Source organism: Pseudomonas mandelii, assembly GCF_024138395.1.
Taxonomy (GTDB): Bacteria; Pseudomonadota; Gammaproteobacteria; order Pseudomonadales; family Pseudomonadaceae; genus Aquipseudomonas; species Aquipseudomonas mandelii_E.
Genome location: NZ_JAMYDU010000009.1, coordinates 112,665 through 170,335 on the forward strand (window position 1 = coordinate 112,665; position 57,671 = coordinate 170,335).

46 protein-coding genes and 5 pseudogenes (2 of these 51 cut by a window edge) are annotated in these 57,671 nt (G+C 54.6%); 32 read left to right on the plus strand and 19 right to left on the minus strand.

Annotated elements, in window-relative coordinates:
- Positions 1-3,429 carry the 5' portion of a deaminase domain-containing protein gene (locus NHU87_RS15950; protein WP_253550428.1) on the minus strand. The gene continues 717 nt to the left of window position 1, outside the view, so only the first 3,429 of its 4,146 coding nucleotides appear in the window; the start codon lies at positions 3,427-3,429; its stop codon lies off the left edge, out of view.
- Between the two features lie 217 nt (positions 3,430-3,646).
- On the opposite strand from NHU87_RS15950, the gene NHU87_RS15955 reads away from it, so the two are divergent.
- Complete coding sequence (locus NHU87_RS15955) at positions 3,647-6,106, plus strand: EAL domain-containing protein (protein ID WP_253550430.1); 2,460 nt, start codon at positions 3,647-3,649, stop codon at positions 6,104-6,106.
- 77 nt (positions 6,107-6,183) lie between these two features.
- The gene (locus NHU87_RS15960; RefSeq protein ID WP_301271464.1) at positions 6,184-6,945 is read left to right on the plus strand and encodes a TenA family transcriptional regulator; all 762 of its coding nucleotides are present in this window, start codon (positions 6,184-6,186) and stop codon (positions 6,943-6,945) included.
- 141 nt (positions 6,946-7,086) lie between these two features.
- Here the strand turns inward: NHU87_RS15960 and NHU87_RS15965 are convergent, their stop codons facing one another.
- The 5 genes from NHU87_RS15965 to NHU87_RS15985 form a co-directional block, all read right to left on the minus strand.
- On the minus strand, positions 7,087-8,013 hold the full coding sequence (locus NHU87_RS15965; protein ID WP_253550436.1) for a GGDEF domain-containing protein: 927 nt from the start codon (positions 8,011-8,013) through the stop codon (positions 7,087-7,089).
- Between the two features lie 374 nt (positions 8,014-8,387).
- Complete coding sequence (locus NHU87_RS15970) at positions 8,388-9,128, minus strand: YciK family oxidoreductase (RefSeq protein ID WP_253550439.1); 741 nt, start codon at positions 9,126-9,128, stop codon at positions 8,388-8,390.
- Positions 9,129-9,252: 124 nt separating this feature from the next.
- On the minus strand, positions 9,253-9,924 hold the full coding sequence (gene mupP, locus NHU87_RS15975) for an N-acetylmuramic acid 6-phosphate phosphatase MupP (RefSeq protein WP_253550442.1): 672 nt from the start codon (positions 9,922-9,924) through the stop codon (positions 9,253-9,255).
- A gap of 4 nt (positions 9,925-9,928) precedes the next feature.
- Positions 9,929-10,627, minus strand: a complete 699-nt coding sequence (gene ubiG / locus NHU87_RS15980; RefSeq protein ID WP_253550459.1) for a bifunctional 2-polyprenyl-6-hydroxyphenol methylase/3-demethylubiquinol 3-O-methyltransferase UbiG — start codon at positions 10,625-10,627, stop codon at positions 9,929-9,931.
- Between the two features lie 71 nt (positions 10,628-10,698).
- Complete coding sequence (locus NHU87_RS15985; RefSeq protein ID WP_253550462.1) at positions 10,699-12,033, minus strand: TRZ/ATZ family hydrolase; 1,335 nt, start codon at positions 12,031-12,033, stop codon at positions 10,699-10,701.
- Between the two features lie 109 nt (positions 12,034-12,142).
- Between NHU87_RS15985 and mtnA the strand changes: the two genes are divergently transcribed.
- The 21 genes and pseudogenes from mtnA to NHU87_RS16095 all read left to right on the plus strand — a co-directional run bounded on the left by mtnA (position 12,143) and on the right by NHU87_RS16095 (position 36,971).
- Positions 12,143-13,219, plus strand: coding sequence for an S-methyl-5-thioribose-1-phosphate isomerase (gene mtnA / locus NHU87_RS15990; protein ID WP_253550465.1), 1,077 nt, complete (start codon positions 12,143-12,145; stop codon positions 13,217-13,219).
- A gap of 436 nt (positions 13,220-13,655) precedes the next feature.
- On the plus strand, positions 13,656-16,325 hold the full coding sequence (gyrA, locus tag NHU87_RS15995) for a DNA gyrase subunit A (RefSeq protein WP_123723139.1): 2,670 nt from the start codon (positions 13,656-13,658) through the stop codon (positions 16,323-16,325).
- Positions 16,326-16,593: 268 nt separating this feature from the next.
- Positions 16,594-17,679, plus strand: coding sequence for a 3-phosphoserine/phosphohydroxythreonine transaminase (gene serC / locus NHU87_RS16000; protein ID WP_253550467.1), 1,086 nt, complete (start codon positions 16,594-16,596; stop codon positions 17,677-17,679).
- Positions 17,679-18,773 carry a prephenate dehydratase gene (gene pheA, locus NHU87_RS16005; protein ID WP_007899727.1) on the plus strand — a complete coding sequence of 365 codons (1,095 nt, stop codon included), beginning with the start codon at positions 17,679-17,681 and terminating at the stop codon, positions 18,771-18,773. The genes serC and pheA overlap by 1 nt, the downstream gene beginning before the upstream one ends.
- 12 nt (positions 18,774-18,785) lie before the next feature.
- Entirely contained in the window at positions 18,786-19,898 is a 1,113-nt protein-coding gene (gene hisC, locus NHU87_RS16010) for a histidinol-phosphate transaminase (RefSeq protein WP_253550470.1), read from the plus strand.
- Between the two features lie 28 nt (positions 19,899-19,926).
- Entirely contained in the window at positions 19,927-22,134 is a 2,208-nt protein-coding gene (locus NHU87_RS16015) for a bifunctional prephenate dehydrogenase/3-phosphoshikimate 1-carboxyvinyltransferase (protein WP_253550661.1), read from the plus strand.
- Positions 22,131-22,820 carry a (d)CMP kinase gene (gene cmk, locus NHU87_RS16020; protein ID WP_253550473.1) on the plus strand — a complete coding sequence of 230 codons (690 nt, stop codon included), beginning with the start codon at positions 22,131-22,133 and terminating at the stop codon, positions 22,818-22,820. The genes NHU87_RS16015 and cmk overlap by 4 nt, the downstream gene beginning before the upstream one ends.
- 120 nt (positions 22,821-22,940) lie before the next feature.
- The gene (rpsA, locus tag NHU87_RS16025) at positions 22,941-24,632 is read left to right on the plus strand and encodes a 30S ribosomal protein S1 (protein ID WP_030128738.1); all 1,692 of its coding nucleotides are present in this window, start codon (positions 22,941-22,943) and stop codon (positions 24,630-24,632) included.
- A gap of 673 nt (positions 24,633-25,305) precedes the next feature.
- The gene (locus tag NHU87_RS16030; RefSeq protein WP_030128737.1) at positions 25,306-25,584 is read left to right on the plus strand and encodes a hypothetical protein; all 279 of its coding nucleotides are present in this window, start codon (positions 25,306-25,308) and stop codon (positions 25,582-25,584) included.
- Between the two features lie 150 nt (positions 25,585-25,734).
- Positions 25,735-26,031, plus strand: coding sequence for an integration host factor subunit beta (ihfB, locus tag NHU87_RS16035; protein WP_007899751.1), 297 nt, complete (start codon positions 25,735-25,737; stop codon positions 26,029-26,031).
- Positions 26,032-26,058: 27 nt separating this feature from the next.
- The gene (locus tag NHU87_RS16040) at positions 26,059-26,298 is read left to right on the plus strand and encodes a LapA family protein (RefSeq protein WP_253550476.1); all 240 of its coding nucleotides are present in this window, start codon (positions 26,059-26,061) and stop codon (positions 26,296-26,298) included.
- Between the two features lie 226 nt (positions 26,299-26,524).
- Positions 26,525-27,601 (plus strand): dTDP-glucose 4,6-dehydratase, encoded by a 1,077-nt coding sequence (gene rfbB / locus NHU87_RS16045; protein ID WP_253550478.1) that lies wholly within the window; start codon positions 26,525-26,527, stop codon positions 27,599-27,601.
- Entirely contained in the window at positions 27,598-28,491 is an 894-nt protein-coding gene (gene rfbD, locus NHU87_RS16050) for a dTDP-4-dehydrorhamnose reductase (RefSeq protein WP_253550481.1), read from the plus strand. Before rfbB ends, rfbD begins: the two co-directional genes overlap by 4 nt.
- Complete coding sequence (gene rfbA / locus NHU87_RS16055; RefSeq protein WP_253550484.1) at positions 28,488-29,378, plus strand: glucose-1-phosphate thymidylyltransferase RfbA; 891 nt, start codon at positions 28,488-28,490, stop codon at positions 29,376-29,378. The genes rfbD and rfbA overlap by 4 nt, the downstream gene beginning before the upstream one ends.
- A gap of 55 nt (positions 29,379-29,433) precedes the next feature.
- A complete protein-coding gene (locus NHU87_RS16060) occupies positions 29,434-30,357 on the plus strand; it encodes a glycosyltransferase (RefSeq protein ID WP_253550487.1) in 924 nt (307 codons plus the stop codon).
- Positions 30,354-31,316, plus strand: coding sequence for a UDP-glucose 4-epimerase family protein (locus NHU87_RS16065; RefSeq protein ID WP_253550490.1), 963 nt, complete (start codon positions 30,354-30,356; stop codon positions 31,314-31,316). The genes NHU87_RS16060 and NHU87_RS16065 overlap by 4 nt, the downstream gene beginning before the upstream one ends.
- Complete coding sequence (locus NHU87_RS16070; protein ID WP_253550493.1) at positions 31,313-32,323, plus strand: MraY family glycosyltransferase; 1,011 nt, start codon at positions 31,313-31,315, stop codon at positions 32,321-32,323. The genes NHU87_RS16065 and NHU87_RS16070 overlap by 4 nt, the downstream gene beginning before the upstream one ends.
- 625 nt (positions 32,324-32,948) lie before the next feature.
- Positions 32,949-33,280 (plus strand): annotated as a pseudogene (locus tag NHU87_RS16080) (IS30 family transposase); the annotation flags it as partial.
- Positions 33,281-33,464: 184 nt separating this feature from the next.
- Positions 33,465-34,445 (plus strand): glycosyltransferase family 2 protein, encoded by a 981-nt coding sequence (locus NHU87_RS16085; protein ID WP_253550496.1) that lies wholly within the window; start codon positions 33,465-33,467, stop codon positions 34,443-34,445.
- Between the two features lie 2 nt (positions 34,446-34,447).
- Positions 34,448-36,574 (plus strand): hypothetical protein, encoded by a 2,127-nt coding sequence (locus tag NHU87_RS16090; protein WP_253550499.1) that lies wholly within the window; start codon positions 34,448-34,450, stop codon positions 36,572-36,574.
- Positions 36,575-36,593: 19 nt separating this feature from the next.
- Positions 36,594-36,971: a GtrA family protein gene (locus NHU87_RS16095; protein ID WP_253550503.1), complete on the plus strand. Its 378-nt coding sequence runs from the start codon at positions 36,594-36,596 to the stop codon at positions 36,969-36,971.
- Between the two features lie 443 nt (positions 36,972-37,414).
- Here the strand turns inward: NHU87_RS16095 and NHU87_RS16100 are convergent.
- Together NHU87_RS16100 and NHU87_RS28630 are read right to left on the minus strand one after the other, a co-directional pair.
- A pseudogene (locus tag NHU87_RS16100) lies at positions 37,415-37,625 on the minus strand (transposase domain-containing protein); the annotation flags it as partial.
- Between the two features lie 74 nt (positions 37,626-37,699).
- Entirely contained in the window at positions 37,700-38,125 is a 426-nt protein-coding gene (locus NHU87_RS28630; protein ID WP_437180832.1) for a hypothetical protein, read from the minus strand.
- 3 nt (positions 38,126-38,128) lie between these two features.
- Between NHU87_RS28630 and tnpC the strand changes: the two are divergent.
- Positions 38,129-39,621 (plus strand): annotated as a pseudogene (tnpC, locus tag NHU87_RS16110) (IS66 family transposase).
- A gap of 92 nt (positions 39,622-39,713) precedes the next feature.
- On the opposite strand, the pseudogene tnpB reads toward tnpC, so the two are convergent.
- From tnpB to NHU87_RS16155, 9 genes and pseudogenes are all read right to left on the minus strand, one after another.
- Positions 39,714-39,869 (minus strand): annotated as a pseudogene (tnpB, locus tag NHU87_RS16115) (IS66 family insertion sequence element accessory protein TnpB); the annotation flags it as partial.
- Positions 39,870-39,924: 55 nt separating this feature from the next.
- Positions 39,925-40,854 (minus strand): NAD-dependent epimerase/dehydratase family protein, encoded by a 930-nt coding sequence (locus NHU87_RS16120; protein ID WP_253550509.1) that lies wholly within the window; start codon positions 40,852-40,854, stop codon positions 39,925-39,927.
- Positions 40,847-42,091, minus strand: coding sequence for a glycosyltransferase family 4 protein (locus NHU87_RS16125; RefSeq protein ID WP_253550511.1), 1,245 nt, complete (start codon positions 42,089-42,091; stop codon positions 40,847-40,849). The genes NHU87_RS16120 and NHU87_RS16125 overlap by 8 nt, the downstream gene beginning before the upstream one ends.
- Before the next feature lie 9 nt (positions 42,092-42,100).
- A complete protein-coding gene (locus tag NHU87_RS16130; RefSeq protein ID WP_253550512.1) occupies positions 42,101-43,066 on the minus strand; it encodes a glycosyltransferase family 2 protein in 966 nt (321 codons plus the stop codon).
- A gap of 32 nt (positions 43,067-43,098) precedes the next feature.
- Positions 43,099-44,514 carry a polysaccharide pyruvyl transferase family protein gene (locus NHU87_RS16135; RefSeq protein ID WP_253550514.1) on the minus strand — a complete coding sequence of 472 codons (1,416 nt, stop codon included), beginning with the start codon at positions 44,512-44,514 and terminating at the stop codon, positions 43,099-43,101.
- Complete coding sequence (locus NHU87_RS16140) at positions 44,511-45,836, minus strand: ABC transporter ATP-binding protein (protein ID WP_253550517.1); 1,326 nt, start codon at positions 45,834-45,836, stop codon at positions 44,511-44,513. Before NHU87_RS16140 ends, NHU87_RS16135 begins: the two co-directional genes overlap by 4 nt.
- Complete coding sequence (locus NHU87_RS16145; protein ID WP_253550520.1) at positions 45,826-46,626, minus strand: ABC transporter permease; 801 nt, start codon at positions 46,624-46,626, stop codon at positions 45,826-45,828. Before NHU87_RS16145 ends, NHU87_RS16140 begins: the two co-directional genes overlap by 11 nt.
- Before the next feature lie 206 nt (positions 46,627-46,832).
- Positions 46,833-47,036, minus strand: a pseudogene (locus NHU87_RS16150) (transposase domain-containing protein); the annotation flags it as partial.
- A 51-nt stretch (positions 47,037-47,087) separates the two neighbouring features.
- Positions 47,088-48,029: a glycosyltransferase family 2 protein gene (locus tag NHU87_RS16155; protein ID WP_253550523.1), complete on the minus strand. Its 942-nt coding sequence runs from the start codon at positions 48,027-48,029 to the stop codon at positions 47,088-47,090.
- Positions 48,030-48,659: 630 nt separating this feature from the next.
- Here NHU87_RS16155 and NHU87_RS16160 point away from each other — a divergent pair.
- From NHU87_RS16160 to NHU87_RS16185, 6 genes are all read left to right on the plus strand, one after another.
- Positions 48,660-50,654 carry a polysaccharide biosynthesis protein gene (locus NHU87_RS16160; RefSeq protein WP_253550526.1) on the plus strand — a complete coding sequence of 665 codons (1,995 nt, stop codon included), beginning with the start codon at positions 48,660-48,662 and terminating at the stop codon, positions 50,652-50,654.
- Between the two features lie 112 nt (positions 50,655-50,766).
- Complete coding sequence (locus NHU87_RS16165) at positions 50,767-51,102, plus strand: ComEA family DNA-binding protein (protein WP_253550529.1); 336 nt, start codon at positions 50,767-50,769, stop codon at positions 51,100-51,102.
- Positions 51,103-51,309: 207 nt separating this feature from the next.
- A complete protein-coding gene (locus NHU87_RS16170) occupies positions 51,310-52,104 on the plus strand; it encodes an SDR family NAD(P)-dependent oxidoreductase (protein WP_253550532.1) in 795 nt (264 codons plus the stop codon).
- 32 nt (positions 52,105-52,136) lie between these two features.
- Positions 52,137-53,411 (plus strand): beta-ketoacyl-ACP synthase II, encoded by a 1,275-nt coding sequence (gene fabF / locus NHU87_RS16175; RefSeq protein ID WP_253550535.1) that lies wholly within the window; start codon positions 52,137-52,139, stop codon positions 53,409-53,411.
- 75 nt (positions 53,412-53,486) lie between these two features.
- Positions 53,487-54,140, plus strand: a complete 654-nt coding sequence (locus tag NHU87_RS16180; protein WP_253550538.1) for a GntR family transcriptional regulator — start codon at positions 53,487-53,489, stop codon at positions 54,138-54,140.
- Between the two features lie 15 nt (positions 54,141-54,155).
- On the plus strand, positions 54,156-55,007 hold the full coding sequence (locus NHU87_RS16185; protein WP_253550540.1) for an urea carboxylase-associated family protein: 852 nt from the start codon (positions 54,156-54,158) through the stop codon (positions 55,005-55,007).
- A 125-nt stretch (positions 55,008-55,132) separates the two neighbouring features.
- Here the strand turns inward: NHU87_RS16185 and NHU87_RS16190 are convergent, their stop codons facing one another.
- Positions 55,133-55,300: a DUF2897 family protein gene (locus NHU87_RS16190; RefSeq protein WP_008006000.1), complete on the minus strand. Its 168-nt coding sequence runs from the start codon at positions 55,298-55,300 to the stop codon at positions 55,133-55,135.
- Between the two features lie 258 nt (positions 55,301-55,558).
- Positions 55,559-56,923 carry an ethanolamine permease gene (eat, locus tag NHU87_RS16195; RefSeq protein WP_253550543.1) on the minus strand — a complete coding sequence of 455 codons (1,365 nt, stop codon included), beginning with the start codon at positions 56,921-56,923 and terminating at the stop codon, positions 55,559-55,561.
- Between the two features lie 392 nt (positions 56,924-57,315).
- On the opposite strand from eat, the gene kdpF reads away from it, so the two are divergent.
- The gene (gene kdpF / locus NHU87_RS16200; protein ID WP_007899818.1) at positions 57,316-57,405 is read left to right on the plus strand and encodes a K(+)-transporting ATPase subunit F; all 90 of its coding nucleotides are present in this window, start codon (positions 57,316-57,318) and stop codon (positions 57,403-57,405) included.
- An 8-nt stretch (positions 57,406-57,413) separates the two neighbouring features.
- A protein-coding gene (kdpA, locus tag NHU87_RS16205; protein ID WP_253550546.1) for a potassium-transporting ATPase subunit KdpA crosses the window boundary here: on the plus strand, positions 57,414-57,671 show its start. Its footprint extends 1,437 nt past the window's final position; 258 of the gene's 1,695 nt are visible here — the first part of the coding sequence; the start codon lies at positions 57,414-57,416; its stop codon lies off the right edge, out of view.

Sequence of the window (57,671 nt, forward strand, 5' to 3'; positions counted from 1 at the left end):
GACTTTCAACAGCTTGAGCGTATCGGGTGGAGTGACGTGGCCGCCAATCGGTATGGCGATCTCCGCCATGGTATTCATCGCACGTTCCACGGTCTCCACGCCGTGAATCCTTGCCGTGTTGTTGGCGTTGAGCGAGCCGGTGTAGACCGTGATCAATTCATCTTTCAGGGCGGCGGGCAAGGTGTCGGCCTTGCGCAAGGTCAGGGGCGTGGACAGATTTTGTCCGGTTAGCAATTCGGCGACGTAAAAGTCACCGGCGTCCAGCCGTGTGAACACATAGTGCTTCGAACCGTCCATCGCCGGGACAATGGTCGCCCCCGCCTCGAACGTATCAAGCCGATTGCGGCGCCCTGCGGGGATAGCCACTTTGATTCGGCCGTACATCCCTTTCTGGAACTCCATTGTTCCGTTGAGCTGCGTCTTTCTTTTCAGAGTGTGGAGCGACATTGCTTGCCCCGCAACCGCCGGCGTATAGACAGAGTCCCCGAACCATGGCGCCCAGCCTTTGCTTTGATCAAACGTTCCGGGGGACGGCGTGGGTGCCGGTCCACGCGTGACATATCGTGTTTGGCAGAGGTCGTTGCCTGCACGCCTTACCCGACACGGCAGCGCCTTGTACATCGACTGATCGTCAATCAGGTCGGCGCGGCGCAGTTGGTCGCCGTCCAGGCGATAGGGAACGTCATCGATCAACAGCGTGGTTCGACCGTCGACCTCAAACACTTCGCGGACTCGGGCGTGCTCCGGCAGCTCTGCCAGAGCGTGGGATTCGGTTGGCGGCAGCGTCTTGAAGGCGGATCTGCCCTGGATGAGGTTGCTGTTGTTGCGCAGACGTGGTCCATAGGGCAGGGACGTCGCGGGGTCGATCAGATGCAGTCGTTTAAAATCCGTCGCACTGGTGTGGCGCACGAGTACGTCTTCAATGCCATTGATCGTTGCCAGCCGATCACTGGGGTTCAGCGCTTTCCACTGCCCCGGATCGATGGCTTGGGGCAGGTTGTGAGCCAGACGGTAACTGTCGACCTTTGCGGACAGACTTTTGACAGCCCGTACGCTCGCGCGACCGACGCCCAGCAGCCCTTTGCCAACACCGAGTGTCAGTCCTTTCAGTAACGACGGAATACCGTCCAGCGGGTTGAGATTTTTCAGCGAGGCCGTCAGGAGCTTGCGGGTCAGGGTCGAAAAGGACGGCAGGCTGGCCTTGACGGCGATGCGCGCCCCCCCGGTGGTGGCCTTGATCAAGCGCACCGATCCCGATATGAACTTGCCGATGGGGAAAAGGAACGACGCCAGGTCAACCAGGAGCCCGACCCCTCCCATGACTTTGTTGGTGGTTTCGTCCGAAAGAAGGTCATCAATGCTGCCCCAGAAGGGCACGAATCCTTTGACGATCGTGACGAAGGTTTCCTGGCGTTTCTCGTTCCTGGCCCTGATGGTGTCGAAGGCCGTCATGCCCCGGGCGTGGGTGCGCAGCTGCTGTTCATCGACATAGAGAAATTTCGATGCGATGTATTCGGCCACTTCATTCAGACGGGGCGTTAGTGCGGATGCTTGACTGCCGGTTGCGACCGCCTCGGAAGATGCCGCTGCCGGTACCTTCATCACGGTATCGAGGTAGCCAATGCACCAGGCTTTTTTCGCAGGCGTCGAGCCATGGAAGTGGGCCTCTTTGTCGAGAAGGAGTGTCGTGCTGATGTTGCGCTCGGGCGCATAGGTTTGTCCGGGGATCGAGGCGTGGAGCGGGAATTCGGTGCGAACGCCGTTGATGATCGATAATCTCAGGCCAGGTCGTGAACGGATGAGGCCGGCACTGGGGATGACTTCGTAGTAAATGATTTCGTCGTCCTTGGTCACCTTTAGCACGAATCCCTTCCTGGCCTTTATATCGAATGACTGCCCGTCCTGTTTGAGCGTCATGCGCAACCTCATCACCTCGACAACTCCTTGTGACAGCCCTTTGCGTTCAGCGAGCGGCAGGGAGCCCAGCAGGCTGGCGATCATGGTTTGATAGGCCGTCGAGCTGGCCTTCAAATAGCTGTCGAAGGCAGTTGCGAACTGCGCGTTGATATCTGGCAATGCCCGGCCACTCGGAATGAGTCCGCCGTAAACCTCTCTGTAAATCCCTAAGGGATCCTGGCGTTCCAAATGGGATTTTCGCTGGCTGTCGATCCGGAACGTTTGGCTTGTGGGGGTCGTGCCGTCGGCTTGGGTGACGCGCCACCTTCCTCCGTCATCGAACTGGCCATCCGCGTAGAGGTCGAGAAAACTGTGGCCCGACAGCTTCAATTTCGGCATGTCTCTGAACCCCAGATGCGTGTCGGGATCGATCCGCAGAAATTTGTACCCGTCCGCTTCCAGCGCATCCGCGCCAAACTGAGCATCCTTGATCTGCTTGGCCATTTTCAGCCGCTCAGGCAACGGTTCCTCGAGTGCCATCACTGCGTTGTTCAAGCGCGTGCTCTGGGTTTCCAGTGCCTCAATCGCTCGCTTGATATCTTCCACACCGTAGCCGGACGCTGTTTTCGATTCCACGAAACCCATGCACACCGCCCATTCCAGTGCGGGGCCAAGCCTTAATCCGGCGATGCGCTCAAGCTGTTCGGGGGAGGCGCCCTCGCTGCATTCCAGCGGCAGGTTGACCAGCTGTTGAAAGGACAGCGAACGATTCAGATCAAACTCTTCGGCCAGCAGCACGCCGTGCATGAAGTTGACCCACACCACCGAGCTTTTGTAGCGCAGCTCGGCGGGTATATCGAGAACGGCAAAGTCTCTGGACAGGTGGGTCTGGAAGATCTGCGCCAGTATTATCGCCTCTTTGGTATTGACGACCCGATTGGTGCGCTCCAAGTGCTCTTCAAATTCCCTGCGCAAGGTCTGGTAGCTTTTGCCCCAAAGTGCCGGGGCTTGCCAGTCAAAGCCGGCAAGTGCTTGCGGTTCGCCGGTCAACGGCTTGTGCAGGTACAGGCAGATGGCTTTGCAGACAAGTTGATAGCGCAGAGACGCCGAGGTCTTTTCACCGGGCTGCGCGCCATACCACTTGAGTTTTTTCAGCAATCGGTCGGCCAGATCCTGTGACTGGATAGAGTCCAGTATTCGCTGGAGGAACACCGAAGGCGTTGCGCGTACGTCCTCTATAGTCGGGTAATGCATCACGTTCCCGGCCAGGCGATGGATCAGCATGGGACTTGCGTTCATGAAGCTTTTTACGGTGTCGTAGATTCGCTCATCAATACGTTCTGCTTTGTACCTGTCGAGGGTCATGGTTTGATCGAGCGCGGGCGTCCTGCGTAAAAGTGCCTTGAAATGCTTGCGGTCCCGGGCGGTGGGTGGAGGAATCAAAGCGTCGATGTCCGGGCCATCGTCAAGGCCCAGGGTCTTTATCGCGAGCGATTCTTCGAAATCGGGTGCAGCTAAAGAGGTCGATGTCATGTAGCACTCCTTGGGTAGGGCTTCCGCCAACGAGGGGAAACCTGAAGTGCCCATTAGATCGAGCCGCGAAGCGCCAATGGCTGTACATATATATACCTGCAACGGCATACCGCTATGAGGCTGATCCGTCGCTTGCCGGAACGGTGAAGGCCTCCTAGTCTTGAGCAGATGGCCTGATAGAGAAGGACGATCAAGCAGTGCTCATGCAAGGAATCCCATGAAGCAAACGCGGACTCTCGGAACGCCACGGTTGCTAGGCATCGTCTGGCCTTTTATCGCCGTCGTGTTGTTTCAGGCACTGTTGGGCGGTGTCAGTCTTTACGTTCTTTCGGCGGTTCGCAGCTATGTTGGCGGGGAAAGCCTGTGGTCCAAGGGCCAGAAAGACGCCATCTATTACCTCAATCTCTACGCCGACAGTCGCGACGAAACGATTTTTCTCAAATACCAGAACGCGATTGCGGTACCTCAAGGTGGCCATGAATTGCGTCTGGCGCTGGATCATCAACCACCGAATATCGAGGCGGCGCGAATCGCCATCCTCAAGGGCGGCAACCACCCGGACGACGCCTCCAGCGTGATTTGGCTGTACCTCAATTTTCGGCACTTCAGCTACCTGGAAAAAGCCATCGACCTCTGGACGGTCGGTGACGCGTACCTGGTGCGACTCGATGATGTCGCGCGGGAGATGCGTCAGCGCATTGCCGATAGCCAGGCCACCGATGCTGACGTCAAACGCTGGAAGGACCAGATTTTTGCCATCAACGAAGGCGTGACGCCTGCCGCCAAAGCGTTCAGCGATGCCTTGGGCGAGGGCTCGCGGGTGATTCTCCGGCTGCTGTTGGTGACGAACCTCGCCACTGCGCTGGGTTTGATTGTGTTGGCCCTGTTGCGTACGCATAAACTGCTCAAGCAGCGCCATGCCATCGCCGATGCCTTGCAGTTGGAGAAAGACCGGGCGCAGATCACTCTGCAATCGATTGGCGATGGGGTGATTACCACGGACGTCGAGGGCGCGATCGCTTATATGAATCCGGCCGCCGAGGCCTTGACTCACTGGAAGGCCGAACAGGCGGCGGGGTTGCCATTGGCCGCGCTGTTCAATCTGCTGGACGAGAACGCTCAGGCTGACGGTTTTACCTTGATCGAGCACATTTTGAGCGGTCAGCTCAGCGGTGGCAGCGAGCATTCCAAACTGATCCAGCGTCTGGATGGCAGCACGGTGTCGGTCACTCTGGTCGGCGCGCCGATCCGCAATACGGGCAAGGTCAGTGGCACCGTGCTGGTGCTGCATGACATGACCCAGGAGCGGCAATACATCGCCAATCTGTCGTGGCAGGCGACCCATGACGCCTTGACCGGGCTGGCCAACCGCCGTGAATTCGAATATCGCCTCGAACAGGCACTGCATCACCTGGCGCGCCAGGCGGGGCGTCACACCTTGATGTTTCTCGACCTGGATCAATTCAAACTGGTCAATGACACTTGCGGGCATGCGGCGGGCGACGAGCTGTTGCGGCATATTTGTGCATTGTTGCAATCAGGGTTGCGCGAAGGCGACACCCTGGCCCGGTTGGGTGGCGACGAGTTCGGCATTCTGTTGGAAAACTGCGCGCCGGAAGCGGCCGAGAAAATCGCTGAAAGCCTGCGCCAGACCGTACAGAACCTGCATTTTGTCTGGAAAGGCCGGCCGTTCGTGACCACCGTGAGCATCGGTCTGGTGCATGTCACGCAGAGCCCGGCCACCCTCGAAGCTTCGCTGCGTGCCGCTGACATGGCCTGTTACATGGCCAAGGAAAAGGGCCGCAACCGGGTTCAGGTCTATCACGCCGATGACTCGGAGCTGTCCCTGCGCTTTGGCGAGATGGCTTGGGTGCAGCGCCTGCACATGGCGTTGGAAGAAGATCGCTTTTGTCTGTATGCCCAGGAAATCGCGCCCCTTGGCCATACCGAACAGGGCGGTGGGCATATTGAAATCCTGCTGCGCCTGCATGACGAAGCAGGGCGCATGATTCTGCCGGACAGTTTCATTCCGGCCGCCGAGCGTTACGGTTTGATGACGTCGATAGACCGTTGGGTAGTAGAGAACGTTTTCAAAGTCATTGCCCAGTGCATCGCCGAAGAGCGCGAAGGGCCGTTGGCCATGTGTGCGATAAATCTGTCAGGTATTACTATCGGAGATGAGGCGTTTCTAGACTTTCTTCGTGAACAGTTTGTTGCATATTCAGTTCCACCTGAAATGATTTGTTTTGAAATTACAGAAACCAGTGCGATTGCAAATCTGCGCAGCGCAATTAAATTTATCAATGAACTCAAAGGTTTAGGTTGCAATTTTTCCCTAGATGACTTTTGCGCCGGTATGTCCTCATTCGCTTACTTGAAACATTTACCTGTAGACTTCCTGAAGATCGACGGGAGTTTCGTAAAGGATATGCTGGACGACCCGATTAACCGCGCCATGGTCGAAGTGATCAATCACATCGGTCATGTCATGGGTAAGCGCACGATTGCAGAGTTCGTTGAAACACCTCAGATCGAGCAGGCATTGCTGGAGATCGGGGTGGATTACGCTCAAGGGTATGTGATTGAACGCCCGCATCTGTTTACCCGGGATAGTTTGCAAAGTCGTCCAGCCCGGCCCCGGCCTTTGTTGTTCAAGGCGCCCGGCACGTTCCGTTGAAACCTCTTGTTGGTCTTAAAATCACAATCAAAAGGAGCGCGACAGTGATCGACACATTCAACCGAACCGGACCACTCATGGAAGCTGCAAGTTATCCCGCCTGGGCTCAGCAACTGATCCAGGATTGCAGCGAGAGCAAGCGCCGGGTAGTCGGACACGAACTGTATCAACGCATGCGAGATAACAAACTCAGCGCAAAAACCATGCGCCAGTACCTTATTGGTGGCTGGCCAGTGGTCGAACAGTTCGCGTTATACATGGCACAGAACCTGACGAAGACCCGTTTTGCGCGCCATCCTGGCGAAGACATGGCGCGTCGCTGGCTGATGCGCAACATTCGCGTCGAATTGAACCATGCCGATTACTGGGTGCATTGGAGCCGTGCTCACGGTATCAGCCTGGAAGATCTGCAAGCGCAACAGGTGGCCCCTGAGCTTCACGCCTTGAGCCACTGGTGCTGGCACACCAGTTCGTCGGACTCGCTGATCGTGGCCATCGCTGCCACCAATTACGCCATCGAGGGTGCCACCGGGGAATGGTCGGCACTGGTCTGTTCCAATGGTGTCTATGCGGCGTCGTTCCCCGAGGAAGATCGCAAGCGGGCCATGAAGTGGTTGAAGATGCACGCCCAGTACGACGATGCCCATCCATGGGAAGCGCTGGAAATCATCTGCACCCTGGCGGGCATGAACCCGAGCAAAGCGCTGCAAGTGGAATTGCGCCAGGCTGTCTGCAAAAGTTACGACTACATGTATCTATTCCTGGAACGTTGCATGCAGTTGGAATTGGCAGTGAAAGCCCCGGTAGTTCGTGAGCGGATGGAGTTGGCCGAAAGCTGATCCTCTGAAAGCAACACAAACCAAATGTGGGAGCGGGCTTGCTCGCGAAAGCGGTCTGACATTCAGTATCTCTGTTGAATGTTAAGCCGCCTTCGCGAGCAAGCCGGCTCCCACATTGTGATCTGCAGCGTTGCTGAAATATCAGCCCGCCATCGCCAGGCGGTTACGCCCCTCGCGCTTGGCCACATACAACGCACTGTCGGCCCGTCGCAACAAACTCTCGGCAGACTCGCCGGGCAGCAGCGTCGAGCAACCGATGCTGACCGTCAGCTCAATCATCTTGCCCTCAGCCTCATAATCCTGAGCCTGCGCCGCAAACCGCAGTCGTTCACCGACCAGGGCTGCAGCTTCCCGACTGGTGTTGGAAAGCAGGATCAGGAATTCTTCCCCACCAAACCGGAACACCATATCCACGTTGCGCAACTGGTTTTTGATCGAGGCTGCGACGGCTTTCAGCACTTCATCGCCGGCACTGTGCCCGTAGGTGTCGTTGATATGTTTGAAGTGATCAATGTCCAGCATCAGCAGCGACAGGGGCTGCGAGTGTCGCCGCGACATCTCGATTTCCCGCTGCAGCGTCTGATCCATGGCGATGCGGTTGCCGGTCTCGGTTAGCGGATCACGCAATGCACTTTGGGTCGCCGCTCGGTAGAGCAGGGCGTTTCGCATGGGAAAGAGCAGGGCCGACAACAGTGACTCCAGATTGCCCTGTTCCTGTTCGCTGAAGCGTTGATTGCGACGGAACACCAGCTCACCCAATTGCTCGCCTTCATGGCTCAGGCTGTAGCTGATTGAATGATGACCCCGCGCGCCGAATTGCAGGCGCAAGTCGCTGGGCTGATGTTCGTAACTCAAGGCATCCAGCGGCACAAGGCGCTGAATTTCGCGGAAGAAAAGTCCGAGAATGCGTTGCGGCTCAAGACTGGTTTGCAGTTGCAGGCCCAGCGCTTGGCGCAACTGCACAAGACTGACGGGCCGCTCCAGGAGGGTAGGCTGCTGACCAAAGCCCAGGCGTTGCAATTTGGCACTGTCGAAGTCAATTGCGTTGGTCTGGGAAGGTGATTTCATATGGCGTGAGCCCCTAAGCAGTAAGGCTGTCTTACAGGCTGGGTGAGAGCGGCTTTGGGCTGCGCGTCATACTGGTCCATCAGTCCCGTAGGACATTTGGCACGAGTTTAGTCCGCTTTGCCGAAGATTAGTAACCTCTCGGCCGAAGCTTCGCTTCTTCTGCTTTCACACGGCGTGTCTGAACAAAATTAGAGCGAAAGTCGTGCCATTCGGTTCAGTCGAATAAAAAGCGTTAAAAATCAAAATATTGGAAGGATATGCGCGGTGAGTTACGCAAGGCGATGACATTTATTTGACTTGAAGGAGGGGGAGTTACCACCGGGTTCGAGTGCCGCGGCGGGAAGCCGTCGCGGCAGAAAAGCGACGCACGGGCGTTACTGAGCGTTGAACGCCTGGCCATTGATGCCGGTACTGTCCGGACCCATCAGGTAGAGGTAGACCGGCATGATCTCTTCAGGTGTCGGGTTATTCAGCGGGTTTTCACCCGGGTAGGCTTGAGCGCGCATGCTGGTGCGGGTGGCGCCGGGGTTGATGCTGTTGGAGCGCACCGGGGCCACTGTGTCTACTTCGTCGGCCAGGGTTTGCATCAGGCCTTCGGTGGCAAACTTGGAGACGCCGTAAGCGCCCCAGTACGCACGACCCTTGCGACCGACGCTGCTGGAGGTGAACACCACCGAGGCGTCCTGAGACAGCTTGAGCAGTGGCAGCAGCGTGCTGGTGAGCATGAACATGGCGTTGACGTTGACGTGCATGACGCGCATGAAATTCTCGCCAGACAATTGCTCGATCGGGGTACGTGGACCGATGATCGAGGCGTTGTGCAGCAAGCCGTCGAGGTGGCCGAACTCGGTTTCGATCATGGCTGCCAGTTCATCGTATTGATGAGGCAGTGCGGTTTCCAGATTGAACGGAATCACGGCCGGTTGTGGATGCCCGGCTGCTTCGATTTCGTCGTAGACCTGAGTCAGATTGGCTTCGGTCTTGCCCAGCAACAACACAGTGGCGCCATGGGCGGCGTAGGTTTTTGCAGCGGCAGCACCAATGCCACGGCCAGCGCCGGTGACCAGGATAACCCGGCCCTTGAGCAAGTCAGGGCGGGCGGAATAATCAAACATAAAAAACCTCAACACAATTTAAAGCGGACCCTGTACCGCTTTTTGTAGGAGCCAGGCTTGCCGGCGAAGGCGTCCTTAAGAGCGCCTTCGCCGGCAAGCCTGGCTCCTACAAAAGCATCTCAACTCAGCAGCTGCACAAAGCGTTATCCAGCACCTCTAGCAACGCCAGCGGATGATCGATCACCACGTCCGCACCCCAATGCTTCGGGTTATCGTCCGGGTGAATATAACCGTAGGTCACCGCGCAGGTTTTGGTGCCGGCATCGCGGCCAGACTCGATGTCTCGCAGGTCATCGCCCACAAACAGCACACTGGCCGGGTCCAGGTCGAGCATCTTGCACGCCAGAATCAACGGCTCCGGATCCGGTTTGCTGTTCTTCACGTGGTCGGGGCAAATCAGGACCTTCGAACGTTCGGCCAGGCCCAGCTGCTGCATGATCGGCTCGGCGAAACGCACCGGTTTGTTGGTGACCACGCCCCAGATCAGATTGGCCTTTTCGATTTTCTCCAGCACCTCGGCCATACCGTCGAACAGATGGCTGTGGACCGCGCAACCCTTGAGGTAGCGGTCGAGGAATTCCTGACGCAGCTCTTCGAACCCCGGCGATTCCGGGTCCATGGAGAAGTTCGCCGCAACCATCGCTTTGGCGCCGCCGGATATTTCATCGCGAATGTGTTGAGTGTTGATCGGCGGCAAACCACGGTCAGCGCGCATCGCCTGGCAGATGGCGATGAAATCCGGCGCGGTGTCGAGCAGGGTGCCATCCATGTCGAAAAGGACTGCTCTGATACGCATCGGCTTACTCCTCGCGCAGGGTCTGGATCATGTAATTGACGTCCACGTCGGCCGCCAGTTTGTAGTGCTTGGTCAGTGGATTGTAGGTCAGGCCGATGATGTCCTTGACGGTCAAACCGGCCATGCGGCTCCAGGCGCCAAGCTCCGAAGGGCGGATGAATTTCTTGAAGTCGTGGGTGCCGCGCGGCAGCAGCTTCATGATGTATTCGGCACCGACGATGGCGAACAGATAGGCCTTCGGGTTGCGGTTGATGGTGGAGAAGAACACCTGGCCGCCCGGTTTGACCATGCTGAAGCAGGCGCGGATGACCGACGATGGATCCGGCACGTGCTCGAGCATTTCCAGGCAGGTCACTACGTCGAACTGCTCGGGCATTTCCTCGGCCAAGGCTTCGGCGGTGATTTGGCGGTACTCGACGCTCACGCCGGATTCCAGCTGATGCAATTGAGCGACAGCCAGCGGCGCTTCGCCCATGTCGATGCCCATCACGGTCGCGCCACGTTGAGCCATGGCTTCGCTGAGGATGCCACCGCCGCAACCGACGTCGAGGACTTTCTTGCCGGCCAGATGGACGCGCTCATCGATCCAGTTGACCCGCAGCGGGTTGATGTCGTGCAGCGGTTTGAACTCGCTTTCGCGATCCCACCAGCGATGGGCCAAGGCTTCGAATTTGGCGATTTCGGCGTAGTCGACGTTGCTCATGGTGTCAGTCCTCTAAAACTTGAAAAATCCTGTTGCCCCGGTTTCGGTCCAGGGTGCTTACAATTCGGTGCTTACGATTCGGTATGGCCGCTGATGCGCAGGCCCCAGGCCTTGGCAGTGGCACACAGCTGCGCCTCATCCAGGCGGGTCAGGCGGCGGTCGTCGAGCAGTTGCTTGCCGGCGACCCAAAGGTGTTTCACGCAGTCGCGGCCAGTGGCATAGATTAGTTGCGAAACCGGGTCATAGACCGGTTGCTGCGCCAGGCCCGACAGGTCGAACGCGACGATGTCCGCCGCTTTGCCGACTTCCAGCGAACCCGTCTCGGCTTCGATCCCCAGCGCGCGAGCACCATTGAGCGTGGCCATGCGCAGGGCGCGATGGGCGTCCAGCGCGGTGGCCGAGCCGGCGACGGCCTTGGCCAGCAACGCGGCGGTGCGGGTTTCGCCGAGCAAATCGAGGTCATTATTGCTGGCCGCGCCATCGGTGCCGACCGCGACATTGACCCCGGCCTGCCACAAGCGCTCGACCGGGCAGAAACCGCTGGCCAGCTTCAGGTTCGACTCCGGGCAATGAATCACATGGGTGTTACTTTCTACCAGCAGCGCCAGGTCTTCATCGCTGATCTGGGTCATGTGAACGGCCTGGAAGCGCGGCCCGAGCAGGCCCAGACGGCCGAGGCGAGCCAACGGGCGTTCGCCACGCTGCTCGACCGATTGCTGCACTTCGAAAGCGGTTTCATGGACGTGCATGTGAATCGAGGCGTCCAGCTCTTCGGCGATGACCCGGATTTTTTCCAGGGTTTCGTCGCCCACGGTGTAGGGGGCATGGGGGCCAAAGGTGATTTTGATCCGCTCGTGATGCTTGAGATCGCCAAATAATTCGACGCCCTGACGAATGGCTTCATCCGCCGTGGCGGCGCCTGGAATCGGGAAATCGAGGATCGGAATGGCGATCTGGGCGCGAATGCCGCTGTTATGCACGCGTTCGCTGGCGACCTTCGGGAAGAAATACATGTCGGAGAAACAGGTGATGCCGCCTTTGATCTGCTCGGCAATGGCCAGGTCAGTGCCGTCGCGTACGAAAGCTTCGTCTACCCATTTAGCTTCGGCCGGCCAGATGTGCTTTTCCAGCCAGGTCATCAGCGGCAGATCGTCGGCCAGGCCGCGGAACAGGGTCATTGCCGCGTGCCCGTGGGCATTGATCAGGCCGGGGCTGAGCAACATGTCCGGCAATTCGCGGACTTCGGTTGCGTTAAGCTTCAAGGCTGCTGCGCGCGGGCCGATAAATACGATACGCCCGTCGCGGATGCCCAGGGCATGCTCTTTAAGGACCACGCCAGCCGGTTCGACGGGTACCAGCCAGGTCGGCAGCAATAACAGGTCGAGCGCAGCGGTGGGGGTCGGCATCGAAAGTCGGTTCCAGTGCTTTTGTAAAGGATGGCGAAGTATACCCGAGCGTCTTCGCGGGGGGATCGCTATAATCGGCGGCTTTTGTTCATGAGTGCGGGGTAAGTGGATGCGCGATCGACTGTTGGCTGCGGAGAAGGTGAAGGCCATCGATTGGCGTGATGGCACACTGTACCTGCTGGATCAGCGTATTTTGCCGTTCGAGGAAACCTGGATCGCCTACACCAGCGCCGCGGGTGTGGCCGAAGCCATTCGTTCGATGGTGGTGCGTGGCGCGCCAGCCATCGGCATCAGTGCCGCTTATGCCATGGTGCTGGCAGCCCGAGCCCGAATTGCCGAGGGCGGTGACTGGCAGGCAGCGTGGGAAGAGGATTACGCGGTACTGGCCGATTCCCGTCCAACAGCGGTTAATCTGTTCTGGGCCTTGAGTCGCATGCGTGACCGCCTGGACCGCCTCAAGGAAGACGCAGACCCTCTGGCGGCGCTGGAGGCCGAAGCCATCGCCATCCATGAAAGTGATCGCGAAGCCAACCTGACCATGGCCCAACTGGGTGTCGACCTGATCCGCAAGCATCAGGGCAACGCCCAGGCGATCCTCACGCACTGCAACACCGGCGCACTGGCCACCGGCGGCTTCGGCACGGCGCTGGGGGTGATTCGCGGGGCTTTCATCGAGGGCATGGTCGAGCGCGTCTACGCCGACGAAACCCGGCCATGGCTGCAAGGTTCGCGATTGACCGCATGGGAATTGGCTAATGAAGGCATTCCCGTGACCCTCAATGCCGATTCCGCCGCCGCGCACATCATGAAAACCAAGGGTGTGACTTGGGTGATCGTCGGTGCTGATCGCATCACCGCCAATGGCGACGTGGCGAACAAGATCGGCACCTACCAACTGGCGGTCAACGCCATGCACCACGGCGTGCGTTTCATGGTAGTGGCGCCGAGTTCGACCATCGACATGAACCTGGCCAGCGGCGACGAGATTCCCATCGAAGAGCGCGATGGCCGCGAGTTGCTGGAAGTCGGCGGCAAGCGGGTGGGGGCGGATGTCGATGCGTTCAACCCGGTGTTCGACGTCACGCCTGCGGATCTGATCGACGCGATCGTTACCGAGAAAGGCATCGTGGAACGGCCTGATACGGCGAAAATGGCGCAGTTGATGTGTCGTAAGCGTCTGCATTAAAGGTATCTGGCGCCTGATAAATCGCCTTCGCGGGCAAGCCTCGCTCCTACAGTGATCTGTGCCGTTCACAAATCTACTGTAGGAGCGAGGCTTGCCCGCGAAGAACGATGACGCGATCTGCCTTTCCGGATGGCCGCATTTGGCCTGCGGATCGGGCTTGATAATCCCTCTAAGCCCCTCTCGTCCCCTTCAAGCCTGTCACCGGTCAACTAACTATGCTCCATGCGCATCTGGGGGATAGGTGCGTGGCGGCTCTTGTGATAACATCCGGCGGTTTCCAGGGTAGCCTGATGTGGCTGCCTTTACTGCGCAGATCCATGGCATAACTCGTTGATTTGTCGTAAGTCGGTGCATGGCACTCAGTCTGCATCGGCGAGCTTCGTTCGTCCCATATGGATGTGACGAAGTTTCACCAGAAAAAGGAATCAGGCTTCTCATGGGCGAACTGGCCAAAGAAATCCTCCCGGTCAATATCGAAGACGAGCTGAAGCAGTCCTACCTCGACTACGCGATGAGCGTAATTGTCGGGCGGGCACTGCCGGATGCGCGCGATGGCTTGAAGCCCGTGCACCGGCGTGTGCTGTTCGCGATGAGCGAGCTGGGCAACGACTTCAACAAGCCGTACAAGAAATCTGCCCGTGTTGTCGGTGACGTGATCGGTAAGTATCACCCTCACGGTGATACCGCGGTGTACGACACCATCGTTCGGATGGCGCAGCCATTCTCGCTGCGTTACCTGTTGGTAGACGGTCAGGGCAACTTCGGTTCGGTGGACGGCGACAACGCCGCGGCCATGCGATACACCGAAGTGCGCATGACCAAGCTGGCGCACGAGCTGCTGGCTGACCTGCACAAAGAAACCGTGGACTGGGTGCCGAACTACGACGGCACCGAAATGATCCCGGCGGTCATGCCGACCCGTATTCCCAACCTGCTGGTCAACGGCTCCAGCGGTATCGCCGTGGGCATGGCGACCAACATCCCGCCGCACAACCTCGGTGAAGTCATCGACGGTTGCCTGGCACTCATCGACAACCCGGAACTGACCGTCGATGAGCTGATGCAATACATCCCCGGTCCGGACTTCCCGACCGCCGCGATCATCAACGGTCGCGCCGGCATCATCGAAGCCTACCGCACCGGTCGCGGGCGCATTTACATGCGTGCCCGCTCGATGATCGAAGACATCGACAAGGTCGGTGGTCGTCAGCAGATCGTCATCACCGAACTCCCTTACCAGCTGAACAAGGCCCGTCTGATCGAGAAGATCGCCGAGCTGGTCAAAGAGAAGAAGCTCGAAGGCATCACCGAGCTGCGCGACGAGTCCGACAAGGACGGTATGCGCGTCGTGATCGAACTGCGTCGCGGTGAAGTGCCTGAGGTAATCCTCAATAACCTCTACGCCCAGACCCAGCTGCAAGCGGTGTTCGGTATCAACATCGTCGCGCTGATCGACGGCCGTCCGCGGATCCTCAACCTCAAGGACCTGCTGGAAGCGTTCGTTCGTCACCGTCGCGAAGTGGTGACCCGTCGTACCGTGTTCGAGCTGCGCAAAGCGCGCGAACGTGGCCACATTCTGGAAGGTCAAGCGGTTGCCCTGTCGAACATCGACCCGGTCATCGCCCTGATCAAGGCCTCGCCAACGCCGTCGGAAGCCAAGGAAGCGCTGATCAAGACTGCGTGGGAATCTTCCGCCGTGGTCGCGATGGTCGAACGTGCCGGCGCTGACTCTTGCCGTCCAGAGACCCTGGACCCGCAATACGGTCTGCGCGAAGGCAAGTACTTCCTGTCGCCAGAACAGGCACAAGCCATTCTGGAACTGCGTCTGCACCGTCTGACCGGTCTGGAGCACGAAAAGCTGCTGGCCGAGTATCAAGAGATCCTCAACCAGATCGGCGAGCTGATCCGCATCCTCAGCAGCGCCACGCGCCTGATGGAAGTGATCCGCGAAGAGCTGGAAGTGATCCGCGCCGAATACGGCGATGTGCGTCGCACCGAGATTCTCGATGCCCGTCTCGACCTGACCCTGGGCGACATGATCCCGGAAGAAGAGCGCGTCGTGACCATTTCCCACGGTGGCTACGCCAAGACCCAGCCATTGGCTGCGTACCAGGCTCAGCGTCGTGGCGGTAAAGGCAAATCGGCGACCGGCGTCAAGGATGAGGACTACATTGCTCACCTGCTGGTCGCCAACAGCCACACCACGCTGCTGCTGTTCTCCAGCAAAGGCAAAGTGTACTGGCTGAAAACCTACGAAATTCCGGAAGCATCCCGCGCTGCCCGTGGTCGTCCGCTGGTCAACCTGCTGCCGCTGGACAGTGATGAATACATCACCACCATGCTGCCGGTCGAGGAATACACCGAAGGTCACTTCATCTTCATGGCCACTGCTAAAGGCACCGTGAAGAAGACCCCGCTGGAATCCTTCAGCCGTCAACGCAGTGTCGGCCTGATCGCGCTGGAGCTGGACGAAGGCGACGTACTGATCTCTGCCGCCATTACCGATGGCGAGCGCGAAGTCATGCTGTTCTCCGACGGCGGCAAGGTTACTCGTTTCAAGGAAACCGACGTTCGCGCCATGGGCCGTACTGCTCGCGGTGTCCGCGGCATGCGTCTGCCGGAAGGCCAGAAGCTGATTTCCATGCTGATCCCGGAAGAAGGCAGCCAGATCCTCACTGCTTCGGCACGTGGTTTCGGCAAGCGCACCGCGATCACCGAGTTCCCTGAGTACAAACGTGGCGGTCAGGGCGTTATCGCCATGGTCAGCAACGAGCGTAACGGCCGTCTGGTCGGCGCAGTCCAGGTGCTCGACGGCGAGGAAATCATGCTGATTTCCGACCAGGGTACGTTGGTTCGTACCCGTGTCGACGAAGTCTCCAGCCTGGGTCGTAACACCCAGGGCGTAACCCTGATCAAGCTGGCCAGCGATGAAACGCTGGTGGGCCTGGAACGGGTTCAGGAGCCTTCAGAAGTCGAAGGCGAAGAGCTGGAAGGCGAAGGGCTCGAAGGTGAAGAAGGTGCAGTGTTCGACGGTGAAGTCGTGATCGACGACGTTGCCGAAGACCAGCAACTCGACGCCGCCGCTGACGAAGAGCCGCAAGAGTAAGCGGGCAAACAGGGGGCGGATGAAGATTCGCCCCCTTGTTGTTTGTCCCTCAGGAACTATGGAGTCAGGACTGTAGGAGCTGTCGAGCGGAGCGAGGCTGCGATCTTTTGATCTTGCCGTCGCTCTTGTCTTGGCGGGCAGAACGAAAAGATCGCAGCCTCGCTTCGCTCGACAGCTCCTACAGGTTTACAGATCCACAGATCCACCCACAGATTTACAGATTTACAGATTTATTGCGTGATACCACCAAATCAGAGCGAGATTGGATGTGAGCAAGAGAGCCTATAACTTCTGTGCCGGTCCTGCGGCGCTTCCCGAAGCTGTCCTGAAGCGCGCCCAGGGTGAACTCCTTGATTGGCACGGCAAGGGCTTGTCGGTTATGGAAATGAGCCATCGCAGCGATGAGTTCGTGTCCATTGCCACCAAGGCCGAGCAGGATCTGCGTGATCTGCTGAATATCCCCTCGAACTATAAAGTGCTGTTTCTGCAAGGTGGCGCGAGCCAGCAATTTGCTCAGATTCCTCTGAACCTGTTGCCGGAAAGCGGCACTGCCGACTATATCGACACTGGTATCTGGTCGCAGAAAGCTATCGAAGAAGCCTCGCGCTACGGCCACGTCAACGTTGCCGCCACCGCCAAGCCTTACGACTATTTCGCTATTCCCGGTCAGAACGAATGGAGTCTGTCTGCAGATGCCGCCTACGTTCACTACGCACCGAACGAAACGATTGGCGGCCTGGAATTCCAATGGATCCCTGATACCGGCGATGTTCCGCTGGTCGCCGACATGTCCTCGGACATTCTTTCGCGTCCGGTGGATGTTTCGCGCTTCGGCATGATCTACGCCGGCGCCCAGAAAAACATCGGCCCAAGCGGCGTTGTCGTGAGCATCATTCGCGAAGACCTGCTGGGTCACGCCCGCTCCATTTGCCCGACCATGCTCAACTACAAGGTCGCGGCCGATAACGGCTCGATGTACAACACCCCGCCAACCTTGGCCTGGTACTTGTCCGGCCTGGTGTTCGAGTGGCTGAAAGAGCAGGGTGGTGTCGAAGCCATCGGCAAGCTCAATGAAGTGAAGCAGCGCACGCTGTATGACTTCATCGACGCCAGCGGCTTGTACAGCAACCCGATCAACAAGTCGGACCGCTCGTGGATGAACGTGCCGTTCCGTCTGGCAGACGATCGTCTCGACAAGCCGTTCCTGATGGGTGCCGACGAACGCGGCCTGCTGAACCTCAAGGGCCACCGTTCCGTGGGTGGCATGCGTGCCTCCATCTATAACGCCGTCGATATCGTTGCGGTCAACGCACTGGTTTCGTACATGGCAGAGTTCGAGAAGGAACACGGTTAATGTCTGAGCAAGAACTCAAGGCACTGCGCCTGCGCATTGATGCTCTGGACGAAAAAGTTCTGGAGCTGATCAGTGAGCGCGCACGTTGCGCCCAGGAAGTTGCGCGAGTAAAGATGGCCTCGCTGGCCGAAGGCGAAGTGCCGGTGTTCTATCGTCCTGAGCGTGAAGCTCAGGTGCTCAAGCGTGTGATGGAGCGTAACCAGGGGCCGCTGGGCAACGAAGAGATGGCGCGGCTGTTCCGCGAAATCATGTCCTCGTGCCTGGCCCTCGAGCAGCCGCTGAAAGTGGCTTACCTCGGCCCTGAAGGTACATTCACTCAGGCTGCAGCCATGAAGCACTTCGGTCATGCGGTGATCAGCAAGCCGATGGCGGCGATCGACGAAGTGTTCCGTGAAGTCGCGGCCGGTGCGGTGAACTTTGGCGTGGTCCCGGTGGAAAACTCCACCGAGGGCGCGGTCAACCACACCCTCGACAGCTTCCTCGAACACGACATGGTGATCTGCGGAGAAGTCGAACTGCGCATTCACCATCACCTGTTGGTGGGTGAAAACACCAAGACCGACAGCATCAGCCGCATCTATTCCCATGCCCAGTCCCTGGCCCAGTGCCGCAAGTGGCTGGACGCGCATTACCCGAATGTCGAGCGCGTGGCGGTTTCGAGCAACGCCGAAGCGGCCAAGCGGGTCAAGGGTGAGTGGAACTCGGCGGCGATCGCCGGCGACATGGCCGCTGGTCTGTACGGGTTGACTCGCCTGGCCGAAAAAATCGAGGATCGTCCGGACAACTCCACGCGATTCCTGATGATCGGCAGCCAGGAAGTACCGCCGACCGGCGACGACAAGACCTCGATCATCGTTTCCATGAGCAACAAACCTGGCGCACTCCATGAGTTGCTGGTGCCGTTCCATGACAATGGCATCGACCTGACGCGCATCGAGACCCGTCCGTCGCGCAGCGGTAAATGGACCTACGTGTTCTTCATCGACTTCGTCGGCCACCACCGCGACCCGCTGGTCAAAGGTGTGCTGGAAAAGATCAGTCAGGAAGCAGTGGCACTCAAAGTGCTGGGTTCCTACCCGAAAGCAGTTCTCTAAGGGCGGTAGCAAATGAGTGGCAACTTCCTCGCTCTGGCGCAGCCGGGCGTGCAACAACTTTCGCCTTACGTTCCGGGCAAGCCCGTGGACGAACTGGCCCGTGAGCTGAACCTCGATCCGGCCAATATCGTCAAACTGGCGAGCAACGAAAATCCGTTGGGCGCCAGTCCGAAGGCGCTGGCAGCCATTCGCGAAGCGCTGACCGAGCTGACCCGCTATCCGGATGGTAACGGTTTTGCGCTCAAGACCCTGCTGGCCGATCAGTGCCGGGTCGAGCTGAACCAGGTAACGCTGGGCAACGGCTCCAACGACATTCTGGAGCTGGTGGCGCGTGCCTATCTGGCGCCGGGCCTGAACGCGGTGTTCAGCGCGCATGCGTTTGCGGTCTATCCGATCGTCACCCAGGCCGTCGGTGCCCAGGCAAAAGTGATCCCGGCCAAAGACTGGGGCCATGATCTGTCGGCCATGCTCGCCGCGATCGATGCCAATACTCGCGTGGTGTTCATCGCCAACCCGAACAACCCGACCGGAACCTGGTTCGACGCCCAGACGCTGGATGACTTCCTGCAGGACGTACCGGCCCATGTGCTGGTGGTGCTGGATGAGGCCTACATCGAATACGCCGAAGGCAGCGACCTGCCCGATGGCCTGGACTATCTGGCGGCCTATCCGAACCTGCTGGTCTCGCGCACCTTCTCCAAGGCCTATGGCCTGGCGTCGCTGCGGGTCGGTTACGGCTTGTCCTCGGCCATCGTCGCCGATGTGCTGAATCGCGTGCGTCAGCCGTTCAACGTCAACAGCCTCGCACTGGCCGCCGCTTGTGCGGCGCTGCAAGACGGCGAGTACCTGGCTGAAAGCCGTCGCCTGAACGAGTCCGGCATGCAGCAGCTGCAAGCGGGTTTCCGCGAGCTGGGTCTGGGCTGGATTCCATCCAAAGGCAACTTCATCTGTGTCGATCTGGGGCGCGTTGCGGCTCCAGTGTTCGAGGGATTGCTGCGCGAAGGCGTGATCGTGCGTCCGGTGGCCAACTACGGCATGCCGAACCACCTGCGTATCACCATCGGTTTGCCGGCAGAAAACAGCCGCTTCCTCGAGGCGCTGACCAAGGTTATGGCTCGTGGTTGATGTCACTGCACTGCAATCTGCTCAACCTATGATCGGTCGCCTGGTGGTGGTCGGCCTGGGGTTGATCGGCGGTTCGTTTGCCAAAGGCCTGCGGGAAAGTGGTCTGTGCCGCGAAGTGGTCGGGGTCGATCTCGATCCGCAGTCGCGCAAGCTGGCGGTCGAGTTGGGCGTGGTGGATCGCTGCGAAGAAGACCTGACGGCGGCTTGCCAGGGCGCTGACGTGATTCAGTTGGCGGTACCGATTCTGGCCATGGAGAAATTGCTCGCGCTGTTGGCGGGCATGGATCTGGGGCAAGCGATTCTGACTGACGTCGGCAGCGCCAAGGGCAATGTGGTGCGCGCGGCGACCGAGGCGTTTGGCGGCATACCGGCGCGTTTCGTGCCGGGGCATCCGATTGCCGGTTCCGAGCAGAGCGGCGTGGAAGCCTCCAATGCCGAACTGTTCCGCCGTCATAAAGTGATTCTGACACCGCTGGATCAGACCGACCCGGCCGCGCTGGCAGTGGTTGATCGGTTGTGGCGCGAATTGGGCGCTGACGTCGAGCACATGCAGGTCGAGCGTCACGACGAAGTGTTGGCGGCGACCAGCCATCTGCCGCACTTGCTGGCGTTCGGTTTGGTCGATTCGTTGGCCAAACGCAATGAAAATCTTGAGATCTTCCGTTACGCTGCGGGCGGTTTCCGCGATTTCACAAGAATCGCCGGTAGCGACCCGGTCATGTGGCACGACATCTTCCTCGCCAACCGCGAAGCTGTCCTGCGCACACTCGATACATTTCGCAGCGATCTCGACGCTTTGCGCGACGCGGTCGATGCAGGGGATGGGCACCAATTGTTGGGCGTGTTCACGCGCGCCCGGGTTGCCCGCGAGCATTTCAGTAAAATCCTGGCCCGCCGGGCCTATGTGGACGCTATGAATTCCAACGATCTGATTTTCCTGGCACAACCTGGTGGCCGCCTGACTGGGCGGATTCGTGTACCGGGCGACAAATCGATTTCCCACCGTTCGATCATGCTCGGCTCCCTGGCCGAAGGCGTCACCGAAGTGGAAGGTTTCCTCGAGGGCGAAGACGCCCTGGCGACCCTGCAAGCTTTCCGCGACATGGGTGTCGTCATCGAAGGTCCGCACCACGGTCGTGTGACCATCCACGGCGTCGGCCTGCATGGCCTGAAGCCTGCGCCGGGCCCGATCTATCTGGGCAACTCCGGCACCTCGATGCGTCTGCTGTCTGGCCTGTTGGCTGCGCAGAACTTCGACAGCACGCTGACCGGCGACGCTTCGCTGTCCAAGCGTCCGATGAATCGCGTGGCCAATCCGCTGCGTGAAATGGGCGCCGTGATCGAGACCGCTGCTGAAGGTCGTCCACCGATGACCATTCGTGGCGGCAACAAGCTCAAGGGCTTGACTTACACCATGCCAATGGCCAGCGCCCAGGTTAAATCCTGCCTGTTGCTGGCGGGCCTGTATGCCGAAGGCAAGACCACGGTCACCGAGCCGGCACCGACTCGCGACCACACAGAGCGCATGCTGCGCGGCTTCGGCTATCCGGTGACCGTCAAGGGCGCGACTGCCTCGGTCGAGTCCGGCCACAAGTTGACCGCGACCCACATCGAAGTGCCGGGCGATATCTCGTCGTCGGCGTTCTTCCTTGTAGCCGCGTCGATTGCCGAAGGTTCGGAACTGGTGCTCGAGCACGTCGGCATCAATCCGACCCGTACCGGTGTGATCGACATCCTGCGCCTGATGGGTGCGGACATCACCCTGGAAAACCAGCGTGAAGTGGGTGGTGAGCCGGTAGCGGATCTGCGCGTGCGGGCAGCTAAACTCAAAGGTATCGAGATCCCTGAGGCGCTGGTTCCACTGGCGATCGACGAGTTCCCGGTGCTGTTCGTGGCCGCTGCATGTGCCGAAGGGCGCACCGTGCTGCGCGGCGCCGAAGAGCTGCGCGTGAAAGAGTCGGACCGGATCCAAGTGATGGCGGATGGTCTGCTGGCGCTGGGCGTCAAGTGTGAGCCAACCCCGGACGGCATCATCATCGACGGCGGCCAGATCGGCGGCGGCGAAGTGCACGGTCACGGCGATCACCGGATTGCCATGGCCTTCAGCGTGGCTTCGCTGCGCGCTAGCGCACCGATCCGCATCCATGATTGCGCCAACGTCGCGACCTCGTTCCCGAACTTCCTCGCGCTGTGCGCGCAGGTCGGTATCCGTGTTGCACAAGAGGCTCAGTCGTGAAAATCATCGCACCGGTCATCACCATTGATGGGCCAAGCGGCTCTGGCAAGGGTACTGTCGCCGGGATGCTGGCCAAGCGTCTGGGCTGGAACTTGCTGGATTCCGGTGCGCTGTACCGATTGCTGGCGTTCGCGGCGTATAACCATGGCGTCGATCTGACGAACGAGGAATTGCTCAAAAAACTTGCCGCTCATCTGGATGTGCAATTCATCGCGGCGACCGACGGTCAGCTGCAGCGCATCATTCTGGAAGGCGACGAAGTCAGCGATATCATTCGCACCGAGAGTATCGGCTCGGGCGCCTCGCAGGTTGCTGCGCTGCCTGCCGTTCGTGAGGCGCTGCTCCAGCGCCAGCGAGCCTTTCAGGAACCGCCGGGTCTGGTGGCCGATGGCCGTGACATGGGCACGGTGGTATTTCCCGACGCACCGTTGAAGATTTTCCTGACCGCCAGTGCCGAGGAGCGTGCGCGCCGTCGATACTTGCAGTTGAAGGGCAAAGTCGATGGTGTTAGTCTGTCGAGTCTGCTAGATGAGATACGTGCGCGCGATGAGCGTGACACCCAGCGAGCGGTAGCCCCGCTCAAACCGGCGGCTGACGCCATCCAGCTGGATTCCACGGAATTATCCATCGATCAGGTGCTGGAACGCATCATGAGCGAGATCGCCATTCGCGATATCGCCGGGTGACCAAGAAGGCCGCAGGGGACCAGTCATAGTCCTGCGGTGGCTTCTTTTAAATGAAACTAACCCACACCGTCTGGGGTGTGGAGATGGGCGTATTCTTCGCCCTCATCAACAGGAATTAAAATGAGCGAAAGCTTTGCGGAACTCTTTGAAGAAAGCCTAAAAACCCTGAACCTTCAGGCAGGCTCCATCATCACCGGTGTTATCGTTGATATCGATTACCAGGCTCGCTGGGTAACCGTTCACGCTGGCCTGAAGTCTGAAGCACTCATCCCGCTTGAGCAGTTCTACAACGACGCTGGCGAACTGAACATCAACGTCGGTGACGAAGTTCACGTTGCGCTGGACTCGGTTGAAGACGGCTTTGGTGAAACCAAGCTGTCCCGTGAAAAAGCCAAGCGCGCTGAATGCTGGATTGTTCTGGAAGCAGCCTTCGCAGCCGAAGAAGTGGTCAAGGGCGTTATCAACGGTAAGGTTAAAGGCGGCTTCACTGTCGACGTTAACGGCATCCGTGCGTTCCTGCCAGGTTCTCTGGTTGACGTCCGTCCAGTGCGCGACACCACGCACCTGGAAGGCAAAGAGCTGGAATTCAAGGTCATCAAGCTCGACCAGAAACGCAACAACGTTGTCGTTTCCCGTCGTAGCGTCCTCGAAGCCGAGAACTCCGCCGAGCGTGAAGCTCTGCTGGAATCCCTGCAGGAAGGCCAACAAGTCAAAGGTATCGTCAAGAACCTCACCGATTACGGCGCATTCGTCGATCTGGGTGGCGTCGATGGCTTGCTGCACATTACCGACATGGCTTGGAAGCGTATCAAGCATCCTTCCGAAATCGTCAACGTTGGCGACGAGATCGATGTCAAGGTTCTGAAGTACGATCGCGAACGCAATCGTGTTTCCCTGGGCCTCAAGCAACTGGGCGAAGATCCATGGGTTGCTATCAAAGCCCGTTACCCAGAAAGCACTCGCGTTACCGCTCGTGTAACCAACCTGACCGACTACGGCTGCTTCGCTGAGCTGGAAGAAGGCGTTGAAGGCCTGGTACACGTTTCCGAAATGGACTGGACCAACAAGAACATCCACCCTTCGAAAGTCGTACAAGTCGGCGACGAAGTGGAAGTCATGGTTCTGGACATCGACGAAGAGCGTCGTCGTATCTCCCTCGGCATCAAGCAGTGCAAGTCCAACCCATGGGAAGACTTCTCTGGCCAGTTCAACAAGGGCGATAAAATCTCCGGCACCATCAAGTCGATCACCGATTTCGGTATCTTCATTGGTCTGGACGGCGGCATCGACGGTCTGGTTCACCTGTCCGACATCTCCTGGAACGAAGTGGGCGAAGAAGCCGTTCGCCGCTTCAAGAAGGGCGACGAGCTGGACACCGTTATCCTGTCGGTTGACCCAGAGCGCGAGCGTATCTCCCTGGGTATCAAGCAACTGGAAAGCGATCCGTTCTCCGAGTACGTTCAAGAGAACGACAAAGGCGCCATCGTTAAAGGCATCGTGAAAGAAGTTGACGCTAAAGGCGCCATCATCACTCTGGCCGACGATATCGAAGCGACTCTGAAAGCCTCCGAAATCAGCCGTGACCGCGTTGAAGACGCGCGCAACGTTCTGAAAGAAGGCGAAGAAGTAGAAGCCAAGATCATCAGCGTTGACCGCAAGAGCCGCGTAATCCAGCTCTCGATCAAGTCGAAAGACGTTGAAGACGAGAAAGAAGCCATCCAAAGCTTGAAAGACAAGCCTTCGGATAGCATCGCTGCTGGTCCTACCACTCTGGGCGACCTGTTGCGTGCACAAATGGAAAAACAGAACTAAGTTCTGTCAGACCATAGAAAAAGGGCGACTTCGGTCGCCCTTTTTTGTGTCTGTGATTTGGTGAATCCCAGGCGTGCTGACGCCCAGCGCCAGTCATTTAAAGTTAGATCGGATCTGTAGGAGCCAGGCTTGCCGGCGAAGGCGTTCGTAAGAGCGCCTTCGCCGGCAAGCCAGTTAAGCGCAATCCATGTGGGAGCGGCGGTGCGACGATTCGACTTGCTCGCGAAGACGGCACCACAGTCAACATTGATGTCGCCTGATACACCGGTTTCGCGAGCAAGTCGGATCGCCGCACGGCGGGCTTCTACGAAAAGCGGTTCGCTCGGCCTAAGCCGCAATGCAATCTGTAGCAGCTGTCGAGCCTGCGAGGCTGCGTTCGGCTGCGCAGCAGTCGTAAAATCAGCAATTGCGGTGCAGCAGGTGGGCCGCGTTAGTCGGGTTCACGACTGCTTCGCAGCCGAACGCAGCCTTCGGCAGCTGCTACAAGGAAATGCGTCGCGGCTGAAACTTCTTAACTGATTGGTATTGGTTTGCTCAGCCACCTTATTTCTTTCGTGAAACCAATGATCTACATGAGCTGTCTGTAACTTCATACAGGTCAATCGTCTATTCAAGGCTAGGCTTAGTCTGAAGTGAACGACCGCTGGGAAATACGCCCGGCATAAGGAAGCGAATGAACAAGCTCATTGTCGTGATAGCAGTACTGACATTGGCAGGTTGTACCACTAGCGCCAAGACTCATGCGGTACGCGGAGTCAGTGGTATAGAAATCGATTGTTCAGGATTGGGCTCCGGATGGGAAAAGTGTCACAAGCGAGCCGCCAGGGAATGCAAGGGTGCAGGCTATAAAGTCGTCGTAAGGTCCGATGACGCGAAGGAGGAGGACGAATTCCCTTTTGGCTTCAATCCCGCGGGTTATCTGACGCGCACCATGCTGGTTATCTGTAGATGAATGCCTGGTTTGAGCAATGTTCCGATGTTCTGAAATCGGGCACCTCATTGCAGGGAAAGATATGTCAAAACTCGGGCTGTTCAAATTTCTTCGGGCATGCTAAAACCTTTGAAGCGCTTTTCCTAGCTGCTTGAAAAAGAAGGGAAAAATATGACGAAGTCGGAGTTGATCGAACGAATTGTCACCCATCAAGGGCTGCTCTCATCCAAGGATGTGGAGCTGGCCATCAAGACCATGCTTGAGCAAATGTCCCAATGTCTGGCCACCGGTGATCGAATCGAGATCCGTGGGTTTGGCAGCTTCTCCCTGCACTATCGCGCGCCGCGCGTAGGCCGCAATCCGAAAACCGGTCAGTCCGTCAGCCTCGATGGCAAGTTCGTTCCGCATTTCAAGCCAGGCAAAGAACTGCGTGATCGCGTGAACGAGGAAGAGGAGGAGGGGCTTTGACAGCTGCTGCACTTCAAGGAACCGCTGATGCGTAACCTCAAGCGCGTACTTCTCGCTGTATTTGTCCTGTTGCTCGTTCTGGCGATCCTGGCGTTCGTTCTGGAGAACCAGCAAAGCGTGTCACTGCTATTCCTGGGCTGGGCGGGCCCACAGTTGCCAGTTTCGCTGATCATGGTGATTGCGCTGCTGATCGGCATGGTGATCGGGCCGATTCTTGGCTGGTTTCTGGGACATACGTCCAGAGCCTCGCGCAAGCGCCTTGTCTGATTGCGACAAACCCGATGCGCGCACCGAATTTGCGTCACAGCTTATCCATATCCATTAGTAAAACCTTCATTAAGCTGTAAAATGCTGCGCTTGGTCGATAGGGTGTTCCCGAATCGGTTCAGACTGACTCTGTCAGAAGCCACGGCTGACTTGATGGCTTTTGCATTCATGGATTAGACAGTGCGCGGTTGGCGGCCCTGTCAGCAACTTAAGGGTATGGTTTCGCGTGAAAATTCTAGTAACCGGCGGCGCCGGGTTTATCGGCTCGGCAGTCATTCGTCATATCATCTCCAACACCACCGACTCTATCGTTAACGTCGATAAACTGACTTATGCCGGTAACCTTGAGTCGCTGGCCGAAGTCAGCCAGAACTCGCGTTATGTGTTCGAGCGCGTCGACATCTGTGATCGTGATCGAGTGGACCGTGTCCTGCGTGAACACCAACCGGATGCCATCATGCACCTGGCCGCAGAATCCCACGTTGACCGCTCGATCTCCGGTCCGTCTGAATTCATCCAGACCAACATCATCGGCACTTACACCTTGCTGGAAGCTGCACGCCATTATTGGGCAGCACTGGATGATGCGCGTAAAGCCAACTTCCGCTTCCACCATATTTCCACCGACGAAGTCTATGGAGACCTCGAAGGTCCGGAAGACCTCTTCACCGAAACCACGCCGTACCAGCCAAGCTCGCCGTACTCGGCCAGCAAGGCCAGTTCCGATCACCTGGTTCGCGCCTGGGCTCGTACTTACGGCCTGCCGACCTTGGTCACCAACTGCTCGAACAACTACGGTCCGTGCCATTTCCCTGAGAAGTTGATCCCGCTGATCATCCTCAACGCACTGGAAGGCAAGCCGCTGCCGGTTTACGGCAAAGGCAATCAGGTCCGCGATTGGCTCTATGTCGAAGACCACGCCCGGGCACTGTACAAAGTCGTGACCGAAGGCGTGATCGGCGAGACCTACAACATCGGTGGCCATAACGAAAAGCAAAACATTGAAGTAGTGCATACCCTGTGCGCACTGCTCGACGAACTGCGTCCTGACTCCGCTCATCGTCCACATGCCAGCCTGATCACCTACGTTCAGGATCGCCCGGGCCACGACCAGCGCTACGCGATTGACGCCAGCAAAATCCAGCGTGAGCTGGGTTGGACGCCAGAAGAAACTTTTGAAACCGGGATCCGCAAAACCGTCGAGTGGTACCTCAGCAACACTGAGTGGGTGGCTCACGTGAAGAGCGGCAGCTACCAGCAATGGATCGACCAGAACTACACGGATCGTTCGGACAAGGCATGAAAATCCTCCTGTTGGGAAAAAACGGCCAGGTCGGCTGGGAGCTGCAACGCTCCCTTGCGCCGCTTGGTGAGTTGATCGCCCTGGACCGTCACCCGATCGGTGGTTTAAGCGGCGACCTGTCTGACCTCGATGCACTGCGTGCGACGATCCGTCAGGTCAAGCCCGATGTCATCGTCAACGCGGCGGCCTATACCGCCGTCGATAAAGCCGAGTCCGAGACCGAGCTGGCCGACCGTGTGAACGGTCAGGCAAGTCAGGTCATGGCTGAAGAAGCTGCATCCCTGGGCGCCTGGCTGATTCACTACTCGACCGACTACGTGTTCAGCGGTGAAGGCCTGACGCCATGGCAAGAGACAGATGCCGTCGCCCCGGTGAATCACTACGGCGCGAGCAAACTGGCCGGCGAGCAAGCGATTACCGCCTCGGGCTGCAAGCATCTGATCTTCCGCACCAGCTGGGTCTATGGCGCGCGCGGCAACAACTTTGCCAAGACCATGCTGCGTCTGGCCAAGGACCGCGACACCCTGAGTGTCATCGCCGATCAGATCGGCGCCCCCACCGGCGCAGATTTGATTGCCGACGTGACGGCTTTGGCCATCCAGCAAGTCTTGCAGCGTCCTGAGCTGGCGGGCCTGTATCATCTGGCGGCCGCCGGCGAAGTGTCCTGGCACGGCTATGCCAGCCATGTCATCGGTTTTGCCAAGGCCAACGGTGAAGAACTCGCCGTCACGGCGATCAATCCAATAGACACAACCGCCTACCCAACACCGGCGCGCCGCCCTCTGAACTCACGTTTGAATACTCAGAAGCTGCGCGACAATTTTTCTCTACACTTGCCGGATTGGCAAAGTGGTGTCACCCGAATGCTTACGGAAGTTCTGAATAAATGACCACGACAAATCGTAAAGGCATCATCCTCGCTGGCGGCTCGGGCACGCGTCTGCACCCGTTGACCCTCGGCGTGTCCAAGCAGATGCTGCCGATCTACGACAAGCCAATGATCTTCTATCCGCTGTCGGTACTGATGCTCGCCGGCATGCGCGAAATCCTGATTATCTCCACCCCTGAAGACCTGCCAAGTTTTCAAAAATTGCTGGGTGATGGCAGCCTGTACGGCATCAAGCTGACCTACGCCGAGCAACCTAGCCCGGACGGCCTGGCACAAGCCTTCATCATCGGCGAAGAGTTCATCGGCAAAGACCCTTGCTGCCTGATCCTGGGCGACAACATCTTCTACGGTCAGCACTTCTCGGAAAACCTGCGCTCCGCCAGCACTCAAGAGCACGGCGCGACGGTATTCGGCTATCACGTATCCGATCCGGAGCGTTTCGGTGTCGTCGAGTTCGACGCTGCCGGTCGTGCCTTGAGCATTGAAGAGAAGCCGCTGAAGCCAAAATCAAGCTACGCAGTCACCGGTCTGTACTTCTACGACAACCAAGTCGTGGAAATCGCCAAGAGCATCAAGCCATCCCCACGTGGCGAGCTGGAAATCACTGACGTTAACCGCGCATACCTTGAGCAGAAGACCCTCAACGTCGAAATGCTCGGCCGTGGCTTCGCCTGGCTGGACACCGGTACCCATGATTCGCTGCTGGAAGCCAGTCACTTCGTGCACACCATCGAACAGCGCCAAGGCTTGAAGGTGGCGTGCCTGGAAGAGATCGCGTATCACAATGGCTGGATTACTGCCGAGGAGTTGGGTATTCAGGCTGATGCGCTGAAGAAGACTGGTTATGGTCAGTATCTGCAGAAGCTGCTGGACTCGCCTTCCCACTGATTCGAAGGCTCAATCCTTCGAACAGTAGCGTTTAATCAGTCCAGGCAGGAATGGCATGCCAGTAAAACATCCCAAGGTTGCGGTTTTGCTGGCTGCCTACAATGGCATGCAGTGGATCGAGGAGCAGTTGGCCTCGATCCTCGACCAGTCAGCTATCGACGTAACCGTTTATATCAGTATCGATCCTTCGACTGACGGTACCGAGGTCTGGTGTGCGGCTTATGCGGCAGAGCATTCCGAGGTTTTGGTCTTGCCGGCCGCCGGGAGTTTTGGCGGAGCCTCCCGTAATTTTTTCCGACTCATCCGCGATGTCGACTTTGAAGGCTACGACTTTGTCGCCTTTGCCGACCAGGATGATGTTTGGCATTCGAATAAGCTCCAGCGTGCGACCGATGCCATCCAGGCTCGTCGCGTAGAAGCCTACTCCAGCAATGTCACGGCCTTCTGGCCGGACGGCAGTACTCATGTGCTGGACAAGGCGCAGCCTCAGGTTGCATGGGATTTTCTGTTCGAAGCAGCTGGCCCCGGCTGTACCTACGTCATGAGCAAAAAACTCACGGACTCGCTGAAGTCTTCAATGCTCGCCAATTGGCAGCAGCTGCAAGATGTCAGCTTGCATGACTGGTATTGCTACGCCTTTGCTCGTAGCCATGGTTACCGCTGGTATATCGACCCGGAGCCGTCCATGGACTATCGCCAGCATGAGCGTAACCAGGTAGGTGCCAATAAAGGCTTGAGCCCGTTGATTGCCCGCTACAAAACCATTCATGACGGTTGGTGGTTCAATCAGGTTCAGTTGATTTCGCTGTTGGTGGGGCAGGGGGCCGATCCTTTCGTGCAGGCATGGCTGAAACTGCGCCGTAGACAACTCATGAAGCTTTCCTTCAGCGCCTGGCGTTGCCGGCGGCGAGTGCGGGATAAAGTGTTTTTCTTTTGTATTTGCTGGGCTACCGCATTGATAGGGAAGAAAGCCAAATGACCGCCCCGAAGGTATTGGTCACTGGGGCAAGCGGGTTTGTTGGAGAGGCGTTAGTCTTCAAGCTGTTGGTGGACAAGAAGTTCAGCCCGATCGCAGCTGCTCGCGGGGCTACGCGGTTGAATGGGTTGTGTCCGGTGGTGCCATTCGATCTCACCCATGCCAAGGTCTTGCCTGCACTCAACAATGTCCAGGTAGTCATTCATGCCGCTGCCCGAGTGCATGTCATGAATGAAACCGCGGGGGATGCATTGGCCGAGTTTCGCAAGGTCAATGTGGAAGGGACGCTCAAGCTGGCTCAGTGCGCCGCGGCGTCGGGAGTAAAGCGCTTCATTTTCATCAGCTCGATCAAGGTGAACGGCGAAAGCACTCTCCCGGGTAAAGCATTCAAAGCTGATGATTATCCGAATCCGCTGGATCCTTATGGTGTGTCCAAGTACGAAGCCGAAGAAGCTCTGAAGCAACTAAGCCACATCACCGGAATGGAGGTGGTGATCATCCGCCCACCACTGGTCTATGGTCCTGGAGTGAAAGCCAACTTTCTGAGCATGCTGAGTTGGCTCAATAAGGGCATTCCATTGCCATTGGGTGCAATTCGAAATCAGCGAAGCCTGGTAGCTATCGCAAACCTGGTGAGCCTCATCGTCACTTGTATTGATCACCCCGCTGCGGCCAATCAGTCTTTTCTGGTTAGCGACGGAGAAGACTTATCTACAACTCAGCTATTGCGTCATCTGGCCAGAGCGTTAGGCAAACCTGCCCGTCTTCTGCCGCTACCTGAATGGCTATTGAAGCTGGGGGCCTCGACATTGGGGAAACAGGCCGTAGCTCAGCGTCTGTGCGGATCGCTACAGGTTGATATCAGCAAAAATCGCGAACTACTGGGGTGGACGCCAGTCATCAACATGGACAAAGCGATGCTTCAGACCGCTGACTATTATCAGGAAAGACAAACGAAATGACTGTTTGGTGGTTGCTACTCGCGGTAATTGTTATTTCCTGGGGGCTTACGCTCGTCTTGCGACGGTATGCCTTGGCCAAGTGCTTGATTGACATCCCCAACGAGCGCAGTTCCCACTCGGTGCCAACACCGCGTGGGGGAGGGGTGGCCATTGTGACGTCCTTCCTCCTGGCGCTACCCGTACTCGGCGGTTTGGAACTGCTGAGCCCCGCAACTCTTTGTGGACTGCTTGGCTCAGGTTTTCTCGTCGCGGTGATAGGGTTTGCCGATGACCATGGGCATATTGCCGCCAGATGGCGTCTGCTCGGGCATTTCATTGCTGCGGCATGGGCGCTGTACTGGTTGAACGGTCTTCCTCCGATAGAGCTTTTCGGCGTTACCGTAGATCTGGGATGGTTCGGTAACATTCTGGCGCTGGTGTATCTGGTCTGGATGCTCAACCTCTACAACTTCATGGACGGAATCGATGGGTTGGCGAGTGTAGAAGCAATCAGTGTCTGTCTTGCCATATGCCTCGTTTATTGGTCCACAGGCAGCACAGGACTTGTATGGGGTCCCCTGACATTGGCGGCAGCAGTAGTGGGCTTTCTATTCTGGAATTTCCCCCCCGCTCGTATTTTTATGGGGGATGCCGGTAGCGGCTTCTTGGGTGTCGTGCTCGGAGCGCTTGCAATACAGGCTGCATGGACCGCGCCGCAGTTGCTCTGGAGTTGGCTGATTTTAATGGGGGTATTTATCGTCGATGCGACCTGGACGCTCGTTATGCGGCTGCTCAGGGGCGAAAAGATATACCAAGCCCATCGCAGTCATGCCTATCAACGGGCTTCAAGACATTTTAATAGCCATAAAGTCATCACTTTATCCGTCGTCGCCATTAATCTTGGCTGGCTACTGCCGTTGGCGCTGTGGGTGGGGACGGGGGGGGGCTGGTTTATCGGAGTAATGGTCGCGTATGTACCGCTCTGTTTGATAACGTGGAAGTTCAAGGCAGGAGAGGTGGAGTGTTGAGGCGCTAAAATACTAGGCAGTTAGCGCTATGCAATAAATGCCTGAAAAATAGCATTGGTATTAAATCGTTTATTGCGGGCTATCGGTTTATTATGGTTTTTTAGAGAAAGTCTTTTACAGTATAAATGTTAGAGGGTGGGTGATCGCTATAAGAGGCGTGATTCGTTCATTGTCTAGCTTTTCCGCCCATACCCAAAAAGAAAAGCAGGCTGCAAAGGTACTGAATTAAATAAATGACTGACAGTAGTGCGACGGATTTACTTCTCAAGTTAACTTTGAACACGAAAAAACGCCTTAACGCATATGCGCATGGCCGATCCCTGAAATATATGAGATAGTATAATTGGTCTTGTAGAGCAAGAACAACAAAACCGGTAAGTAGTTTCCATATGTCAGGGCGGTGTTCACCCGCCTCTGACAATAAAAAACCTAGCAATATCTACTCTCAGAATTCTTGAAAGTGCTCGAACTCACCTGCGGAAAGTCTCCCGCGTATGTTTGCAACCTCTTTCACGGTGTGGATAGTCATACCTTTGACTGAAGTACTGACGACATCGGCGATAACCCTTGCCCCTGACTCTCATGGGCAGTATTGACAGACTTGGCTCAACATAACGGCATTGGGGTGGAACGCTCCAGCGGCCAATTTATGCTGATGAAAAATGAATGACGCGTCGGCGGCGGTCGAAGGGTTTAGAGCGTCGCTCAATGGCATGCCTCTTGCGGTTCGTAGAAGCATAACGTATGACTAAATAAGGAAATGGCCAGGCAAGCTGAAACCAACGAGAACCCCAATGGGCTTGTTCGCCAGTTTTTACCCAGGGAATCGACCTGTCCAAGTACACTTGGGAGGGCGTTTACTGAACGTTCCGATCGTGCAAGCGATTTAACTGGTTGTGTCCGATCGAGGTGTTCACTCAGCTGATGGGCTTGCAACATGAGGCTCCTGCTTCAATTTCAATAACCGTATTGCACTCAGCTTCTGCAACCGTCCAAAGTTTCCCTCATTACCCACGTCGTCAGTGCGCCCTGAACCCTACAAGAATTGACGACGGCTGTACAAAAAAATAAAACATGGTGTTACACTCAGCTGTTCGTTGTACTCGGCCCGAAATAGAACTTACCCATGCATGTGTAGGATATGAACAGAAAAAAATTGATTTCGATTGTCGTCCCGTTCTTTAATGAAGGGGGGAATGTCAAGTTCTTCCAAGCATCTATCGGCAGTTTAATTGAAACTTTGCCAGACTTTGACTTTGAAATTGTTTGTGTTGATGACGGTAGCCAAGACAACACTCTGCAAAACTTGGTCAGCATCGCATCTACAGATCAACAATTCAAGATTATAGAGCTTTCGAGAAACTTTGGAAAGGAAGCTGCACTGACTGCAGGAATTGATCATGCCAGTGGAGACGCGGTAATACCGATCGACGCTGACCTTCAGGACCCACCCGAATTAATAGAACAGATGCTCACTGAGTGGCAAAAAGGATACGAGGTAGTCTTAGCTCGAAGGGTCGATCGCTCATCCGATTCGTATTTAAAGCGCAGAACCGCAGAATTGTTTTATAAGTTTCACAATCGTCTTTCTCATGTAAAAATCCCAGAGAACGTCGGTGATTTTCGACTAATGGATAGGAAAGTAGTAGAGGCTGTAAAACTGCTTCCTGAACAGCAACGCTTTATGAAGGGCCTGTTTGCTTGGGTAGGCTACAGCACAACAACAGTAGATTATGTGAGGAGCGCCAGAGTAGCAGGTGATTCTAAATTCTCTGGTTGGAAACTGTGGAACTTTGCATTAGAAGGGATTACAAGCTTCAGTTCAGCACCGCTTAAACTATGGACATACTTAGGGGGCGTTGGCGCTGCGCTCTCTCTAATTTATGCATCCTATATAATTTTTAGAACCTTAATATACGGCGTAGATCTACCTGGTTATGCTTCGATATTAGTTGCGGTGTTGTTTGTAGGCAGCCTTCAGTTGATGAGTATAGGTATGCTCGGCGAGTATGTAGGGCGCATATATATAGAATCGAAAAGAAGACCTGTTTATCTAATACGCAATACCTACTCAAAAAAATATATAGAAACGCCAACTAAAAACAGCTTAGGTCGAGTGTAGTGATGAATTTTGAACGAACGGACGCGACTGAAACACATGAGTCAAAAATGGAAGACGCTAGACAAAAAATATTACAATTCGGTAAGAGTTTTATAGCGCTAAGCGCTCTAGTCTTTTGCGGCTTATTAATTGTAACCCACAAAGCACCATTTTCATTTGGATCCGGCGACCACGCTCTGTTTCACGCATTTGGACACTGGATAAACCAAGGAGAGGTTTTCACTAAAGACTTTATCCATTTCAGAACTCCTGGTCCTTACTACTTTTACGCGTTGATTCAGCGATTTTTTGGCGAAACTCAGCTATCTACCAGTATTGCGTTGCTCTCTGAGGCGCATATTGGTCAGGTTGTAGCATCGTTCATTATGGCCCTCGCAATTTCCAAAGCATTCTGGAAGCGAAGCTCATTACTTTTAGCAGTCTGTATCGGAATACTATTTTTAGCCCTCCCGGCAATTTACCAATTAAGAACTGCGATTCCTGCGCTTGCTCTTGGTACGTATGTATACTATGTGACTGGAAGCCGTCCAGAAAGGAACTTCTGCTATTTAGTGGCAACTGGTATTCTACTAGGGTTGTCGTTCTGGTTCGGCCAAGAAGTATCGCTTTTTCTTATAATATCTATCGGCGCCGCCGAGATCTCGTTCAGATGTGAGAAGCACTTTAGCCTCTATCTAAAAAAAATCACCGCTATCATTGCAGGCATCGCTGTCACTCTGATTCCAATGTTGTTGTATTTTTATTCAGTTGGAGTTGATTTAAAGGAGTTATTTTACAATACCTTATATTATGCATTTTTCATTCAGCCGAAAGGAATGGATAGTCCATTTCCTGATTTAAACTTGGGAACCATAATATTTTATGCATGGATCTGGGTGTACATAGGTTGCGCTTTTGTATTTTCCTTGAAGAATAAACTTAGCAACCCTGTCGCCATTGTTCTGTTTAGTTATATCGGTCTCAGAATGATATCGATGTTGGGGCGCTCGGACTTCCTCCACTTACTTTTTTCAATCTCTGAACTCTTTATTCTCCTTCCTATCACAATTGCGTTAGCACTCGCCGACAAAGTTCAAGTCACCGTAACCTCAATTATAAAAGCGGCTTCTGTAAGCTTAATACTATCGCTTATATTTTGGATAGGGATAGGCGGAAATTCTAGCGCGCTTTTAACCATTCCATTTATTCTTATCGCTTATAGTTATTCGGAAAAATTACTGGCAACAAAACCACAAACTAGCGCTGCTCCTCGAACATTCATATCTGCATTTGCAACTCTTGGAGGGGCGGCAGTCGTATTACTGTTGACTCTCCCATACTCAAAAGACTCAATAACCGCAACCATTAGGACCTTTAAATCTAATCCTACAAATCTGGTCCTAGGTACCCAGGTTCCTGCTGAGCGAAAGAAAGAAACAGATGAAGTTCAGAGAATCATCACATCTAAGAAAGCAACAAATATTTTTAGCTACCCAATACGCGCTGAGTACTATGCTCTCGCACCGCGACATGGAACACGCTACGTTGAATTTGCTCCTCAAACGACTCAAGACGATGTCCGCGGAGCTATAAGTGACTTGAAGGTGTCTCGCCCCCAACTAATATTTAGAGACTTGGACCAAGTATCCTTCCTGTCGCCCATTCTCCATGACTTATCCGACTTTATCATGTCGAACTATACATCAATTCAGATTATTGAAGGTTATAGTCACTTAGAAGTTCTAGAGCTTAAAGACTTTCCCACGACGACTAAGCGACTATTCGACAATGTGTATACATATAATACCGATCATGCTCATGTAACTGCAGGCACGCGAACTTTTCCGGATGGAAAGACCGTGCTGGTAATTGCCACAAACAAGGGCAAAGGATTATTTAATATCGCGCGGGAAGGGGCGCGATTTGTAGAAGCGAAAATTTATCCAGAGCCAGGCTCTGGCACGGAAGGAATCGTCACTGCCTCTGTGAATGGCAAAACTATTGAGCAACGCGTTTCTATTGCCGAAGGAAAAACTTATATTCCGCTTCCGGAGGGCGATGGGATTGTACAGATTACCCTTGAGAGTTCCGACAGCGAAAAGTCGGTACTGTGGGAAGACCCAAAAATTGTGGCTGAAAAAAACCTATAAACATTTAATCTGGTGATGCATGTTCGGATCATTGTTTTTAAAATTCGCGGGAGCTGGGCTGCTCGGTACAGGCGTGCACTATCTCACATTAGTTACCTTGGTCCAAATCGTGGGTATAGATGCTGTAGCTAGTTCCTTTGCAGGAGCGATTTTCGGTGCAATTATAAACTATCTTCTTGCATATAATTATGTTTTTGCTAGCGAAAAGAAGCATAGCGAAACGGTAATTAAATATGGATTAATAGCTGCTGGAGCAATCATTCTAAATACCCTGTGCATGTATGTTCTCGTTAATTGGCTGTCGCTTAACTATATCGCCAGCCAAATACTGACGTCGACCATATCACTAGGATACAGTTACGCCTCGAACTCTAACTGGACATTTAAAAATGTTTGAAATAATCGTCAAAACCTGCCAGTCATCCTGCGCGTATACGGGAGCCCCCCGGATTGTCAAGTTTTCAATCTGTGACGGCTCGATGGTAGATATTAAACTCATATATCCGGACTTTCGGTGCGTCGTTGCTACTGTCTTTGATGGAATGTAAGCGTTTCATAAACCCCACCTATTCAAAAATAGGCAACCCGCTTAGCTAGGCGATGCGAGCGATCAGTTCCAAGGCATCAACGCTTCGCAATCTTCAACCCAGGTTGCCTGTGGCAGGCATTTAAGGCTAAAACCAACGGCCAAGAGCTCGATGCGTGGCTGCCACAAGCCCCGAGCGTAGAAGACTTCGAGGCCTTGCTGCCGTGGAACTGCGCACGGCAAATGCCAAGATAGCTATGCGCTCCATCTTTAAAACGTGGGGGTTCATGTATCGCATACTGCGTTTGCCCCGTCCGTCGCTTGGTCGGAGCTACGACCTCTTCTTCAACCGATTCGTCGAAAGGCTCGGTCACGCTTTCAGTTTCATTGAATAAGGCCATTTGCGGAGGCGCGGGGATCGAGTATCTGCTCTGACTTGCGCCCGAAAAGACCCTGACGCAACAGCGCGTTTTCTTCTTCAAGATAAACGATCTTGCCCTTATCCGACTCGCGCTCACTCAGCATTTGCTCAAGCAGTTTCTTGAGCAAAACAGGGTCGGTAATAAGTAACCGCTCCACGAACCCCGCATTCAAAGCCGCTATTTGATGCCTGATGCTGTGCTTCCGATCTCTTTCAGAAGCCAGCGGCCATGATGCGTCCCGATGCCAAAGTCGAAAAAGTCTATCTCTACCCCAAACCCGTGGACTTCCGAAAATCCATTGATGGCCTGGCCGCGCTGGTCGAATTGGACATCAAGGTCGCCGTGTTTGACCCTGTGCTTTTCGTTTTTCTCAACAAGGCCCGAAACCGCGTGAAGATTTTGTACTGGGAACGCAACGGCTTTTGCCTTTGGCTCAAACGCCTTGAATCCGAACGCTTCAAAACATCGCCCGATCACACCGACGAAGCCATCGTGCTGACGGTCCAGGAACTGAACTGGCTGCTCGATGGTTTTGATCTGTGGCGCAACCGTCCACATCAGGTTTTGACACCTCGATTTGTCGCCTGATTCGGTATAATCCACGGCATGATTTCCATGCCCGACAACCTTCGATGACCTGACTGCGCTCAAGCAATTACTTGCTCAGATGCAGTCCAAGGTTATTCATCTCGAAGAAGAGAATGCGCTGCTCCATCAGCGTCTCTTCGGGCGTAAATCCGAACAAACAATCGATCCAGCGACCCCGCAATTGGCTCTTTTTAATGAAGCCGAAAGTGTCGCTGAACCTGCCGCCGAAGAGGCGGAGGAAGAAGTCGTAGCTCCGACCAAACCCCGTGGCAAACGTCAGCCTCTGCCCGCCGACTTGCCCCGTATCGACGTCATCCACGAACTGCCCGAGCACGAGCTGACTTGAGCTTGCGGCTGCCGCAAGCACGCCATTGGCGAAGAAACCAGCGAGCAGCTGGAAATCGTGCCGATGCAGATCCGTGTGATCAAACACATCCGCAAGGTCTACGCCTGCCGTGGCTGTGAAACCGCGCCGGTCATCGCTGACAAGCCAGCGCAATTGATTGCCCAGTGTGTTGGCGATGTTGCTGACCACCAAATACGTCGACGGTCTGCCGCTGCATCGCTTCGAAAAAGTACTCGGTCGCCATGGCGTCGATATTCCACGACAAACATTGGCGCGTTGGGTCATCCAGTGCGGAGAACACCTGCAACCGCTGCTCAACTTGATGCGTGACCGGCTGCTGGAAAGTCGAGTGATTCACTGCGACGAAACGCGTGTCCAGGTGATGAAAGAGCCTGATCGAGAGCCGACTAGCCAATCCTGGATGTGGGTACAAACCGGTGGACCGCCGAATCAGCCCGTTATCTTGTTTGATTACTCGACCAGCCGAGCGCAAGAGGTGCCGTCGCGCCTGCTCGAAGGTTATCGCGGCTATCTGATGACCGACGATTACGCCGGTTATAACGCCTTGGGCGCGCAGGCTGGTGTCGAACGTTTAGGCTGCTGGGCACATGAGCGACGCAAGTTTGTCGAGGCGCAAAAAGTGCAACCCAAGGGCAAAACCGGGCGTGCCGATATCGCCCTGAATCTGATCAACAAGCTGTACGGTATCGAGCGAGATTTAAAAGAGGTCGGCGATGAACATCGCCATGAAAGTCGTCAGCAAAACAGCCTGCCGGTGCTGGCGCAGTTACACGCCTGGCTGGAGAAAACGCAGCCTCAGGTGACAGCGCAAAACGCGCTAGGCAAAGCCATCAGTTATCTGGCCAACAACTGGAACAAGCTAGTGCGCTACACCGACGCCGGTTTTTTGCCGATCGACAACAACGCGGCAGAGCGTGCGATCAGGCCCTTCGTGATCGGGCGCAAGAACTGGCTGTTCAGCGACACGCCCAAAGGCGCGACGGCCAGCGCTCAACTTTACAGTTTGGTCGAGACGGCTAAAGCCAACGGCCAAGAGCCCTATGCGTGGCTGCGCCACGCACTTGAACGGTTGCCGCAAGCCGCCGCAGTAGAAGACTTCGAAGCCTTGTTACCATGGAACTGCACGCCGCAAATACCAAGATAGCTACACGTCCCACCTTTAAAATATCGGGTTCATGGATCGCATACGGTAGTAAGGTCTTTGGGCACGGAAATCATGCCCTGGATTATACCGAATCAGGCGACGAATCGAGTTAAAAACCAGCTGAGCTCTTGAACCGTCAGCACGATGGATTCACTCGAATAACCCCGCAATGTTTTGAAGCACTCGGATTCTAGGCGCTTTAGCCAAAGGTAAAAGCCGTTGCGCTCCCAATACAAAATCTTCACTCGGTTTCGACGCTTGGGTTAAGTGTTGCACTCAGATTCTCAAACTAAACGAAATCACTTACAACCCAGAAGACTTAACCCACTCGAAAGTATCCTGAATGCCTTGAGAAAACTCAACCTTAGGTGTCCACTTCAACAGTTCTGCAGCTCGTGAGATATCTAAAATACTTATCGGCACATCCATATTGCGCCGCGGCATATAGTTAACTTCTATTTTTTTTCCCACCACATCTTCAAGCGTGACAATTATCTCGTTAATACTCACACCTCGACCGGAGCCAATGTTAAATACTTTTTTATCCGTCCTATTGGAAATAGCCAACTCAATAGCACTAACAACATCATCAATAAAAATATAATCACGAACAACGGAGCCATCCCCCCACACGTCAATAGGCTCATCATGGATGGCGTGCCGTAAAAATGCAGCAATCACACCCTGATTTTTCTTATTTGTTTGATATGGGCCGTAGGGATTAGCCACCCGTAAAACAGTATAATCAAGACCGTAAAGATGATTATAAAGAGAAAGATACTTTTCAATTGTAAGCTTACTTACACCGTAAGCCGTAATGGGATCATTCTCAGCCGTTTCAGGGGTGGGCACCACAGAGGGAACACCGTAAACAGTCCCTCCAGAGGAAATGAATACAACTTTCTTGACGCCCGAATTTACACACGCATCTAGCAAGTTCAGTGTAGAGACAACATTAGCCTCAAGATCTGCTACTCTATTAACATTCGCACTAGCTGGTGTTGTGGCATTCACCAAATGAATGACTGTATCGCAATCAGCAATCGCATTGGTGACTTGGTTGATATCAGAAAAATTGCCCTCAATCCATCTACACCTACTAAATGCAGAGGGATACAACGGACTCCGACCGAAAGCTTTAAGGTTCGGAATTCTAGCGCCCATCACCTCACACAGTCGTGAGCCGATAAACCCACTCGCGCCTAGAACAATGCATCGCTGGTTATTAGGCATTTGAATTCTCCAATGTCTCGGAGCTTGAGATCGAGGTAAGCGCCTTGCTCAACTTAAGGGCTTCTTCCTCCCAACTTGAAAGATTCGCAACCCGGATACCTTCTGCCTTAATGCTCGCATGAAGCGCTGAATTAGTCAGCAGCTCACAAATACCATTGGTGAGATCTTCAACCGTTGCCTTGGTCAAAATAGAGTTATCATCATTAAGAAGCCACTCAGTGCAAGGCGACCTATTACTCACCACCGGAACGCCGCAGGCCATCAACTCGAGTGGGAGAAGCGAAAGATTAGTAAATGACAAGACCAGTGCGGCATCACATTGATTATAGAGGTCCGGCAGTTTTGCAACATCCAGCGTCCCAGCATTTAAATGATCAAACGGAATCTCATAATTCGACACGTCCCAACCTGCAAAAACAACCTTCACATAAGGAAGCCGCTTCACCACCTCATTCAGCGTTAACAAACCCAATTCAAACGCGCGACGCTGCGTGGGCGGTCGAGCATAGAAAAATATTCGTTTTATTTCTGGCTCGCGACGATGCATTAACCGATAAAGATCACGATCATAGGAAAAGCTAATTGGAAAAGTATGCGCCTGGTATTCGTCTGCTAGCTTTTCCGCCAACCAGCTCCCCGCTGTAATTGCGCTAAAACCAAAGGAGTAAGTCGCCTCAGCCATTGCAGACTCAGAACCCACGGCATAAAAATACGGCTCAAAATCCTGTACAAAATAACATTTATGTTTAGTCGTCTGAAAATTCTTGACGTAATAAGCAGTTTGCCAAGAGGTCGCGACGCTATAAAAAGCGGCTGGGACCCCCTCAGTCCCATCATAAACAGGAGCAGCCAAAGGAAAAAACCACTCAGAAATCTGAGACTTGGCTTCAACCAAGTCATACTTGGATTGGCCACCCACGATTACAATACGACACTCATACCCGAGGCGTTCCAATAAAAAAACAAATCTAAATATATTGAGGTGCCCACCCGAACCACGACCATAAGGAGGAATAAACCAATTTATTGTTTTATCGTTCACGCCACCATTAAACGTTGAGCCATATGGCCGATCTAGAACGAAATCGTAAAACCCCAGCACGTCGGTCTTCTTGAAGAGCGTAGTGGGGGAGTTTTGAATTGTTGCGTTTGCCTTGCGCAGCAGCGAAAAAAAACCATGCACTTTATAATATGAAAATGCTTGTTTTGCTTTATGCATAACCATTTGAATATTCATTTCATATCCTTACTGCGCAAACAGCTTTTTGTCTCTAGAGATTTGTTTTCTTACAAATTTCGGTATTCTTTCTCCGCGGCTACCCAAATAATGCCCTAAAAGGCGCATCAAATTATCAATAACTGCGTGCGCGACCTGAAGCGGAGCCCGCCTCAGCATACCAATACTTCTAGCATACTTAACATCTCTTCGGCTCAACGCCAGAAATGACTTAAACATTGAACTGAAATTCGGACACAAGATGTATCCAAAAAAACGCTTGAATGCATAACTCTCATCAAAGCTTCTTTGCAGTCGTTCAAAGAGAGTATAGTCATGCGAGTGGTACACCGCCCCGGCCTCAGAATAAGCCTTATAGTATCCGGCTTCTATTATAGATTTTGCCCAAGACTGGTCTTCCGCAAAATCGACATCGGGGTATGGGATCGTTTGCCATACTGATCGTCGCAACAAAGCATTATTATCTGAGAAAAAGTGCAAGAACTGCCTATAGCCCACATCTTCAGCATAGCGCTTTGAATCTTCCAGATGCACGAGGGGCGCTTCATTAAACCCAATGAAGTGCAACTCTAACTCCCGAGCAGTAAAAACGGAGGACTGCGGATAAGCAATATGCTTACCAAAGACCCCTGCAATTCTGGCATCGGACTCAGCAATATCAACCAAGCGCTGTAGCCAGTGATTATCTACAGGCTGTGCGTCATGAGTGATGACAGCGGCATACTCGCCAACCGAGTTAGCAATGGCAAAATTTCGAGAGCGACCATGACCAAACTCATGAGCCGGGATTTCGATTAACTTCACGTTAGCCTTGCTCTTGACAAATTCGACCGTCCCATCCTTGGATCCGGAATCTATAACAACCACTTCGAATGGCCAATCAGTCAACTGACTCAATACAGATTCAAGGACGGGCCTAAAAACCCCACCGGGATTCTTAGTCGGTATTATCACTGAAGCTTTAATATCACTCATAACATGCCTTTCTAGATCCATAATCATCATTACTACCAAGCATTATTTTTTTTAGCCTGCTCAGACAGTAACAACTTTTCTTCCAGCACTCTTATCAAATCATCACGATATGTAATCTGGGAGACTGCATTGTTCTTTTCAGCGATCAATAACGCTTCTAAATCTTTAGTCAAGAGATCTCTATAATTAATTTGCTCAGCCGCATTATTTTTTTCAGCTTGAAGCTGAGTCTCTAGGCTGGCCAGCTGATCACGAACAATCGATTCACGAGCGCAAGATTTACCGTGAGCCGCTTTATAAAGGCGGTCAATCTCTATAGAAAACGAAGAAGGATTTTTGCCCTTGCTTTGCAAAAGCTCTTCCAAAAACAACATGATCTTTTTATGCTTTAGCTCAGTCAATACGGCTTTGTTTGAAGCATCTCTCACGAGAACATCAAAAACCGTATGAATCTGACTTTGAAGCGTTGAAAAATCTTCAAACAGCACGCCATGACCTTCAGCTGAGAAATACTCCCTTATCTTATGAGAGTACTTACCAACGTAGGAAATATTATTTATCCCGTACGCATTGGAAATAATATTTCCATGTAAGCTAGATCCGATAAATCCGGAACTACATGCAAGTACCGATATCTTCTGTTCGAGTGTAATGTCTGGATAGGTGGCTCTACTTACAAATGGGTAACCGGTGACCGCCGCGAGCTCTCGAAGATACTCGGTATCACCAAGACACCCGCCAATCTCTATCAAGACAAAGGGCTTATCAAGCGCCCTCTCAATCTCTTTTAATACTTTAGCGGTGTCTTCAACCGCAGCACATACATCAATATGACCCTGAAAGCACAGATACCCAGAGTCATATTCATCGAGCACATCAGCCACTATGGAGTCGCATGTTGTCTTATCCAGGACATACGGCAAGGAATGCACAAAGTCGGGAACAATGGCATAACTTATACCCGTATGTTCTTTTAAGAGTTTAGCACTCCTCACATCTCTGATAGCTGCAGATGCCACTCTTGAAAAACTATTCTTCAAGAATACCGAAAATACATCATCGACATCGTACGGCAGCCCTACTGCCAGTAACGCCAAGCGACGACTGTTCGTTTCGGTAGGAGACAAAATTTGTGTAAATGTCAATTTAGGTGAGTCTTCCCCATATGTCTGATATAGAGAATAATCATCATTACGAATTAAATCACCACCACCAATTAAAATAAAATCGAATGGTGCAACGGCGTCATCTTCATCCAACTGCGAAATAGGCGCATAAGGCACCTGGTCCGGATACAAATATGCCACAGGGCGAGTCGGGCTATAGAAGCAAACATCCACTGCCGCCCTCGAGCCACAAACAAGACGAATCAACCTTCCCGTAATCCAAGGAAACAATAAGTCACCCAGATTATCCAAATCAAATGTGCCGATCTGTGCAATTTTCATTTAATTAGATACTCAAAATCCACTTTAGAGTTTAAGTCAACCAGTCCGATCACTGTTTTATCCGCCAATATCGTCAGCTTGGCAGCTTCGTATCTGCGATCAAGCGGCGTACTGACTCCATCAATAAAATCAGACAATCCTAACGATAACGAATACTCTCCTGGCGCCAAGCTCAGTATCTGCTTAAACGATATGCTCATTACAGTCCCTTTGGGCTGACGCCCGATAGGGCTATTCAGATAATGAGTATTACCGCTATACAGCTCAATACCCCGTCGGTCCTTTATATAAAATCCAGATACAGGATTTAATATATCCTTTAGAAATTCGACCTTCAGCCTAATTTCAATACTTTCGTTATTCTGTATAGCGCCGTCAATCTTATTCCCATCGGCTTTATACAATCCAAAATCAGCAATTACCGCATTCTTCGTACCATATCGGTACTCAGAATCATCCTCTAACGATGCCTTTTCCAGCTCCGCTTCCAGCGCGTTGTTCGCCTCGCTTTGCTGAACCATTACCTCCTCTACATCAGCCGTCTCACTTTCGCTATGGGAGTTTATCTTGATATATTCGTTAACCACCGCCTTAGGGTCTCCGATTTTAATCAGTTCTCCCTTGTGCAGCAAAATGGCCTTATTGCACAATAACTTTACTGACGTAACGTCATGTGAAACAAATAATAGCGTTATGCCGGACGCCTTGAGCTGTTTGAGTCGTTCAAAACACTTCTGCTGAAAAAAAACATCCCCAACCGCCAGGGCCTCATCAATGATAAGAATCTCGGGGGAGCTGTGAATAGCCACCGAGAAAGCAAGACGAATAAACATGCCGCTTGAATAAGTTTTCACTTGCTGATCGATATAAGCTTCGATCTCAGAAAAATCAATTATATCAGCAAGCTTGCTGTCAATCTCTTTTTTACTTAACCCTAAAATCGAGCCATTTAAATAAATGTTTTCTCTTCCAGTAAAATCGGGGTTAAAGCCCGCCCCCAACTCCAGTAGGGCTGCAATCCGTCCATTTCTAGTAATGCTTCCGGAGGTTGGCGTCAAAGTGCCGCAAATCATCTGAAGCAATGTTGATTTGCCAGACCCATTCCGGCCGATGATCCCAACCGAATCCCCTTTATTGACTTCGAAGCTCAGTGGATTCAGCGCCCAGAAATCGCGATAAAAAGTTTTTTTCTTTCCACTAAGCCTAGTGTAGACAAACTGCTTTAGCCGATCCTCAGTCTTAGCATAGACATGATAATTTTTCGAAACATTATCAACTATGATGGATGGCACGATAGTATCCAATTGCAGTTCAGAGGACATCAGCAAAACCTTTTCGCGCTTTTTGAAATAAGAAATAACCTACCGCAAAAACAATCAAGCTCGGCACCAAAGACATCGAATACTGCAACCAGTCTATAGAGCGCCCCTCAACAAGAACCAATCTCGACTGTTCGATGATATTTGTCAGTGGGTTCAAGCGCAACCATGTTTGAAATTTTTCAGGCAACGCATTGACGGGATAAAAGATCGGACTCAAGAACATTAGCACGCTGGTCAGTACCGTCATGATCTGACCGATATCTCTTAAGTACACACCGGCCGCGGACAAAATCCATAGAATCCCGGCAGTAGAAAATATCAATGGCACTAACACAACTGGAAACAGCAACGCCGTTATCGGTAACGTCCCCTTCACTATCAGCTGTGCAACCAACAAAACACCACAACTAATCGCTAACTGAAACAGCGATACCCCTATGGCAATAAACGGCAATATCTCTAGAGGAAATACTATTTTTTTTACATAATTCGTGTTGGATGTAATAATTTGCGGCCCTTTGAGCAGGCACTCTGCAAAAAACGTATAAATTATCAGGCCAGCAAATAGCATAATGGCGAAATCCGCCTTGCTATCAGGCACCACATTATTCCAGCGAGACTTAAAAACCTCTGAAAAAACAAATGTATACACACCGAGCATAAAAAGAGGTGTAAAGAACGCCCACCCCAAGCCAACCAATGAATCTTTATACTTAACCTGGACTTCTCTTCGTATCATCCCATAGATTAGCTGCCTATGAGTCGAAAACGCCTTAACAATTGCAAGCATAAAACCATACCCCTGTCAAATAAAAACCTGGTGGTGACGGTTTCCAAACCAGGCCAAACTTAGCGCACACACTGAATTTGCCTTATGCTAAGCGTGAACCTATCACACCTCGCAAAATACAAACCACCTACCTAGCGGTCGTTCATTTTCACATTATTTACGTATCCGATCCACAAACCCCGCATACCGCAAGATGGACGCGTCGCTTACCTCGGCATCTCTGGTGAGCAGTTCCACGGCAGCAACGCTTCAAAGTCCTCAACCGACTGAGCCTGCGGGAGCCACTCCAGTAAGTGGCGTAGCTATGTATAGGGATCCTGGCCGCTGACCTACGTCTCGACCAGGCTGTAGATCTGCGCGCTGGCGTTGGCACCCGTGGGGGTGTAGCTAAACAGCCAGTACTGCACCCCGGTGACGACGGGCTCTCACGTGGTCGTACACGAAGAACGGCGAATGGTTTCTCAGATTTTGTTCAGGCATGCGGCAAGAATAAGACTGGCATTACCTTGGGGGGTTTGGCGGTAGATTCCTGACTTTTTCATCAGGTAAAGCCGACGAAAAAGATGGCTTTGACGAGCTTGCTCGAATCTGTCCAGCGTCAATTTGCTTTCTGGCGCCAGCTTTTGCTTGAAGCTGTTGAGGATAAGAAGATTTTGATTGCTCCATTCATTGAATCGTCCCGTACACATTTTACCCAGGCGGACCATGCGCTCCTTCAGCCCGGAATTGGCACCTATCAAGTTGCCGCCGTGCTGTCGGTAGTCAAGGGTTGGCATTGAATCATAGATCACCCTTCCACCACAGCCACTGACCAGCAGGTACGTCAACCAGTCGTGAGCAACGATAGTGGCGTCGTCTGCAGTTTCAGCCAGCAAGTCTCTTGCTTGGCTGTTTATGAGCATGGTATTTGCCCCTGCAATGCTTTGGACTAATGCATTACGGAATCCGGGGGGAGCCGAAAATAGAGGAGAGAAACCAATGACACATCTGTCAGCAGCAATCAGGCGTGTTCTGGAACAATAAAGGGCCGGGGCCTTTTGTATCAGCTCCAGTGTGGCAATGCTGCGCTCAAGTTTATCCATGAACCAGATGTCGTCTTGATCGCTGAACGCGAAATAGTCAGCCGAGATAGACTGGTTCTTGATCAGGGATAGGAAATTTTTGGCGAACCCCTGTCGAGGCCCATTCACGGTGACGAGGCGATCCTGTCCCAATATTTTTTGATATTCCTTCAGAATCTCCAGTGTTCCATCGCTAGAACCATCGTCTGATGCATATATCACCCAGTTTTTGTGGGTCTGCCTTGCTAATGACTCGAGTTGTTCGCCAAGGAATGCCGAACCGTTATAAGTACAGAGCAGGATCGCCACTTTGTCGCCAATTGCTTCTGAGTTAGTGATCACGCTGGAAGACTCTGCGCGGCTGCCCAAGATAGGCGAATGTAGTGGTGTTCATTTTTCTAATCTCAAACATTACCGAATCGCAAAATCTTACGTTCGTCTAAGCTGCTAGCTCAGGGGCTCAATGGTGGTCATCAAAAATCTAGTCTAAATACTTTTCATACATTGCCTGAAGTCGGTCGAGGAGCTTTCAGCGCTGAAGGCCTACCTCGGGGTGCCGTCGATCGACTATTTTAGGGGAGATCCTTCAAAAAGTCTGTCGATGGAGAATCTAATCGCGCCAACGTGATCACGGGGGGCTGGAGACCAACGTTGCAAACCTCTTCAGGAGTGCCTCATACGGGCAGGCTCAAAATTTCATTAAGCGAGCAATAAGCGAGCAATTGTCATGTCCACACCCTTTTTCTTGCTCCAGCACGTGATCGACGCCATCAGAATCTCTATTGATCATCTGTCGCCAAGCGTTGCATTCTTTGATAATTCAAGAGGTTTTGGCACTGAGATTACGTTTTTTTGCTTCGGTTTCTGTGATTGTCGCGTTTGAAGAGATCCTTTTATGTGCCGAAATGGCTCAGGTGCGTACAATAATTACCAGCGTTTAAAGTGAAGGGGGACACTGTGTTCGAGGACGTTATGGATCAACTCCGGGCTTTTTTAGTGGCCTTACCACGTCGGAAAAAGCGACTGATTCAGGTCGCAACCGACGTTGTCTTGGTGTGGGTCGCGCTTTGGCTAGCTTTCATCGTCCGCCTCGGCATCGACGACATGTACAACCCGCTGAAGGTCCACCTCTGGCTCTTCGCCTGTGCGCCGGTTGTAGCCATTCCCTTATTTATCCGCTTCGGTATGTACCGAGCGGTCATGCGCTATTTTGGCAATGATGCCCTAATAGCCATCATTAAGGCTGTCAGCCTGTCTTCGCTGATCCTGGCTGTGGTTGTCTACTGGTACAGCAATCACCAAACGGTTGTTCCGCGTTCCATCATCTTCAACTATTGGTGGTTGAGCATGGTGATCATTGGCGGATTGCGTCTGCTAATGCGCCAGTATTTCATGGGAGATTGGTTCACCGCCGCCCAGCACGTCCCATTTACCAACCGAGATGACGGTTTGACCAAGGTTGCCATTTATGGCGCCGGCGTGGCCGGCAACCAACTCGTGGCAGCACTTCGCATGGGCCGAGTCATGCGCCCCGTGGCGTTTATCGACGATGATTCGAGTATCGCCGATCGTTCAATTTCGGGCCTCCAGGTCTACAAACCAAAACACATCCAGCAGATGATCGACGTCACCGGTGCACAGGAAATCCTTCTGGCCTTACCGTCATCTACCCGCGCACGACGTCGGGAAATTCTCAATCTGCTGGAAGGTTACCCACTTCACGTACGAAGCGTTCCAAACTTCACCGACCTGGCCAGCGGTCGGGTCAAGGTTGAAGACATCCAGGAAGTGGATATCGCTGACTTGCTGGGCCGTGACGCCGTGCCAGCCCAGGCCGACTTGCTTGAGCGCTGTATCAAAGGCAAGACCGTGATGGTCACTGGCGCTGGCGGGTCGATCGGTTCTGAGCTATGCCGGCAGATTTTCTCCCTCGGCCCGACCACACTTTTGCTGTTTGAGCACAGTGAGTTCAACCTCTACAGCATTCTGTCGGAATTGGAGCAGCGCGGCAGTCGTGAGTCGGTGTCGGTCAAGTTGCTGCCGATTCTCGGTTCCATTCGTCACCCGCACAAATTGCTCGATGTGATGAAGACCTGGCGCGTGGATACCGTTTATCACGCGGCTGCTTATAAACATGTGCCGATGGTCGAGCACAATATTGCCGAGGGCGTGCTCAACAATGTTATTGGCACGTTGAACACTGCTCAGGCTGCCTTGCAGTCGGGTGTGGCCAACTTCGTGCTGATCTCTACCGATAAGGCCGTGCGTCCGACCAACATCATGGGCAGCACCAAGCGTCTGGCGGAGTTGACCCTTCAGGCCCTCAGTCGTGAAATCGCCCCGGTATTGTTTGGCGACAAAGCCAATGTATCCCGGGTCAACAAGACCCGTTTCACCATGGTTCGTTTTGGCAATGTGTTGGGGTCGTCCGGTTCGGTGATCCCGCTATTCCACAGTCAAATCAAGTCGGGTGGACCACTGACGGTCACGCATCCGAAGATCACCCGGTATTTCATGACCATCCCGGAAGCCGCGCAACTGGTGATTCAGGCCGGTTCCATGGGGCAGGGCGGTGATGTGTTCGTGCTGGACATGGGGGAACCGGTGAAGATCATCGAACTGGCGGAGAAGATGATTCACCTGTCCGGTTTGAGTATCCGCTCGGAGAAGAATCTGCACGGTGACATTTCCATTGAGTTCACTGGTTTGCGTCCGGGCGAGAAGCTCTACGAAGAGTTGCTGATTGGGGATAACGTTGCGGCGACGGCGCATCCGATGATCATGACCGCCAACGAAGATCATTTGCCCTGGGACGTGCTCAAGGGTCGTTTGACTGAGCTGTTGTTGGCTGTCGAACAGGATGATTACTCCCGGGTGCGCCAGCTCCTGCGTGAAACGGTCAGCGGTTACACCCCTGATGGAGAGATCGTCGACTGGATTCACCAGCAACGCCGTCTCGAGCCCTGATTGTTTCACATCCTGTAACAGACACATTTTTGACAGGCTCCAGACATCGCCTAAGTTTAGGAGGCAGCTTCGGAAAAGCTGCTTTCTCAATCGATGTCATGGAGCTTCATTTATGCGTACTGGCTATTTCTACTCTCTGGTTTTTGCCCTGCTCACCAGCGCCTCAATTGCGGCCATTGCTGCGCCAATGGCTGTGCCAGAGGCTGCCAAGGCACCCTTGATGCTGGACGTTGCCACCAAGGCTCAAACGGGCAAGGTCGATCTCAATGGGGCCGATGCGCCGACTCTGCAGCGCGAGTTGTCCGGGATTGGTGAAGCGAAGGCCAAGGCGATTGTTGCGTATCGTGAGAGTAATGGGCCATTTTCGTCCGTCGACGAATTGCTGGAAGTGAAGGGGATCGGCAAAGCCATTCTGGACAAGAATCGCGAGAAGCTGGAAGTGAACTAAGCTTTTAAATCCACACTAGGAGGCCGGTCATTGACCGGCCTTTTTGCTTATTGCCGCAGAGGGTGATCTAACGCCTTTCATCGGAAGGAAAAAAATTACGGCTATCATATGGCGTTTAAATTATGCCTATAATAAATTCGTCATTCGCTGAAGCGCTCTGACATTCAGGCGCCTCGCCTTCCTTAAGCATCCTCCAGGAGCATTGTCATGAATTCTGTCCAGACCCAAGGTACGGCCCTTGTCACCGGTGCTTCTTCCGGCATCGGTGCGGTTTACGCGGAGCGGTTGGCAGCCCGTGGTTTTGATTTGTTGCTGGTGGCTCGGGATCAGGAACGGCTGGAGGCTGCGGCTAGCAAGTTGCGCTCGGCGTATGGTGTTCAGGTGGAGGTGCTGAAGGCGGATCTGACGCTAAAGGATGATGTGTTGAAGCTTGAGCAGCGTCTGCGCAGCGATTCGAGTATCAGTCTGTTGCTGAATAACGCAGGTGTCGCGGCGGATGGTTTGCTTGCCAACGCAGATATGGATCAGTTGGAGCGGTTGATTCAGCTGAATGTCACCACGGTGACGCGGCTGGCCTCGGCGGCGGCGGCCAGTTTTACCAAGGCTGGTCGCGGGACGATCATCAATATTGCATCCGTGGTGGCGTTGTTTCCGGAGCGGTTTAATGCGACGTACAGCGCGAGCAAGGCTTATGTGTTGAGCCTGACTCAGTCGTTGGACGCGGAGCTTGCGGGTACCGGGGTTCAGGTTCAAGCAGTGTTGCCGGGGGTAACACGCACGGAAATTTTGGAGCGCTCCGGTATCGATGCGTCCCAGATTCCGGCGGACATGATCATGGAAGCGGGGGAGATGGTCGACGCGGCGTTGTCGGGTCTGGACCAGGGTGAGTTGATCACCATTCCGTCGTTACCGAATGCTTCCGAGTGGGAGGCCTTTATGGCGGCGCGTCATGCGATGGCGCCGAATCTGTCCAGAAGCACGGCCGCCACGCGTTACAAGTGAGGCGCCATGAATCGTTTTGAGGTATTTGCGCTATGAGTAATCGTCGAGTGGTAGTCACGGGCATGGGCCTGGTGTCGCCGTTGGGTAGCGGCGTCGAAGCGGTTTGGGCGCGTCTGTTGGCCGGGCGCTCCGGGTTGCGGGCGTTGCCGGACGATGTGGTTGCTGATCTATCAACCAAGGTCGGTGGCGCGGTGCAGACTCTGGCGGAAGATCCCGAGGCGGGTTTTGATCCGGATCGGGCGACGTCGCCCAAAGAGCAGAAGAAGATGGACCGCTTCATTATGTTTGCCATGGAAGCGGCGCGTCAGGCACTGGAGCAGGCCGGTTGGCAACCGCAGGACGCCAGCGCCCAGGAACGCACTGCCACCATTATTGGCTCGGGCGTAGGTGGTTTTGGCGCGATTGCCGATGCGGTGCGCACTACGGACAGCCGTGGCCCGCGACGTTTGTCGCCGTTCACCATTCCTTCGTTTCTGGTCAACCTTGCGGCGGGCCATGTGTCGATCGAACACGGTTTCAAGGGCCCTTTGGGAGCTCCGGTAACGGCGTGCGCGGCCGGGGTTCAGGCGATTGGTGATGCGGCGCGACTGATTCGATGTGGCGAGGCGGATATTGCCGTGTGTGGCGGAGCGGAGGCGTCGATCGATCGTGTCAGTCTCGCCGGGTTCGCGGCGGCTCGAGCCCTGTCCAGCGGTTATAACGATACCCCGGAGCGCTCCTCGCGGCCGTTCGACAGTGGGCGCGATGGCTTTGTGATGGGCGAGGGCTCGGGCCTTCTGGTGATTGAATCCCTGGAACATGCTCTGGCACGCGGCGCTCAACCATTGGCCGAGTTGGTCGGTTACGGCACCAGTGCCGATGCCTTTCATCTGACCGCAGGGCCTGAAGATGGTAGCGGTGCGCGTCGGGCAATGTCGCTGGCGTTGGCCCAGGCAGGCATTTCGCCGGCGCAGGTGCAGCATCTCAATGCTCATGCGACCTCGACCCCGGTTGGGGATCTGGGGGAGTTAGCGGCCATCAAGTCCTTGTTTGGTTCGGACAACAACATCGCAGTGACAGCGACCAAGTCCGCCACTGGACATTTGCTCGGCGCCGCTGGCGGCATCGAGGCGATCTTTACCCTGTTGGCCCTGCGCGATCAGGTGGTGCCCGCCACGCTTAACTTCGATAACCCGGACCCGGCCACCCAAGGCGTGGACATCGTTCACGGTCAGGCACGGCCAATGACTATCGAGTACGCGATGTCCAACGGCTTCGGATTTGGCGGCGTGAACGCCAGCGTGTTGTTCAAATACTGGGAGGACTAGATTTACGACAGGTGATGGCACGAATAGTGATTACTCATTCGCTGACGATTGTTGAACAATCACGAGGCATTGAGTATGAGCAGCGGACTGTCCCTGGTAGATCACATCACATTGGAGTTACGCGCTGACATCATCGGCGGTCGTTTGCTGCCCGGCATGGCGTTGGTGGAAAACGATTTGGTGTCGGCTTACAACGCGTCGCGAAACACGATTCGCGAGGCGTTGCATCGTCTGGGGCAGGAGGGGCTGACCCGTTATGTCCGCAACAAAGGCGTGATGGTGCGTCGGCTGGGGAGCGATGATGTGCGCGATCTGTTCAAGGTGCGTCGCACCCTGGAGTTGCAAGCCATCAATGCCAGTCAGCCATTGCGTGAGTATCAGTCCGACCGGATGCTTGAAGCTCTGGAGGCCACCGAGCTGGCCCGGGAGCGTGAGGACTGGCGTGCGGTCGGCACCCACAGCCTGGCATTTCATCAACACATCGTCGGATTGCTGCGCAGCCCATTGTTCGATGAGTTCTTCACCAACGTCGTCGCACAACTGCGCCTGGTGTTTTGCACCGCTCCCGATGAATCCCGTTTTCAGGCGCCCTGGCTGGCGCGTGACCGGCAGATACATGACTTGCTGGCCGATGGCGACAAACGCGCGGCCGGGGACGCCATGAGCCTTTATCTCGATGACTCCGAACACCTTCTGTTGCAGATGCTTGCCCCTTCATCCCATCACTGATCGAGGATTTGAGCCATGTACAAAGACTATCCAGCGGCCTATCAAGTCAGCAAAGGCTCGGCCTTGCAGGTGGACACGGCTTTCTACGAGAGAGTCCGGGACAAGAAAGAGGGTCGCACGCTGATCGAACAGTTCGAGGTGCCGATCCGCACCGGCCGCGCATGGAATGTGCCGGCCGGGCATGTGTTCAGGGTCACGACACCGGTCGGTCCGCAAGTCGGGGACTTCAACGTCTGGAATGCCCACGACCCGCGCGAACGCTTATGGGCAGCGCGAACCCGGCAGTTGCAGGGGGCGCATGTCAGCACTCATGACCGGCTCTGGTCGAACCTGCCCTTTTTACGACCGCTGGTGACCATCACCGACGATAGTCTGGCTGGGTATGGCATCGACGAACATGGCGGGCGTTTGCACGACTTGCTGGGGACGCGCTGCGATCCGTACGTGAACAAAATGCTGACGGGCGAGGACTTCCATCATCACTGTCACTCGAATCTGACTCGCGCAGTGTTACCCCATGGCCTGACCGAGTTCGACGTGCATGATGTGCTGAACATTTTCCAGTGCACCGGCCTGAATCGCGATGACATGTACTTCATGAAAGCCTGTCCGGCAAAGCAGGGTGACTACCTGGAGTTCTTTGCCGAGATTGATTTGCTGTGCGCGTTGTCGACGTGCCCGGGCGGGGATTTGTCACTGGCCATGTGGGGGCCGGATGCGCAGGATCCGCTGAGTGTGTGTCGTCCGTTGGGGGTGGAAATTTACCGGTTGGAGGAGTCGTTGCTTGAAGGCTGGAGCCAGCCGGAACGTGCGGCGTACAAAGGGCTGCATGGCTTACACATTGCCAAGGCGGATTGGGAAAAATAAAGGGGCTTGAGCGACGAAAATCCTGTAGGAGCGTGGCTTGCCCGCGAAGAATGCACCGCGGTTTTTCAGGCATTACGCGTCATCGTTCTTCGCGGGCAAGCCACGCTCCTACAGGTGCTGCACGGTCAGCGGTCCTGCGCATCCTTGGCATCCGCTTCCGCATTACGTTCGGCGACGCGCTTACGTTGCTCTTCAGTCAATTCGACCTTGTTGGCGGTGTCGCGTAGCATCATCAAACCACCAACGATCGAGCCGATGGCAACGATCAGAATCAACCAGGCATACCAGGGCATAGGGCTCTCCTTGAGGGCAGGCCGATTGGCGGGTTTCGCCGACCGATCGTGCATACCACTTTGAGCGATTAATTTTCGCAGTGGTTCCATTCTATGCCTGTTATGACCCGTCCATCTGTGCCACGTCTTCGAAACTTGCACATTCCCGGGTAGGAGCTGCCGCAGGCTGCGATCTTTTGATCTTCGGCGCCAGATGCAGCGATGAAGATCAAAAGATCGCAGCCTTCGGCAGCTCCTACAGGGGAGCGGTGTGTGAGGTTAGAGCCCGGTCAACATCGCATCCGCCGGCGCATCGGCACGCAACTGCGCCGTCAGCATGAAGTACACGAAACCCACTGCCATGAATCCAAGGAAGATCAACCCGATCAAGGTGTTGAACCAGGCCATCGCCACCAGGCAAACCACTGCCAGCATCAGCGCAATGAATGGCACCAACGGGTAGCAGGGCGCGCGGAAAGTACGTTCCAGATTCGGCTCGGTTTTGCGCAGTTTGAACAGACTAAGCATGCTCATGATGTACATCACGATCGCGCCGAATACCGCCATGGTGATCATCGCTGCTGTCAGTGTCATGCCGCCGAGGTTGATCAAGCCGTCGCTGTAGATTGCCGCGATGCCGATCACGCCACCGGCGATGATCGCCCGGTGCGGGGTTTGGAAGCGCGACAGTTTGGCCAGGGATGCTGGCAGGTAACCGGCCCGGGCGAGGGCGAAGAACTGCCGCGAGTAGCCGAGGATGATCCCGTGGAAACTCGCCACCAGGCCGAACAGGCCGATCCACACCAGCATGTGCAACCAGCCGGAGCTTTCGCCAACCACGGTTTTCATGGCTTGCGGCAGCGGATCGTTGATGTTCGACAGGGTGCGCCAGTCGCCGACGCCACCGGCAAAGAACATCACGCCCATGGCCAGCAGCACCAGGGTCAGGATGCCGCTGATGTAGGCTTTCGGAATCGTGCGTTTTGGGTCCTTGGCTTCTTCGGCGGCCATGGCTGCGCCTTCGATGGCCAGGAAGAACCAGATGGCAAACGGAATGGCCGCGAACATGCCGGCAATCGCCGGTGCACCAAACACATCAGAGCCGGCCCAGCCATTGAGGGCGAAGTTGCTGAAGCTGAACGCCGGGGCGACCACGCCCATGAACACCAGCAGTTCGGCGACCGCCAATACGCAGACGACCAGCTCGAAGGTCGCGGCGAGTTTTACGCCGAGGATGTTCAAACCCATGAACACGATGTAGGCGCCGACCGCCGCGTGTTTCGGGTCGAGGGCCGGAAACTGCACGTTCAGGTAGGCACCGATGGCCAGGGCAATCGCCGGTGGGGCGAAGACGAATTCGATCAGGGTCGCGAGCCCGGCAATCAATCCACCTTTTTCACCAAAAGCGCGGCGGCTGTAGGCAAAGGGACCGCCGGCATGGGGAATGGCGGTGGTCAGCTCGGTGAAACTGAAGATGAAGCAGGTGTACATCGTGGCGACCATGAATGAAGTCACCAGGAAGCCCAGTGTCCCCGCAACGCCCCAGCCGTAACTCCAGCCGAAGTATTCACCGGAAATCACCAGCCCGACCGCGATACCCCACAGGTGCAACGTGCCCAGCGTGGGTTTGAGTTGTGTGTTCATGCGTTGCTCCCCGAACGGTTTGGAATGCTCGGGGAGGGCGTGTGCAGTGGGCGTGCCAGTGTTGCGACACCAGTCGTAAAGCGCGAAAAAGTGTCGTATCGGGGATGTTCGGCGCTAGATGGGGGGCTTTTGTGCGCCAGTTGAGGGCGTTGTCAGGTGTTCCGCCGCCTTCGCGGGCAAGCCTCGCTCCTACAAGGTCAGGTGCGCCACATCTCCTGTAGGAGCGAGGCTTGCCCGCGAAGAGGCCCGACCAGACACCAACGTAACAAAGTCATAACCCACTCTTTACGCACTCTTTATGCCCCGCCCCACCCCTCGATCTCGCGCCTTTACAGCCTCCCTGCCGACAATCACTCCACACGCGGCAATACGCCGTAACACGGAGAATTTCCATGAGCGTTCTGGACGGGGTGTCACTGCTATTGGCAGTGGGGCTGTTCATTTATCTGTTGGTTGCGCTGTTGCGCGCGGATCGGAACTAGGAGCGGCTATGCACAGTTATGACTATTGGCTGATCCTCGCCTTCTTCGCCGTGGTGCTGATCCCGGCACCGTTTCTGGGGCGCTTCTACTACAAGGTGATGGAAGGGCAGCGCACCTGGCTTTCGCCGATCCTCGGGCCGGTGGAGCGTGGTTGCTATCGGGTGGCTGGCGTCGATCCGCAGGCCGAACAGAGCTGGCAGAAATACACCCTGGCCTTGCTCGCCTTTAACCTCGCGGGTTTTTTGCTGCTGTTTGCGATCCTGCTG

Excerpts from the sequence above, each read along its gene's own strand:
- NHU87_RS16030 (WP_030128737.1), top strand. The coding sequence starts at position 25,306 with ATGAACAAGCTCATTGTCGTGATAGCAGTACTGACATTGGCAGGTTGT.
- NHU87_RS16090 (WP_253550499.1), top strand. The coding sequence starts at position 34,448 with ATGAATTTTGAACGAACGGACGCGACTGAAACACATGAGTCAAAAATG.
- ubiG (WP_253550459.1), bottom strand. The coding sequence starts at position 10,627 with ATGAGCAACGTCGACTACGCCGAAATCGCCAAATTCGAAGCCTTGGCC.
- NHU87_RS16015 (WP_253550661.1), top strand. The coding sequence starts at position 19,927 with ATGATCGGTCGCCTGGTGGTGGTCGGCCTGGGGTTGATCGGCGGTTCG.
- NHU87_RS16190 (WP_008006000.1), bottom strand. The coding sequence starts at position 55,300 with ATGCCCTGGTATGCCTGGTTGATTCTGATCGTTGCCATCGGCTCGATC.
- NHU87_RS16095 (WP_253550503.1), top strand. The coding sequence starts at position 36,594 with ATGTTCGGATCATTGTTTTTAAAATTCGCGGGAGCTGGGCTGCTCGGT.
- NHU87_RS16165 (WP_253550529.1), top strand. The coding sequence starts at position 50,767 with ATGCGTACTGGCTATTTCTACTCTCTGGTTTTTGCCCTGCTCACCAGC.
- rpsA (WP_030128738.1), top strand. The coding sequence starts at position 22,941 with ATGAGCGAAAGCTTTGCGGAACTCTTTGAAGAAAGCCTAAAAACCCTG.
- NHU87_RS16120 (WP_253550509.1), bottom strand. The coding sequence starts at position 40,854 with ATGCCTAATAACCAGCGATGCATTGTTCTAGGCGCGAGTGGGTTTATC.
- gyrA (WP_123723139.1), top strand. The coding sequence starts at position 13,656 with ATGGGCGAACTGGCCAAAGAAATCCTCCCGGTCAATATCGAAGACGAG.
- rfbA (WP_253550484.1), top strand. The coding sequence starts at position 28,488 with ATGACCACGACAAATCGTAAAGGCATCATCCTCGCTGGCGGCTCGGGC.
- kdpF (WP_007899818.1), top strand. The coding sequence starts at position 57,316 with ATGAGCGTTCTGGACGGGGTGTCACTGCTATTGGCAGTGGGGCTGTTC.
- NHU87_RS16085 (WP_253550496.1), top strand. The coding sequence starts at position 33,465 with ATGAACAGAAAAAAATTGATTTCGATTGTCGTCCCGTTCTTTAATGAA.
- NHU87_RS16070 (WP_253550493.1), top strand. The coding sequence starts at position 31,313 with ATGACTGTTTGGTGGTTGCTACTCGCGGTAATTGTTATTTCCTGGGGG.
- NHU87_RS16170 (WP_253550532.1), top strand. The coding sequence starts at position 51,310 with ATGAATTCTGTCCAGACCCAAGGTACGGCCCTTGTCACCGGTGCTTCT.
- rfbD (WP_253550481.1), top strand. The coding sequence starts at position 27,598 with ATGAAAATCCTCCTGTTGGGAAAAAACGGCCAGGTCGGCTGGGAGCTG.
- eat (WP_253550543.1), bottom strand. The coding sequence starts at position 56,923 with ATGAACACACAACTCAAACCCACGCTGGGCACGTTGCACCTGTGGGGT.
- NHU87_RS16125 (WP_253550511.1), bottom strand. The coding sequence starts at position 42,091 with ATGAATATTCAAATGGTTATGCATAAAGCAAAACAAGCATTTTCATAT.
- NHU87_RS16180 (WP_253550538.1), top strand. The coding sequence starts at position 53,487 with ATGAGCAGCGGACTGTCCCTGGTAGATCACATCACATTGGAGTTACGC.
- ihfB (WP_007899751.1), top strand. The coding sequence starts at position 25,735 with ATGACGAAGTCGGAGTTGATCGAACGAATTGTCACCCATCAAGGGCTG.
- NHU87_RS16135 (WP_253550514.1), bottom strand. The coding sequence starts at position 44,514 with ATGAAAATTGCACAGATCGGCACATTTGATTTGGATAATCTGGGTGAC.
- mtnA (WP_253550465.1), top strand. The coding sequence starts at position 12,143 with ATGCGCGATCGACTGTTGGCTGCGGAGAAGGTGAAGGCCATCGATTGG.
- NHU87_RS15960 (WP_301271464.1), top strand. The coding sequence starts at position 6,184 with ATGGAAGCTGCAAGTTATCCCGCCTGGGCTCAGCAACTGATCCAGGAT.
- NHU87_RS15985 (WP_253550462.1), bottom strand. The coding sequence starts at position 12,033 with ATGCCGACCCCCACCGCTGCGCTCGACCTGTTATTGCTGCCGACCTGG.
- NHU87_RS15970 (WP_253550439.1), bottom strand. The coding sequence starts at position 9,128 with ATGTTTGATTATTCCGCCCGCCCTGACTTGCTCAAGGGCCGGGTTATC.
- pheA (WP_007899727.1), top strand. The coding sequence starts at position 17,679 with ATGTCTGAGCAAGAACTCAAGGCACTGCGCCTGCGCATTGATGCTCTG.
- NHU87_RS16145 (WP_253550520.1), bottom strand. The coding sequence starts at position 46,626 with ATGCTTGCAATTGTTAAGGCGTTTTCGACTCATAGGCAGCTAATCTAT.
- NHU87_RS15965 (WP_253550436.1), bottom strand. The coding sequence starts at position 8,013 with ATGAAATCACCTTCCCAGACCAACGCAATTGACTTCGACAGTGCCAAA.
- NHU87_RS16065 (WP_253550490.1), top strand. The coding sequence starts at position 30,354 with ATGACCGCCCCGAAGGTATTGGTCACTGGGGCAAGCGGGTTTGTTGGA.
- NHU87_RS16140 (WP_253550517.1), bottom strand. The coding sequence starts at position 45,836 with ATGTCCTCTGAACTGCAATTGGATACTATCGTGCCATCCATCATAGTT.
- NHU87_RS16185 (WP_253550540.1), top strand. The coding sequence starts at position 54,156 with ATGTACAAAGACTATCCAGCGGCCTATCAAGTCAGCAAAGGCTCGGCC.
- NHU87_RS16060 (WP_253550487.1), top strand. The coding sequence starts at position 29,434 with ATGCCAGTAAAACATCCCAAGGTTGCGGTTTTGCTGGCTGCCTACAAT.
- NHU87_RS15955 (WP_253550430.1), top strand. The coding sequence starts at position 3,647 with ATGAAGCAAACGCGGACTCTCGGAACGCCACGGTTGCTAGGCATCGTC.
- fabF (WP_253550535.1), top strand. The coding sequence starts at position 52,137 with ATGAGTAATCGTCGAGTGGTAGTCACGGGCATGGGCCTGGTGTCGCCG.
- NHU87_RS16040 (WP_253550476.1), top strand. The coding sequence starts at position 26,059 with ATGCGTAACCTCAAGCGCGTACTTCTCGCTGTATTTGTCCTGTTGCTC.
- mupP (WP_253550442.1), bottom strand. The coding sequence starts at position 9,924 with ATGCGTATCAGAGCAGTCCTTTTCGACATGGATGGCACCCTGCTCGAC.
- NHU87_RS16160 (WP_253550526.1), top strand. The coding sequence starts at position 48,660 with ATGGATCAACTCCGGGCTTTTTTAGTGGCCTTACCACGTCGGAAAAAG.
- hisC (WP_253550470.1), top strand. The coding sequence starts at position 18,786 with ATGAGTGGCAACTTCCTCGCTCTGGCGCAGCCGGGCGTGCAACAACTT.
- NHU87_RS16130 (WP_253550512.1), bottom strand. The coding sequence starts at position 43,066 with ATGAGTGATATTAAAGCTTCAGTGATAATACCGACTAAGAATCCCGGT.